We start from the raw sequence: 56,385 nt of genomic DNA on the forward strand, positions 1-56,385 counted from the left end.
CACACTGCACACCTGCCCGAACCGCCGCCGCAGCTCCGTGGCGACGTCGAAGCCCTGCAAATACCAGGTGATGTGCTTGCGGAAGGAGATCAGGGCGTCTTTTTCTTTCGTGTACGCGGCCGCGAGCAGCGCGGCGTGCCGCCCCATGATGCCCGCCACCTCGCCCAGCGCGGGCGTGACCCGGTCCGGCAGGCCACGGAACGCGTACGCGAGGTCGGCGAACAGCCACGGCTTGCCCAGGCAGCCCCGCCCGACCACCACGCCGTCGCAGCCGGTCTCCTTGACCATGCGCAGCGCGTCGTCGGCGGTCCAGATGTCGCCGTTGCCGAGTACCGGCACGTCGAGCGCGTCCTTGAGCTCGGCGATCGCGGCCCAGTCGGCCGTGCCCGAGTACCGCTGGGCGGCCGTGCGGGCATGCAGCGCCACCCACTGGACCCCGCAGTCCTGCGCGATGAGCCCGGCCTCGACGAAGGTCAGGTGATCGTCGTCGATACCCTTGCGCATCTTGATCGTCACGGGGATGTGCTCGGCGGCCCGGACCGCGGCGGAGACGATGTCGGCGAACAGCCGCCGCTTCCACGGGATCGCCGAGCCGCCACCCTTACTCGTGATCTTCCGTACGGAGCACCCGAAGTTGAGGTCGACGTGGTCGGCCAGGTCCTCGTCGACCACCCGCCGGACGGCCCGTGCCGTGACCTCCGGGTCCACGCCGTAGAGCTGGAGACTCCTCGGGCTCTCCTCCGGCGCGAAGGCGATCAGCTTCTCCGTCTGCGGGTTGCGGTGCGCGAGCTGGAGCGTCGTGATCATCTCGCAGACGTAGATCCCGGCCCCCTGCTCCCGGCACAGCTGCCGGAACGCCACGTTGGTGATCCCGGCCATCGGCGCGAGCACCACAGGCGGATCAACGGGGAAGGGACCTAGACGCATCCCGCGACGGTACCCGAGGACGCACAGGAGTGCCCGAAGCCGCTGAGCCAGCGATACCTGAACAAACATCAAACTGGGTACCAGGTGAATATGAGAGGCGGTACCAAATGAATATGCAGCTTGGCACCAAACGAATATTTCATGGAAAGATATTGGGATGACCAGCTCACAGGAACTGATACCTCGCCATGCGGAATCCCTGGTCAAGGAGGCACTCACAGACACTCGCGTCGTTCTGGTGAACGGGGCCCGTCAGGCCGGCAAGAGCACGCTGTCCCGTCTCACGCTGGCGAACAGTCCCGGTTCAGTAATGCGGTTGCTCGACGATCCAGCCACACTGTTGTCCGCTCAGACCGACCCCAAGAGTTTCGTCGAACACACAGGGCTGATGGTCATCGACGAGATCCAGCTGGTACCCGAGCTGCTCAGCCCGATCAAACTCGCCGTGGACCAGAACCCCGAACCAGGCCAGTACCTTCTGACCGGGTCGTCCCGGGTCCTGGGCCTGCGTTCGCTCCCCGACGCGCTCCCTGGCCGGATGGAGGTCATCGAACTCTGGCCGTTCTCCCAGGGGGAACTGTCCGGCGGGCCGGACCGATTCGTCGACGCTGCCTTCGCGCACGGCCCAGGAATCGACTACTCGTCCACGCTGAAACGCCGTGACTACCTCGAACGCATGGTGGCTGGCGGCTATCCGGAGGCGGTCAAACGTGCCCCGAAGCGCCGGGCGGCCTTCTTCGACTCATACCTCTCCGCCCTGATCGAACGCGATGTCATGGAGGTCGCGCACATCCAGCAGCGAGGGGAGATGCTCCGGCTGCTGTCACTGCTGTCCAGCCGGGCAGGCGGGCTGCTGGTCCCGGGAACCCTGGCCAACCAGACCACACTGACCCGGCCGACGATCGTCCGCTATCTGGAAGTGCTGTCGGCCGTCTTCCTCATCAAGAGCGTTCCGGCCTGGGCTCCAGGCCTGACCCAGCGCACGATCGCGACACCCAAGCTGGCCTTCGTCGACACGGCCATCGCATGCCACCTGATCAACCAGGACGTCAACCGGCTGAGCGAGCCCGACGGGGCCGCCGGAGCCATGATGGAGAACTTCGTCCTGATGGAGCTGGCCCGGCAGCTCACCTGGTCTGAGGAACGCGGCCAGCTGTATCACTTCCGCACCCGGAAGCAGGCCGAGGTGGACGCCGTCATCGAGACCCCCGATGGCCGGGTGATCGCGATCGAGGTCAAGGCCGGAGCAACTGTCCGGGCCGAGGACTTGAAGGGGCTGCGGCTGCTCGCCGAGTCACTGGGCGACCGGTTCATCGGGGGGTACGTCTTCTACACCGGGCAGCAGACACTGCCGATGGGCGACAAGATCCGCGCGGTACCCCTCGAAGCACTGTGGCAGCTGGCACCCTGAAGCCAGGTTTAAGGTAGATCGAATCTACGTAGATCCGATCTACCTTACTTTCGTACCGGCTGACCTGCAGTTCTCGCCGACCCAAGATATTGACGGCGCGGCATTTCGGCACCTGAAGTGCCGGCTAGAACTCGCTGGGGAGATAGCGCTCAGCCCGGAGGTAGACCTGATAGGTGCGGACCGGGCGCCGGTGGCCGGGCGCGTCTGGTGCACCGGGTCCGCCAAGTGGCTGGGCACGCCTTTCGACGAGCGTGACCTGGCGGACCCGCTGGCGGGCAGCGCCGCCGTTCCCGGCTTCCTTCCCGGTGAGACCGGGCATGTGATCGTCTCCCTGTCCGGGGTGGCCCCGGGTACCGCCGATGAGTACTGAGTAGTGGTGGCACGTGCACCTGCTGGCTGGCCCTCCCGATCTGGTACCCGGTCCCTGGGTACCCGCGGGCCGGCCAGCAGGTGAGCACGTGAGCGCGTGGCGGGGCCGACCGGTGCCGCGGTCAGCCCCCCGCGCTCGGGTTCCTGCGGCGCCCGGCACCCGCATGCCTGGCCCCGCACCCCCGATCCCTCCCGGTTGAGCCTGCATGAGGCGGCTATACACGGCCTACACAGTCCCGGTGGGGATCCGGGTCGGCTAGGCTGCTTGGGTGCGGTTCAGCCTGCTTGGCCCAGTGGAGATCAGCGACGGCAACCGGACACTCACCCTGCCGCGGTCGCTCCGCCGGGGCCTGCTCGCATTCCTGGTGCTGAATGCCGGTCGCCCGGTCAGCCTGGCCGCGATCACCGAGGCGCTGTGGGGCGGCAGCCCGCCGGGTACAGCCAGGGCGCAGGTCCACTCCGGCATCTACGCGATCCGCCAGCAGCTCGCCGAACTCGACGCCGATCACCTGCTGACCGGCGGGCAGAACGGGTATGTGCTGGACACGAGTACCGCCGCTGTGGATCTGTCCACTTTCGAGGATCTGGTGGGGCAGGCCCGGACGGCCGCCGATCCGGTGCCGCTGCTGCGCCAGGCGCTCGGCTGCTGGCGCGGGCCTGCGCTGAGCGGGGCGACGGGCGCTTTCATCGACGGTACGCGGGCCAGGCTGGACGACCAGCGGCTCGCGGTCCAGGAGGATCTGGCGGAGGCCGAGCTGGCGGCCGGACGGCACGCCGAGATGGTGGCCGAGCTGGCGGCGCTGGCCGAGGAACATCCGCTCCGGCAACGGCTGCGCGGGCAGCTCATGCTCGCGCTGTACCGCTCGGGCCGGGCCGTCGACGCCCTGGCCACCTTCCGCGACTACAAGACCCGGCTCGCCGAGGAGCAGGGCCTAGACCCGGACCGGGCACTGTCCGAGCTGGAGTGCGCGATCCTGCGCGCCGACCCGGCCCTGGACCTGCCGGCGAGCCGTGGCCCGCGCCAGCTGCCCGCGGACCTGCCCGACTTCTGCGGCCGGGCGCAGGATCTGTCCACTCTGGACGAGCTGAGTACCGGCACGGCGCTGACGGTCGTGACGGGGACGGCCGGGGTCGGCAAGACCGCGCTGGCCGTGCGGTGGGCGCACCGGCGGGCCGCCGAGTACCCGGACGGGCAGCTCTACGTGAACCTGCGCGGCTACGACCAGGGCAAGCCGCTGCGCCCGCTGGACGTGCTGGCCCAGTTCCTCCGGGCGCTGGGCGTGCCGGCCGACCGGGTGCCGGCCACTGTGGACGAGGCGGCCGCGCGGTACAGGTCGGAGCTGGCCGGGCAGCGGGTGCTGATCGTGCTGGACAACGCGGTGTCCGCCGACACGGTAAGGATGCTGCTGCCCGGGACCGCCGGCTGCCACACGCTCGTGACCAGCCGTGACCGGCTCGGCGGGCTGATCGCCAGCAGCGGGGCGCGGCGCCTCACCCTCGGTGTCCTGCCCGAGGACGAGGCGGTCGGGCTGCTCGCGCTGATCCTGGGCCGGAGCCGGGTGGCTGCCGAGCCGGAAGCCGCCGCCGAGCTGGCCCGGGCCTGCGGGCTGCTGCCGCTGGCGCTGCGGATCGCCGCCGCGAACCTGGCCGAACAGCCCGGGCACCGGATCGCGCGGTACGTGACGGAGCTGGAGGAGGCCGGCCGGGTCAGCGCACTGGCGGTCGAGGGCGATGCCAGCTGGGCTGTCCGCCCGGCCTTCGACCTGTCGTACCGCGCGCTGGAGCCCGAGGCCGCCCGGCTGTTCCGGCTGCTCGGCCCGGCCCCTGGGCCGGACTTCTCCGTGCAGGGCGTCGCGGCGCTGGCCGGGCTGGACCTGGCCGAGGCCGAACGGCTGCTCGACCGGCTCGCGACCGCGCACCTCGCGGACGAGACGGCCGAGGGGCGGTTCACGCTGCACGACCTGCTGCGCGCGTACGCGACCGAGGCGGCGGCAGCCGAGGACCACACCGGAGCGCACGCCCGGCTGTTCCGGTGGCGGATCACGCACTGCGAGGCTGCGGCCAAGCTGCTGTATCCGCAGATCGTGCGCATGCCGGTACACGATGAGGGTGTTGTCTTCGAGGACGCGCCGGCAGCGGCCGCCTGGCTCGACAGTGAGGCACGCGGTCTCGTGGCCGCCGTGGCGCACGCGGCCGAGCATGGCCCCGCCGCGTCGGCCTGGCTGCTGGCCGACTCGCTGCGCGGCTACTTCTGGCTGCGGCGGACCATTGTGGACTGGCTGATGGTGGCGAGTGTCGCGCTGAGCGCCGCCGAGGCCGCCGGCGACTGGCGGGCCAGGGCTTCAGCGCACACCAGCCTCGGCATGGCGTACACCTATCTCGCGTCCTACGACGAGGCCGCCGAGCACTACCGGCACCTGCTGAAGATCTCCGAGGAGGCCGGCTGGCTGGAGGGCCGCGCGACGGCCGTCGGCAACCTCGGCATCACGCACTACTACCGGGGCGAACTCGGCCCGGCCGAGCACTACTACCGGCAGTCGTTCGAGCTGTTCGAGGAGCTGGGCCGGGCCCCGAGCGCCACCATGCACCTGATCAACCTGGGCACCGTGTACCTGCGCACCGGCGACCTGGCCAGGGCAGCCGGGCACCTCGAACGCGCCAGGGAACGCAGCCTCGCCCACGGCAGCCGCACGCTGACCGGCGCGGCAGCCCACCACCTCGGCATGGTGTACCAGGAGCTCGGCCGGCTCGACGAGGCCCTGGTCGCCCTCGACGAGGCGCTGGAGATCCACGCCGGGATGGGCAGCGCCAACGGCGAGGCGATGACCGTTCTGGCCCGCGCCCACCTCCAGGCTGACCGGGGCGAGGGCGCGGACGAGATCGCTGCCGTCCACAGTGCACTGGAGACCCTGCGGCGCGAGGGCGACCGGGCTGCCGAGGCCCGCGCGCTCAACGCCCTCGCGTACCTGGAGCTGAAGCTCGGCCAGCCGGCCGGCGAGCACTTCCGGCAGGCGCTCGTGCTGGCGGAGGAGACCGGCGACCAGTCCTCGCAGTTCGAGGCGCTGATCGGGCTGGCCAGCGAGGCGCGGCCGGAGGAGGCGCTCGGGTACGCGGCGCGGGCGCTGGCGATCAGCCAGGAGGCCGGGTACCGGCTGTTCGAGGCGGCGGCCCGGCTGGAGCTGGCCCGTGCGACCCTCGCGCTCGGCGACCCGGCCGGGAGTGAGACTTATGCCACGATGGCACTCGATATCTACCGGGAAACCGGGCATCAGCCTGGGGTTTCGCGGGCCGGGGACATCCTCATGAAGATCACTGACGCCCGGCAGTAGCGCGGTCGCGAATTTGGTTGTAGAGTCGCCTACAAGCTCGTCCCGACAACTTCCCCCGTGGTTGCCGGGACGAGCTTCTTTGTGTGCCCGTTCCCTTACCCCGGGCCATGTTCGAGGTTTGTAAGGCCATGATGGAGCGAACGCCAGGAGCGTCCGCCATCACAAGTCTTCTTACCTTTTCCGGCGACTCCGGCCATCGAGCCCGCACTATGTGAGGCCTTACTACCGAGGGCCGGAACAGGCTGGCGAGGTCGGTCTACGCCAGGCGGGCGTCGCCGAGCGGGAGATCCATGGCTGCCGCCTTTGACTTCGACACGGTCGCGGTCAGCTTCTGCCCTGCAACCCGCCCGACGACAGCACTCCCCACCAGCCCAGCGCCGCTACCAGCGTGAAGATCCAGCCGACCACGATGCCGCGCACGGCGTGGCGGTCGCCGGTCTTGCCGGTGCGCCGGATGTCGGCCAGGGCGATGTGCCCGAGAATCGCGCCGTACAGGGCCGTGACGCCACCCGTGCACAGCCCGGCGAAGGCCAGCACCGACGACAGCACGGCCAGCACGCTGGCCCTCGGCGCGCCGCGCTGCCCGGCGAACGGGTTGATGTCGTCCGTGGCGAAGGCGTTCCTGACCTGGCGCCAGGTGCGGTCGTCGACCCGGCCAGCCTGGTTCCTGAACTGGCGCGGGCGCAGCCGGAACGGGCTGGACATGTCGAGGAAGCTGTTGTGGTCCGCCGACCGGTTCCAGTGCCGGGTGGGGATCTCGAGGTGGTCGTGCCTGCCACGCTTGTCCTGGCTGGTGATCTTCAGGACCTCGATCCGCCCGCCGTGCACCCGCAGCACCAGGCAGGGCCGGACCTTGCTGTCGTCGACCTCACGGAACGGGACGTCGGCCCACCAGATCTCGCCTGCCGCCGGCCAGCCGAGGCCGGGCTGCACCGGGCGGCGGTAGACCCGCACGCCCAGCAGGATCAGCACGACCAGGCCAGCCAGGCTCGCGATCGCCAGCGGGAGTACTGCTTCGGGCATGCGCACCGTCCATCGTGGTCTGCTTCACTCTGCCGGGAGCGCCGATTGTCCCAGCCCGGCGATCTTCCGGTCTCCGCCACCTGAGGCACAATCCCCAGTGGCTGCCCGCTGCGGAAATGGCCCACGGAATCCGCGCCTGATTGGCTCTGATCTTGAGCCAGTTTCCCGGCTACTGTCATGCCATGATCACTGCGGACATGTGGTTCGACCCGAAATGCCCCTTCGCCTGGATCACCTCCCGCTGGCTGCTGGAGGTCGAGCAGGTGCGTGACGTCCGGACCCGCTTCCACGTGATGAGCCTTTCCATCCTCAACGATGGCCGGGAAGGGCTTTCCGAGTGGTACCAGGGCTGGCTCGCCGACACCCGGGGGCCGGTGCGCGTGGTGATCGCCGCCGAGCAGGAGTTCGGGAACGAGGTCGTGGGCAGGCTGTACACCGCCCTCGGTACCCGGATCCACCACGACAGGCAGCCGATCGGCCCCGAGCTGTACGCGGCGGCGCTCGCCGAGGCCGGCCTCCCCGCCAGGCTGGCCGAGGCCGCTGACGAGCCCGGGTACGACGAGCCGCTGCTGGCCAGCCACCGGGCCGGGCTCGACCCGGTCGGCGAGGACCTCGGCACGCCGGCCATCCACGTACCGGGGCCCGACGGCCGGCCGATCGCCTTCTTCGGGCCGGTGATCACGCCGATTCCGAGGGGCGAGGCTGCCGGGCGGCTGTGGGACGGGGTGCTGCTCGTCGCGGGTACCGACGGGTTCTTCGAACTCAAGCGGGCCCGCGACCGGTCACCGAGCTTCGCGTGAGCCACGCGTCACCAGCGCAGGCCGGCCCGCCCCGGGCGATCGCGCTGGCCCAGCTCACCAACGCGATCGGCGACGGCGCGTACTACGTCACCTCCGCGCTGTTCTTCATCCGGATCGCCGGTTTGTCCGCGGCGCAGGCCGGCCTGGCGCTGACAGTCGGCTGGGCGGTCGGCTCGGTCGCGGGGATCGCCCTGGGGCACGTAGCCGACCGGCGAGGGGCACGGGGTACGGCGGTCGTGCTGGCCCTGGGGACCGCAGCCTCGGTCGGCTCGTTCCTGCTGGCCGGCTCGTTCTGGACGTTCCTGCTCGTGATCTGCGTGTACAGCTGCTTCCAGTGCGGGCTGACGGCGGCCAGGCAGGCGCTGCTGGCCGGGCTCGTCGCGCCGGAGCACCGGACCAGGGCCCGCGCCCGGCTCCAGTCGATCGTGAACGGCGGGATCGCTGTCGGGGCCGGCCTCGGCGGGGCGGCGCTCTACTTCGACACGAAGCTGGCGTACCAGGCCGTCTTCGCCCTCGACGCCGTGTGCTTCCTGGTCGCGGCTCTGGTGCTGCTCAAGCTGCCCAGGGTACCGAGGAGCGCGACGAAGGAGGCACGGTTCACGGTGCTGGCCGACCGGCCGTACGCGGTGCTGACGCTGGTCAACGCGTTCCTGCTGTTGTACATGCCGCTGCTGAGCCTCGCGATTCCCCTGTGGATCGTCCAGCGGACGTCCGCGCCGGGCTGGCTGCCGGGCGTGCTCCTGGTCGTCAACACGGTGAGCGTGGTCCTCTTCCAGGTCAGGGTGGCCCGACGTGTGACCAGCGCACGCACGGCCACGCAGGCGATCAGGTTCGCGGGCGGCGTCATGTTCGCAGCGTGCGCGGTGTTCGCGCTGTCGGCGGCCGGACCCGGCTGGATGTCGGCTGCCGTGCTCGTCGCCGGGACCGGGCTGCTCGTGTACGGCGAGATGCTGCTGGCCGCCGGGGCGTGGGAGCTGAGCTTCGGGCTGGCCCCGGACGGGCAGCAGGGGCAGTACCAGGGCTTCTTCGGGCTGAGTACCGCTGTGGCCCGGATGCTCGGGCCGGTGCTGCTGACCACACTCGTGGTCGGCGGCGGGCCGGTGGGCTGGTTCGCGCTGGGCGGGCTGTTCGCGGCCGCCGGGCTCGCGATGGGGCCGGTCGCCCGGTGGGCGGCCCGGACGAGGGACGCGGAGCTGGTGGCTGCTCCTTGATCACCATCGGGCTCGCGTAGGACACAATCGCAGGCATGCACTTCGGCATCCTCGGCCCGCTGGAGATCCGCACAGCGGACGGCACGCCCGTACCGCCCGGCGGCCCTCAGCTCCGCGCCCTGCTGTCCCTGCTCGCCCTCGACGCCGGCCAGATCATCCCGGCCGAGCGGCTGATCGACGGCATGTACGGCGAGGAGCCGCCGGCCGGGGCGGCCAACGCCCTCCAGTCCCAGGTCTCGCGGCTGCGGCGGGTGCTCGGGGACGCGGGGCTGGTGGAGTTCCATCCCGCCGGGTACCGGCTGGCTGTCGATCCCTCCAGTGTGGACGTCCACGAGTTCGTGCGGCTCGGTACCGAGGGCCGCAGGCTGCTCCAGGCCGGGGACGCGGCACAGGCCGCCCGGCTGCTGAACGACGCGCGCGGCCTGTGGCGGGGCCAGGCACTGGCCGAGCTGCCCCACGCGGCCAACCAGCGGGCCCGCCTCGAAGAACTGCGGCTCGCCACGGCTGAGGACTGGGCCGAGGCACAGCTCGCCCTCGGCGGCAGCCCCGATCTCGTCGCCGAACTCCAGGCCCTCGTCGCCGGCCATCCCCTCCGCGAACGCGTGCGCGGACTGCTCATGCAGGCCCTGTACCGGACAGGCCGGCAGGCTGAGGCCCTGACGGCCTTCGACCAGGCACGCGAGCTGCTCGCCGACGAGCTGGGCGTTGACCCCTCCCCCGGACTCGCAGCCGTCCACCTCGCGATCCTCCGGGCCGAGCCGGCCCCAGCCGTGCGGGCGGCGGCGCTGCCAGCCCAGCTCACCAGCTTCGTCGGCCGGGAGACCGAGGTCAGCCGCGTCCACAAGCTGCTGGCCACCGCCCGGCTGGTGACGCTGCTCGGGCCGGGCGGGGCCGGCAAGACCCGGCTGTCCATCGAGGCCGCGAGCGCCCTCGGTGAAGAGGTGGCCTTCGCAGACCTGTCCGTGACGACTGCTGACGAGGACGTCGCGCACACGCTGGTCATCGCGCTCGGCCTGCGCGAGCCTGGCGTCCTCTCGGCAGGTGAGAACGCGGTCCAGGGCGCGGAACAACGGCTCGTCGCCGCGCTCACCGGCCGGAGCCAGCTCCTCATCCTCGACAACTGCGAGCACGTGATCGACGGAGCCGCCCAGCTCGCCCACCGGCTGCTCGGCGCCTGCCCGGGCCTGCGAATCCTGGCCACCAGCCGCGAACCACTCGGCATCACGGGCGAGGCACTGTGCCCGCTCCCGGAACTGCCCACCCCGGCCGCTGTCCGTCTCTTCGCCGACCGTGCTGCCGCCGTCCAGCCCGGATTCACAGTGGACGATCACAACCGCGACTGTGTACTGGAGATCTGCGCGGCACTCGACGGCCTCCCGCTGGCGATCGAACTGGCTGCCGCCCGGCTGCGTACCCTGCCGGTCGAGGAGGTGGCCGCGCGGCTGGGCGACCGGTTCACGCTGCTGTCCCGGGGCAGCCGGACGGCATCGCCCCGGCACCAGACCCTGCACGCCGTCGTCGAGTGGAGCTGGGAGTTGCTCAGCGACGACGAACGCACCCTCGCGCGCCGCCTCACCGTCTTCGCCGGCGGGGCCACCGCTGAGGCGGCCGGGAAGGTCTGTGGTGTACCGGATGCCGGGGAACTGCTGGTCAACCTGGCGGAGAAGTCGCTGATCGTGGCGGCTGGCAGCAGGTACACCATGCTGGAGACGATGCGTGCCTACTGCGGTGAGCGGCTGGCGGAGGCCGGGGAGACCGAGGCGCTGCGCCTGGCGCACGCGCGGCACTTCCTGACGCTGGCCGAGACGGCCGAGCCGCACCTGCGCCGCGCCGAGCAGCTCGAATGGCTGGCCAGGCTCCGCGCGGACCACAGCAACCTGCACGCGGCCCTGCGCTGGTGCGTGGACGGCGATCCGCACCTGGGCCTGCGCCTGGCAGCGGCCCTGGCCTGGTACTGGTGGCTGGGCGGGCTGCGGGCCGAAAGCGCGCCGCTGGCCGCCGGGCTGCTCACCGCCGTCGGCCTGCGGCCACCCGAAGGGCTGGAGGAGGAGTTCGTGCTGTGCGCGCTGAACGCCACGCCCGGCGGCGCCCACGACCCGGTCGAACGGTCCTATGTGGAGATCGCCCGCCCGCTGATCGCCGGGTTCGACGGGCCGACCCGATGGCCGTTCACGCCGCTGATGTGGGCGATGGCCGGCGGCCCGCCAGCCGACGAGCAGCAGGGCCTGGACGAGTGGAGCCGGCGCGTCGGCGACGACGACTGGTCACGCGGCCTGATGGCGATGGGTACCGGATTCATGGCGGTGTTCGCCGGCGACCAGGCCGGGGCCGAGCGGCTGTTCACGGCCGGGCTGGCCAGCTTCCGGGCGACCGGCGACCGCTGGGGCATCACGAACACCCTCGACCAGCTCGCGCACCTCGCCAGCGCGCGGGGCGACCGTGAGGGCTTCCTGTCCATGATGGACGAGGCGATGGACCTCATCGGCCAGCTCAACGCCCACCAGGAACTCGCCGACCTGCACAGCCGCCGGGCCGAGTGGCTCGTGGCGCACGGCGACCTCGACGGGGCCGAAGCCGGCTTCGAGCAGGCTGCCGCGCTGGCCGCCCGGGCGGGAGCGCTGACACCTGCCGCTGCGGCCCGGCTCGGCCTCGGCCAGGTCCACCGGCTGCGCGGCGACCTCCCCCGCGCTCGTACCTTCCTGGCCGAAGCGCTCGCGGCCTGCCCGTCCGGCGGGTACCCGGCGGCACTCCTGCGCTGCACCCTCCACATCGAACTCGGCCGGACCTCCGAAGCCGCCGGAGACCTGCCCGAAGCCCGTGCCTCGTACCGGCGCGCCGTCACGGTCGCCCTGGCCGGCCCCTACTCTGCGGTCTCCGTCATCCGCCCCGCCGTACCGGAAGCCTTCGCGAGCCTCGCCGCCCGCGAGGGGGACGGCACCCAGGCCGCGTTCCTCCTCGGAGCGGGCCAGGCACTCCACGGCGGCCCGGCCCTCCCCGACCCCGACGTCACCCGGGCAACAGCCGCCGCCCAGGCCCTCATCGGCGAGGACTTCGCTCCGGCCCACGCCCGGGGCACAACCCTGACCAGGGAAGAGATCCTGGAACTGCTCAAGGAGCTGTGACTCGTCAGGCCCCTTCGTACATGCGGTGCAGATCCACGAGTTCGACGTCGGCCGCCGCAGGTCAGCCGTCCGATTGAACTCAGCTCAGCAGCTCACGGAGCAGGAACGCGGTCTTGGGTGGGAGAAGATGCGCCGGGTAGTACTCCTCCACACAGTCCAGCGCCTCCTCGACGGACGAGAACCCGCAGAGCGCGTAGAGCTGGAGAAGGTCTCGGGCGTCACGCTCGATACGGGCCGCAGCAGCCTTCATCGCGAACAAGTAGCGAGGTGAAGCGATCCGCACCGACAGCCCTGGGCGGTCGAACAGCGTCGTGGCGTTGGGGTCCTCGCCGGGCAGGAAGCCTTTCACCGCGTCGTTGAGCCAGTCCGGGGCCAGCCCATGCCGCTTTCCGACATCGCGTGCCGCCTGGTAGACCACGTCTTTCGGCTCGAAGACCGCACCAAGGTCCCGGGTGGACCGGCGCAGATTGTAAGCAAGCGCCATAGCCGCACCACCGACCACGAACAAGTGGCCCCGCAGTCCTCGGGACTCCAGTTCAGTGCTGATCTCTTCGAGCAGTTTCAGGAGTTCGTCTCTCGACAGAAGGCTCATACGCTCACCAGCGAATCGCCGTCAAGGAAGACTCCGCGGTTCGCCAGCGCTGGCGGAGCGGAGACGAAAGCCAGTGCGGCCAGACCAGGCGCGGGACGACCGAGGACGTCTTCGACCACGAACCAGAAGCGATGCAGGAATCGCCCTGGAGCAGCCGTCCAGCCAGGAACAGCCAACCCGAACAGGCCGCTGGCGTATTCGGCGACGCCAGCCAGCAGGGCGTCCCATCTGCGGTCACCAACGGAATCCGGTTCGTCCCGGAGCGCCCGCAGGCGCAGCTCATTCGTCAATCCGTGCAGGTCGTCAAGCATCTGGATGATGTGGCGGAGTGCTTCATCCGCGTCGCCGGCGGCAAGCGAAGCCTTGACATGCGCAGCCGTTGCCGCGACCGACGAAGCCTCACGCTGGGGCAGCAGCCCAACTCGTTCTCCGACGGATTCCGCGTATCGCAGGAGTGTGCTCAGACGAGGATCGGACTGGGCAGCTTCGAGCCGGGCGACCGCCGACTGCGTCGTGCCCATGCGCTCGGCCACGTCAGCCTGGGACAGCCCGTGACTGAGACGGGCCTCCCGAAGCTCGGCAAGAGTCTCTTCGAGGGAGCTTTCCATGCTGGAAGTATAGCCAATTCGCTATACCGGGCTGCCGCTTGCCGCCTCAGCCGCCCGAGTGTTCCAGTTCGGCGCCCTCCGGTACGGCTTCGGACTCCGGGTCGTCGAGCCAGCCGTCGGGGAGGACGACGCGGGCCTGGGCGTTACTCCGGCCGCGCGGCGTGCCCAGCTCACCGACCGGGTACGGCGCGTCGTGGTCGAGCTTGCCGAGCAGGTCGTCGAGTTCGGCGAGGCTGCCGACCATCGCCAGTGCCCGGCGGAGCTCGCCGCCTGCCGGGAACCCTTTCAGGTACCAGGCGATGTGCTTGCGGAAGTCAGCGCAGCCGTGCGGCTCGTCACCGAGCCAGGCGACCAGCAGCTCGGCGTGCCGGCGCATGATCGCGGCCACCTGGCCCAGGGTCGGCAGCGCGCGCTCCACCCGGCCGTCGAAAGCGGCTGCGAGATCGCCGAACAGCCACGGCCTGCCCAGGCAGCCCCGGCCGACGACGACTCCGTCACAGCCGGTCTCCCGCATCATCCGGAGCGCGTCCTCCGCCTCCCAGATGTCGCCGTTGCCGAGGACGGGGATGCTCGTCACGTGCTCCTTGAGCGTGGCGATCGCCGACCAGTCGGCGTGGCCCGAGTAGAGCTGGATGGCCGTCCGGCCGTGTAGCGCCACCGCGGCGGCCCCGGAATCCTCGGCGATCCGGCCAGCGTCGAGGTACGTCAGGTGCTCGTCGGTGATGCCCTTGCGGATCTTCACGGTCACCGGCAGGTCGCCGGCCGCCGCGACGGCCTGGCTGACGATCTTCTGGAAGAGCCGCCTGCGGTACGGCAGGGCCGAGCCGCCACCCCGCCGGGTGACCTTCGGCACGGGACAGCCGAAGTTGAGATCGATGTGGTCGGCGAGGTCCTCGTCAACGACCATGCGCACCGCCTGGGCGGTGATGTCCGGATCGACGCCGTACAGCTGGAGGCTGCGGGGCTTCTCGTCCGCGCCGAACGCGACCATGTTCAGCGTCTTCGGATTCCGCTCGACGAGCGCCCGGGTGGTGACCATCTCACAGACGTAGAGGCCGGCCCCGTGCTCACGGCACAGCTGCCGGTAGGCCACGTTGGTGATCCCGGCCATCGGGGCCAGGACAACGGGCGGCCACACCTCGTGCTGGCCGATGTGCAGGGGGCGGAACTCAGTCACCCCACCAGGGTAACCAGCCCGCCGAGAGCAGCAGAGCCGGCCGATCCTCGCGGATCAGCCGGCTCTGCTGTCTAGCGTGTGATTACAGGGGACGGATGTTGTCCGCCTGCGGGCCCTTCTGGCCCTGGGTGATCTCGAACTCGACGCGCTGGTTCTCGTCGAGGCTCCGGTAGCCGCTGGTCGCGATCGCGGAGAAGTGGGCGAAGACGTCAGCGCCGCCGTCGTCCGGGGTGATGAAACCAAAACCCTTTTCGGCGTTGAACCACTTCACGGTGCCCTGAACAGCCATTTCAATCCTTTTGAACCGATGAGGGGCGCGTGTGACGCCCCGCCGCAGCGTAACCAAAACAAGCGCCCCGCAATGTTCACAGGGCGCTCGCGTACTGCAACTTGTCAAACGTAGCACGTTTCCGGCCGCGAGGCAGAGACTCTAGCCAAGTCGTTCCGCTGGACGGTAGTCGAGGACGATCGCGCCAGAGCTGAAAGTGTGGGTGCCGGCCAGTGTCCAGCTCTTCGGGGCGGCGCCGTCGGCGAAGAGCCGCTGGCCGGTACCGACGATCACCGGGTGCACGAAGAGCTTGAGCTCGTCGACCAGGTCATGGGCGATCAGGTGGTTGAGAAGCTCGCCGCTGCCGTACAGAAGGAGATCCTCGCCGTCGGCCGCCTTGAGCTTGGCGACGGCCTCGGCCACGTCACCCTCGATGACCTGGGCGTTCCACGTCGTCTCGGTGAGCGTCGCCGAGGCGACGTACTTGGGCATGGTGTTCATCTTGACCGTGCCCTGGTCGGCCGAGCCCATCTTCGGCCACGCCTGCGACATGCCCTCGTAGGTCCTGCGGCCGAGCAGCAGCGCCCGGCTGAGCATGAGCTGACCGTGCTGGAACTTCCCGTGGTCGTCGTTCCAGTAGGGGGCGGTCCACGCGGGGTTCTCGACGACACCGTCGATGGAGATGTAGACGACGGCCACGAGCTTGCTCATCTGCTGTCCTGTTCGGATCGTCCGGAAGGGGGGTGTGAAGCCAGGTCCAGCGTGCAAGATCAGAACTTGGGCCAGCAAGCACCAGGAACGCAACGTTCAGGGCCCGTGCGCTCATCAATCGACACATACACATAGCTTGTACCGTGTCAGAGGCTCAACTCCGGACACCACGCGCCGTAAGATGCGCGTATGTGCAGGTTGTTCGCCCTCACCACGGGCGGTCCCCGGGTCCACGCCGCGCTCTGGCTCCTCGACGCCCCCGTCAGCCTCGCCGAGCAGAGCCGGAGGATGCCGGACGGCGCCGGGCTCGGCTGGTTCAACCTCGGTGACGAGCCGGTCAGGGACCGGGCGCCCCTGGCGGCCTTCGACAACCCCGACTTCGCCTCGGAGGCCCGGCACGTCGTGTCGCACACCTTCCTCGCGCACGTCAGGTACGCGTCGACGGGCCAGGTGAGCGTGCGCAACACGCACCCCTTCGACATCCGCGACCGGCTGTTCGCGCACAACGGCGTCGTGCGCGGGCTCGACGTCCTCGGCTCGTGGCTCGGGCCGGTCGACAAGGCCTTCGTCGAGGGCCAGACCGACTCCGAGCTGGTGTTCGCCTACATCACCGCCGAGATCGAGCGGCTGGGCGACACCACGGAGGGCATCATCAGCGCCGTCACCCGGATCGGCCAGGAACTGCCGGTCTACGCGCTCAACTTCGTCCTCGCCGAGCCGGGCAGGCTGTGGGCGCTGCGGTACCCCGACGTCCATCCACTGTGGGTGCTCAACCCGGAGCTGGGCGGCCGGGGCAGCCTGATGCTGGATCCGCGTACCGAACTCGGCCGGATGACCGTCGAGTCGGCCGAGGCCGGCGGCAAGGACGTGCCGGCCTTCGTGATCGCCTCGGAGCGGATGGACGACGATCCCGACTGGCGGCTGCTGGAGCCTGGAGAGCTGCTCGTCGTCGAGGGGCTGGCCGCCAAGTCGCTGTTCCCGTTCGACGAGCCGGCGCACCGGCTGACCCGCGAGGACCTGCACCCGCAGGAAGCCTCCTCGCAGGCGCCGTCACACGCCTGATTCTGTCGGAGGCGCCGGCTAGGTTGCCGGCATGACTGGACAGCTGGCGCGCCGCCTCGGGCTCCGCGACGCCGTGATGATCGGGCTCGGCTCGATGGTGGGCGCCGGGGTCTTCGCCGCCTTCGCACCCGCCGCAGCGGCCGCCGGCCCGTGGCTGCTGGTCGCACTGGCCCTGGCGGCCCTCGTGGCGTACTGCAACGCGACGGCCTCCGCCCAGCTCGCCGCCGAGTATCCGACCTCGGGCGGGACGTATGTCTACGGGCGGGAGCGGCTCGGCGAGTGGCCCGGCTTCCTGGCCGGCTGGGGCTTCGTGATCGGCAAGACGGCCTCGTGCGCGGCGATGGCGCTGACCTTCGCGGCGTACGCGGCGCCGGCCGGGTGGCAGCGGCCGGTCGCCGTGGCCGCGATCCTCGGGCTCGCCGCCGTGAACTACCGGGGCATCACCCGCACGGCCAAGCTCGCCGCGATCATCGTCGTGTTCGTCCTGGCGGTGCTCGGGCTGGTCGTGGCCTCGACGGTGGGCGGCGGGCCGGTGACTGGCGGGCCGTTCGACGCGTACGGCGTGCTCCAGGCCGCCGGGCTGCTGTTCTTCGCCTTCGCCGGGTACGCGCGGGTCGCGACACTGGGCGAGGAGGTACGCGAGCCGCGCCGGGTCATCCCCCGGGCCATCCTGATCGCGCTCGGCATCGCCGTCGTGGTGTACGCGCTGGTCGGCACCGGGCTGCTCCGGGCGCTCGGCGCGAGCGCGCTGGCTGGCAGCCGTGCCCCGCTGGCTGACGCCGTCCGGGCCGGTGGCTGGGGCTGGGCCGTGCCGATCGTCACCGCCGGGGCCGCCGCCGCCGCACTCGGGGCGCTGCTGGCCCTGATCGCCGGGGTCGGGCGGACCACCCTGGCGATGGCCAGGGAGCGCGACCTGCCGTCGTGGCTGGCCGCCGTGCACCCGAGGTTCCAGACCCCGCACCGCGCCGAGGCCGCACTGGCCATTGTGGTCAGCGTGCTCGTGCTGACGACCGACCTGCGCGGCGCGATCGGCTTCTCTTCCTTCGGCGTCCTCATGTACTACCTGGTCGCCAACCTCGCCGCGTACACCCAGACGGACCGGCGCTATCCGAAGGCCCTGCAGATTCTCGGGGCGGCCGGCTGCGTCGTTCTGGCTGCGACGCTGCCGGCCAGTTCAGTCCTCATCGGACTGTGCGTTTTCGCCGCCGGTACCGTGTATCGCTTTGTGGTCTTGAAGTTCAGATCTTGATCTGTGTTTTTGATCTAACGCGAGGTGGCCCGCTGAGGGCGGATCTGGCAAGCGTCAGGGCTTCCCTCGTACCGGTGTTGTACGTGGGAAGCCCTGACGCGCAGTCCAGATTCGTTCTCAGCGGGCCGGCACTACCTAACAACCCGGAAGGCGCTCGATCAGGTAGGTTTCCAGGCGGTCGAGGCTGACGCGGTCCTGGGTCATCGTGTCGCGGTCCCGGACGGTCACGGCGTTGTCCTCGAGGGTGTCGAAGTCGACCGTGACGCAGAACGGCGTGCCGATCTCGTCCTGGCGGCGGTAGCGGCGGCCGATGGCGCCGGCGTCGTCGAAGTCGACCACCCAGCGCTTGCGGAGCATGGCGGCCAGCTCACGCGACTTCGGCGACAGCTTCTCGTTGCGGGACAGCGGCAGCACGGCCACCTTGACTGGGGCGAGGCGAGGGTCGAAGCGCATGACGGTGCGCTTGTCCACGCCACCCTTGGTGTTCGGGGCCTCGTCGACGTCGTAGGCCTCCAGGAGGAAGCACAGCACCGCGCGGGTCAGGCCGGCGGCCGGCTCGATGACGTACGGCGTCCAGCGCTCGCCCTTCTCCTGGTCGAAGTAGGACAGGTCGACGCCGGAGTGCTTCGAGTGGGTCTGGAGGTCGAAGTCCGTCCGGTTGGCCACGCCTTCGAGCTCGGAGAACTCGGTGCCGCCGAACTGGAAGCGGTACTCGATGTCCACTGTCCGCTTCGAGTAGTGGGACAGCTTCTCCTTCGGGTGCTCGTACCGGCGGAGGTTCTCGGGCTTGACGCCGAGGTCCAGGTACCAGTTCCACCGCTGTTCGAGCCAGTACTCGTGCCATTCCTCGTCCGAGCCGGGCTCGACGAAGAACTCCATCTCCATCTGCTCGAACTCGCGGGTACGGAAGATGAAGTTACCCGGGGTGATCTCGTTGCGGAACGACTTGCCGACCTGGGCGATACCGAACGGCGGCTTCTTCCGGGCTGCCGACTCGACGTTCTTGTAGTTCACGAAAATGCCCTGCGCGGTCTCGGGCCGCAGGTAGTGCAGGCCCTCCTCCGACTCGACCGGGCCGAGATACGTCTTCATCAGGCCGTTGAACATCTTCGGCTCGGTGAAGGTGCCCTTGTTCCCGCAGTTCGGGCAGTTCTGGTCGGACAGCGCGAAGGTCTTGCCCGGGTGCTTCTCCGCGAACTCCTCTTCGAGGTGGTCGGCGCGGAACCGCTTGTGGCAGGACTGGCACTCGGTCAGCGGGTCGGTGAACTCCGCGATGTGACCGGAGGCCGCCCACACGTCACGGGCCAGGATGACGGCGGAGTCGAGGCCGACCACGTCGTCACGCTGCTGCACCATCGTCTTCCACCACTGGCGGCGGACGTTCTCCTTCAGCTCGACGCCGAGCGGACCGTAGTCCCAGGCCGACTTGGTGCCGCCGTAGATCTCGCTTGACTGGAAGACGAAACCACGGCGTTTGCACAGGCTGACGATCGCATCAATACGGTCGGCGGACATGTGGGACTCTCCATCCGGCTGGCGGTCGGTGGGTGGATTTGCTACAAGGCCATCAGGCTACCTGGCAGCCTAATTGTCGTTGCTACAGACCTGGTAGCGCTTATCCACCGGGTCGAGGACCACGCGCAGCCGCTTCGTGGCGGAAGAACTATTCTGCTGTACCCGCACGGTCACCCACACCGTCGCCTGCTCGCGATTGCTCGGCTCGGTGCGCGTGATCTCGTAACCCTGAATGCGCGGCCTGCGGTCGTGCTCGGCGGCGAATTCCTCCGCCGTCTGGAGTTCACGCAGGTCGGAGCACATTTCCAGGTACGCCTTGGAGTACTCGCCGCGCTGGAGCGGGCCCATGTACCTGTCGGTGGCCGCCCTGGCCTCGGTGTTCTGCTCGACCGACATCCAGATCGCGAGGCCGGCACAGGTACCGATGGCGCCGCCGACGCAGAGGAACACGGCGAGGACACCGCCGACGACCGCGAACCACGTCCGGCGCTTGTCGCGCTGCGAGGGCGGCGCGACGAACGGCGGCTGGACACCGGGGCCGGGCGGGGGCGGCGGGGCTGTCACCTCGGCCGGGTGGTGGCCCGGCACGCTTCCTGGGCCGTATCCGAGCGATTGTCCGATATGCGATAGCGGAGGGGCAGCAGGTGCTGGCGATACCGGGGCGGCTGGGGGCTGGGGGGCTGGCGGGACGACGGTCGCGAGTTCGGGCTCCGGGGCGGGCGCGGGTGGGAACTCCAGGGGTTTCGGGGCTGGCCACGGCTCCTGGGGTTCGGCGGAGCCGGGGTCCTGGGGCGGTGTGGTCACCGGCGGCCCTCCTCGACCGGTACCCAGTCGCCCTCCGCCACGGTCAGCTCCCCGCCCGGGGCCAGGCTGGCCAGCACCTCGTAGGCGCTCGGCTCCTCGATGCTCTGGGCGAGGAGCGGGGTCGCGTACATCTTCACGTCGAAGTTGCTGAGCGCGCGGCGGTACGCGCCGACGGACTTCCACTCCGTCGCGAGCGCCCACAGCTCGGGGTCGTCGGGGGCCCGGCCGAGCCGCCCGGACAGGAAACCGGCGCAAGCGCCCAGCGCACGGAGGGCAGCGTGTGCCCGCTCAGTGAACTCCCCCGGGTCTGTGCCGACCCGGAACCGATTGACGACCAGCATGCGCCCAACCTACCCGGATGTCCGCACCGGCACGCGACGCGACTCACATCAGCGGAACCCGGTGTTGACAATCATTCTCATTAAGAGCCAAGGTTGATTCATGTTCAAGCGCCCCCTCGCCGTCAAGCGCCCTCTGGCCCTGCTCGCCGCCGCAGCTCTCGCCACGGGAGCGCTCGCCGCCTGCGACAGCTCCGGCTCGGCTGACGGGAAGCTCAGCGTGGTCGCGGCCGCGTACCCCTTCGAGTGGCTGAGCAGGCAGATCGGCGGTGACCAGGTGAAGGTGACGAACCTGGTGAAGCCGGGAGCCGAGCCGCACGACCTCGAGCTGACGCCGAAGCTGGTCGCGGCGGTCAGCGAGGCCAAGCTCGTCGTCTACCTGCCGGGCTTCCAGCCAGCCGTCGACAGCGCCGTCTCCCAGCACGCCGTGGGCCGGACGTTCGACGTGGCGGGCGTCGAGCCGCTGGCCGAGAGCAGCGCCGCCGAGCACGACCACGACCACGGGCCCGGCGCGAGCCCGGGGATCGGCGAGGACAAGGACAAGAAGGCCAAGGACCCGCACGTGTGGCTGGACCCGGTCCGGTTCGCCAAGATCGGCGACCAGCTGGCCGAGCGGTTCGGGCAGGCCGACCCCGGCCACGCCGCCGAGTACAAGTCGCGGGCCGCGACGGTGCGGGCCGAGCTGGAGAAGCTCGACAAGGAGTACGCAGAGGGCCTCAAGACCTGCCAGCGCAAGGAGCTGGTCACGTCGCACGCGGCGTTCGGCTACCTGACCACGCGGTACAAGCTGGAGCAGATCTCGATCGCCGGCCTGAGCCCAGACCAGGAGCCGTCCGCGCAGAAGATCGCCGAGATCGTGGCGGAGGCCAAGGAGCACGGCGCGACGATCATCTTCACCGAGGCGCTGGTCAGCCCGGCCATCGCGAAGACGATCGCCAGCGAGGCCGGGGCGAAGACCGAGGTGCTCGACCCGATCGAGAGCCTGCCCGAGGGCAGTTCCGAGGACTACGCGAAGATTATGCGCGCCAACCTTGGCAAGATTCGTGCCGCTCTGGGGTGCTCGTGATCCTTGAAACAGCAGGCGTCACCGTCGGCTACGACGGCAGGCCCGTCCTGCGTGACATCTCCCTGGGCGTGGCGCCCGGGGAGGTCGTCGCTTTGCTCGGCGCGAACGGTTCCGGCAAGTCCACACTGGTCAAGGCCATTGTCGGGCTGACGCCGGCCGCGTCGGGCTCGATCCGGCTGTTCGGCGAGCCGCTGGGCAGGCTGCGGAACAGGTCGCGGATCGGTTACGTGCCGCAGCGGATCGGGGTGTCCTCCGGGGTGCCGGCCACCGTCCGCGAGGTCGTGGCCGCCGGGCGGCTGGCCCGCCGTGGTTTCCTCCGGCCAGGCGGCAAGGCCGGCAAGCTGGCCATCGACTCGGCGCTCGTCGCCGTCGGGCTGGCCGGGATGTCTCACCGCCCGGTGAGCAGCCTGTCGGGCGGCCAGCAGCAGCGCACCCTGATCGCCAGGGCCCTCGCCGGGCAGCCCGAACTCCTGATCATGGATGAGCCGACCGCCGGCGTGGACGCGGCGAGCCAGGCCGCGCTGGCCGCGGCGCTCCGCCAGTTCAGCGGGAACGGCGGCACGGTGATCGTCGTCCTGCACGAGCTGGGGCCGCTCGCCCCGCTGATCTCGCGCACCGTCGTCCTGCACGGCGGGCAGATCGTCCATGATGGACCACCGCTGCCGCCCGCCGCCGGGCACGACTGCCCGGAACACGTGCACATCCATCCGCACGCCCCGGCAGCCGAGCCGGCCCGCTGGGAGCTGTGATGAGTTACCTGACCTCCGACTTCATGATCCGGGCGCTGATCGGCGCGCTGCTGGTCGGCGTGACCGCTCCGGCCATCGGCGTGTACCTGGTCCAGCGCAAGATGGCGCTCATCGGCGACGGGATCGGCCACGTCGCGCTGTTCGGCGTCGCCGTGGGATTCCTGTTCGGCACGAGCCCGGTACTGACCGCCACCCTCGTGTCCGCGCTGGGCGCGATCGCGATCGAGCTGGTCAGGGAGCGGACGCGTACCTCGGGCGACATCGCGCTCGCGATCATGTTCTACGGCGGGATCGCCGGCGGCGTGGTGCTGATCTACCAGACGAGCCAGGGGACGAACGCGACACTCACCTCATACCTGTTCGGCTCGCTCCTCGGCACGACATCCGCCGACCTGGTCGTGATGGGTGCCCTGAGCGCTTTCGTGCTGTCCGTCGCGCTGATCGGCCGGCCGTGGCTGTTCGCCGTCTGCCAGGACGAGGAGCACGCGAAGGTGTCCGGGCTGCCGGTCAGGTTCCTGAACCTGCTGCTCGCGGTCACCGCGGCCGTGACGGTGACCGTGGCGATGCGCGCCGTCGGGCTGCTGCTGGTCAGCGCGTTGATGGTGATCCCGGTCGCCACCGCGCAGCAGTTCACGCGGAGCTTCACCGCCACGCTGTTCACCGGGATGGCGATCGGCGTCGCCGTCTCGGCCATCGGCGTGATCGTGTCGGCGGAGGTGGACACGCCCCCGGGCGGGTTCATCGTGGTCGTGGCCGTGGTGCTGTTCGCGGTCGTCGCCACCGTCGCCGGGCTGCTGCGCAGCAGGAAGCCCGCTCCGTTGCCCGAGGCACCCGAGCCACCGGATGTCGTCTTGCACCAAGTAACGTAACGGTTATGACTGCGTCGTTACCCCGGAGCACCCGGCAGCGCTCGGCGGTGATGGACCTTCTCGGTGACGTCACCGGCTTCCACAGCGCCCAGGAACTGCACGCGATGCTCCGCGACCGTGGCGACAAGGTCGGGCTGACCACCGTGTACCGGACGCTCCAGGCCCTCGCCGAGGCCGGCGAGGTCGACGTCATGCGCCCGCCGGGCGGCGAGCACCTGTACCGGCAGTGTGGCACCGGGCACCACCACCACCTCGTGTGCCGCAGCTGCGGCAAGGCCGTCGAGGTCGAGGGGCCAGCTGTCGAGCGCTGGGCCGACAAGGTGGCCAGCGAGCACGGCTTCGTGGACGTGGCCCACACCCTGGAGATCTTCGGTACCTGCCCGGAGTGCGCTGCCCGCGCCTAGGGCATGAGGAGTTTCGCGAGCTGGGCCATTTCGGCGGGTGGGTCGGCCACCGGCTGGACGAGCAGCTCGCCGACGTCGGCCTGTTCCAGGGTCCGGAGGCGGGCCCGGAGGTCGTCACGGGTGCCGACCAGGGCCAGCATGTCCATCAGCGAGGGCAGGACCAGGTCCCGGTCCTCCGGTGCGATGCGGCACAGGTAGCCGCGGTAGAGCTTCGTGTACCGGTCCGGCGCGGTGGCCGTCGTGCCCCGCCGGTCGAGCAGCCGCCGGACCGCCTCGCGTTCCCCCGGGCCGAGCCGTCCGGCGAAGGCTGGCGTGTCGGCGGCGTACGCGAGCAGCGACAGGGCGAGGTGGCCGGTCGCGTCCCGGGCCGCGTCGCCGTGCGGGTCCTCGCCCTCGCCGAGAACGTGCAGCGCGGTGACCAGGTACGAGCCGGGGTCGCCGCCCGTGCCCTGTGCCGCGCGGCGGCGAGCGTCGTGCAGCGCGCGCCAGGCGGCCGGGTCCATCAGGCCGAAGGAGATGAGCCCGGTACCCCGGCGGCCCGCGACGGCGGCGGCTTCCGGCCCGAGGGCTGCCACGACGAACTCGATCGGCTCAGTGGTGTTCACGTGCCCGCCGGCATGCAGGAACCGGATGTCGCGAACCCGGTCACCCTCGCGGTACTCGGTTGTGCGCCCGGCACACAGGTCCTGCAGTGCGGCGGTGAAGCGCTCCAGCGTGGCGGCCGTGGCTGGCCGCATGCCCAGAGTGCGCCGGGCGGTGTTCCCGGTACCGACCCCGCAGCTGACGCGACCCGGTGCCAGGGCGTTGAGGCTGGCGAGCCCGCTCGCGGCCGCCGGGGCCGAGCGCAGCGCCGGCGAGGTCACCGCGATGCCGAGCCTGATCCGGCTGGTGGCCTTCGCGCAGAGGCTCAGCGCGACGAACGGGTCACCGTGGACCATCGGGGTGTCGTAGACCCAGAAGCTGTGCAGGCCCAGTTCCTCCGCGCGCACGGCGAGGTCCTCCACACCGGCCTGTGCGGTGACCACGACGCCGGCACGCATCAGCACCTCCACGGTGCGAGGTTTGGAGCGAACTCACTCAGCATGCCAGTCCTGGGGAGATTGCCGCGTGTCTCGGGTCCGAGCTGGGAGAAGGCCTCATCCGTGGACATGGTGATTGTGCGACAGGTGTTGCGCAACCGCGACACCGTCATATAGATGTCCCATTACCTTCCCCGTGATAGCTGGGTTGGTGGGGCCGCCGACTTTGCCGGCGGCCCCACTGTTGTTCATCGTCCTCGGGTCGGCGCGTTCAAGGCGCTCAAGAGGTCGCGGTTGGCGGCTAGATGATTTAGTCCTCATGGTCGTAGGCGATTAGGGATCGCAGGACGGGCTGGTAGGTGGTCCGGGCCCGCTCGGAGCGAGGTGCGCTGCGTGAGCTGTGGCCCGGTCGGCGCCGGTGGGACCAGGCGGCAGGCCTCCACGCGATCGGTCAGGCTCGGCAGGTCAGGTCCTGGGCTGGCAGCCGGCCGGCTACGAGGTAGGACATGGCGGCCTGGTCCGCGCAGGCGTTGGTGCCGTTGACGATGTGCCCCTCGCCGCCGGCGACGGTGACCAGCCGGGAGCCGCGCAGGGCCCGGTGCATGGCCTGGCCGCTGGCCAGGGGCGTCGAGGAGTCCCACTCGTTCTGCACGATGAGCGCGCGGACCGTGTTGCCCACGGCCGTGGCCGGCTCGCTGCCACGCTGCCAGAAGGCGCACGGCTTGATGGTGGACCCGAAGTCGCCGGCCAGCGGGAATCGGGCGCGGTCCCTGATCGCGTCGCGGCGGTATTGCTCGGGGTCACGCGGCCAGGCCGCATGGTTGTCGGCGCACAGCACTGCCCAGGCGGATGCGGCGTTGTTGTCTGCGGGCACGTCCGCTGCGGGGCCACTCGGAGCCGGGGCGCCAGGAGCCGGGGCGCCGGACGGTGACCTGCCCTCGGCGGCCCGCTTCAGCTCGGCGACCCAGGTGGCGGCGTCGCGCACCCGGGCGAAGGCGGTGTACTGGGCGCGGATGGCGTCTCCGGTGAGCGGCGCCCCGCCGACGGTGATCGGGCTGCGATCGGCCTGGGTGACGAGCTGCCAGAACGTCCGGCGGACCTCGGCCGGGGTGGCGCCCAGCTGATAGGTCGCGTGCCGCTGGGCGGTCCATTCGGTCCACCGGGTGAAGACCGGCTCGGCGCGCTCGGCCATCGCCTGTAACATGCCCCGGCTGTACCGCGTGGGGTCGGCTGCGCTGTCCAGCACGAACCGGTCGGCGCGCTGCGGGAACAGCTGAGTGTAGACAGCACCGAGGTAGGTGCCGTAGGAGAAGCCCAGGTAGGAGATCTTCTTCTCGCCCAGCACGGCCCGGATGACGTCCAGGTCGCGGGCGGTGTTGCGGGTGGTGAGGTGGCGCAGAGTGTCGCCGGCTCGGGCCCGGCACTTCTCGGCCACCGTGCGGGCCCGGCGGACATCCGCCGCGAACGTCTCCGCGTGGTACGGCCACTCCAGCTCCTGCTCGTCGCCGGTCAGCCCGCAGCTCACCGGAGAACTGCGCCCGACGCCCCTCGGGTCGAACCCGATCAGGTCGTACCGGCGCTTCACCTCCTCAGACAGGGTCAAGGCCGGGTCGGCCGGCAGGTCCAGGCCAGGCGCGCCGGGGCCGCCGGGGTTGAGCAGCAGGACACCGCGACGATGGGTGGCGCTGCTGGCCTTCAGCCGGGAGACGGCGAGATCGATCGTCCGGCCGCCGGGATCGGTGTAGTCCAGCGGCGCTTTGAGCGTCGTGCACTGCAACGCCGCCGGGCGGTCCGGGGCGCAGCGCTGCCAGTGCGGCTGTTGTTGGGCGTACCGCCGCAGCGGATCGCGGGCATCGGCGTCGGCGGCTGTCGCGGGGGCGAGCGCCGAGACGAAAGTCGCGCCGACGGCCACCAGTGATGCTATTTGCATAGTGATTTCTTTCCTGCCGGTTGGACGTGCGCACCGCATTGCGCACAGCACGATCCTGGCTCTGTCCGGCGTCGGCGCGCATCGCGGAAAAGCGGGAGAAAATGCTCCCCCGATCGAGTGAGGCCACCGGTGACCTGCGTGGTCATACTTGCTCACTATGATCAGGGGGATTCGGTCGTTACTGCTCGGCCGCACATATTCGGGAATGCTGTTCGCCTGTTGCGGCGCTGTGGCGAGTTTTCTGTTGCTGCCTTTCGCGATGCTGCCGGCACTGGTGTGGCCCGCCGCGCCTTATGGCGTGCAAGCCGGGTTGGTCCTCACGGCCTGGGCGGCGCTGGCCGGCGTGCTGGGGCTGGCCCGGACCACCCGGCGGGCGCTGGTCGCCTCGGCCCGCCGGCTCCTGCGGGTGCCGTTGCCGGACCCGGTCGCCCCACGCCCGGGGGCCACCCCCTCGGCTGACCGGTGGCGCACTCCACTCTGGCTGCTGCTGCACGTGGCCCTGGGATGGGTCGGGGCGCTGGCCGGCGGGCTGCTGATCATCATGGGCCTGACCCTGCCGATCGGGTGGTTCGACGCCGAGGCGAAGCTGAGCCTGGGCGGCTGGGCGGTGCGGCCGACCGGCTGGCAGGCCTGGGCGGTGGCGCTGTGCTGCCTGCTGCTGGCAGCGGCGGTGTGCGCGGCCGTGACCGGCGCGCTGCGCTGGTTGGCTCCCCGGCTGTTGGGGCCGTCTGCCGCCGAGCGGCTCGCACTGGCCGCCGAGCGGGAACTCCGGCTGGCCGAACGCAACCGGCTGGCCCACGAGCTGCACGACTCGATCGGGCACACCCTGACCGCGACCACGATCCAGGCCGCGGTGGCCGGCGAGGTGCTCGCCGCCGACCCGGTGGCGGCGCGGGCCGCCATGCGCAGCATCGAGGAGTCGTCCCGAGCCGCGCTGGAGGACCTGGACTACGTGCTGGGGGTGCTCCGCGAGCGGCGGTCGGAGCCGGCGCCGACCAGGACCCTCGCCGACCTGCCCGAACTGCTGGACCGGCTGCGGCACGCCGGCGCGGTCCTGGACTCGGAGGTGTCCGGTGACCTGGTGCAGGTGCAGGGCACGCTGTCCCGGGCGGCGTACCGGATCCTGCAGGAGGGGCTGACGAACGCGTTGCGGCACGGGGCCGGCGGCCCGATCAAGGTCCGGGTGGCGGCCGGGACCGGCGGGCTGGAACTGAGCGTGGTGAATCGGATCGGGGTCGCGTCGAACCCGGGTGCGTTCCCGGCCTCCGGGCACGGGCTGCCGGGGCTGGCCGAGCGGGTGCGGCTGCTGCACGGCGAGCTCGAGACCGGGCCGGACGGGCCGAGGCAGTGGCGGCTGGCTGTCCGGCTACCTGCGCGGGTGGCGGCGTGACCAACGTCGGGGCGGGTGTCGGCACCGGTGCGGATGTGGACGCTGACCCGGCCGGCATTCCGATCACCCTGCTGATCGCGGACGACGACGCGGTGACCCGCAGCGGGCTGTGCACGTTGCTGGCCGCTCAGCCGGGGATCATGGTGCTCGGCGAGGCGGCCGACGGGGTCGAGGCGGTCGAGCGGGCCCGGCTACTGCGGCCGGACGTGGTGCTGATGGACGTGCGAATGCCCAGGCGCAACGGCATCGAGGCCACCCGGGAACTGCTCGCCGGGCCGGCGGAGCCACCGAAGGTCGTGGTGATCACCACCTTCGAGAACGATGACTATGTCACGGCGGCGCTCAGTGCCGGGGCCAGCGGATTCGTGCTCAAGCGCCGGCCGGTCCGGCAGATCGCGGAGGCGGTACGGGTGGCCGCGGCCGGCGAGGCGATCTTGTTCCCGGCGGCGTTGGGCCGGATGGTCACCGCCCGGCCGCTGGGGTCCGCCGAGGCACTGCCGGGCGCCGCGCTGACCGGGCGGGAGGAGGAGGTGCTGCGGCTCATGGCCACCGGGCTGTCCAATCCGGAGATCGGCGAGGCGCTCACGGTGAGCCTGGAGACGGTGAAGACCCACGTCGGGAACGTGCTGGCCAAACTCGGGGCGCAGAACCGGACGCATGCGGTGGTGATCGCCTACGAGTCGGGCCTGGTGGTGCCGGGGCTCGCCCGGTAGTGGTCAACCGGGCTGCGGAGGGACCTCTGACGCGGCCGACGCGGCCGACCGGCACAGGTCCCTCACCGGATCCGGCAACGCATCGAGCCATGGTCCGCCACGGTGAAAGGCCAACTCGACCTCGAAGGCCGGGTTCAGAACGCTGTGCAGTTAGTGGTGCTACCGCTGTCCGTGGTGTTGCATTTGTTGGTTCCGGGCCCGCCGTCGACGAGGCCGAGGTCGTAGACGTTCACCGGGCTGGCAGGGGGCGGGTTGATCTGGTCGTCGCCGCCGTCGCCGGCCAGGAGGGCGAGGTCGTGAACGCTGCCGACCGTGAAGGTGTCGTTCCCGTCGCCACCCCGGACAGCCGCGCCGACAGTGGCCACCTCGGTCACGTCGATCGTGTCGTCACCGCCATCGCCATCGACCAGGGTGTTGAGCCCGTCGACCCGCAGGGCCTCTATGGTGTCATCGCCAGGGCCACCGTGTACGACAGGATGGGTCTCCTCGCCTGACGTCGTCAGGTGGCGAAGGCTCACGTGGTCCCCTCCGTCGCCAGCGTCGATGCTGATAGCGCCGGCGAGTTGTTTGGTAGCGTCAAACGAATCGTCACCGGCTCCGCTCGTGACGGTGAGCCGTGCCTGGTCATTGACGGTGAATTGTCCCTCTGTGCGAATGGTGTCGATGCCAGTCCCGCCGTCCACCGTGACGATGACGGTGTTCCACTCATTGGAGCCTGCGCTGCCAATCCCGATACGGTTGTTGCCCGCGCCGCCGAGGATGCGGGTGCGTCCGGTGTCCACGACGGTCTCCACCACCACTTGGTCGTTGCCTTCGGAGGCGTCGATGGTGGAGTTGGCGCACTGCCCGACGAGGATGCGATCGTCGTCGAACGCACCGCTGATCTGGCTGTTGGTGACCCGCCCGGTGGTAATGGTGTCGTTGCCGTCTTGCCCGTTGACGGTGGAGCCACTGGTGGCGCCCTGCAGGTCGATGGTGTCGTTTCCGGTGCCGCCGAAGATCTCGGCGGTGTCGATCAGCGCCGTGAAGGTGACATGGTCGTCGCCGGGGCCGGCGTCGATCGTGGTCTTGGTCGCCGCGGCAGTGACGGTGATCGTGTCGTTACCGCCCCGGCCGTTGACGGTCAGGCCCAGCACGCCCGCGCACTGGATGACATCAGCATTGCCGGTGCCGTTGATGACACCGCCGACCGCGACGGCGAGATTCCCGTTGACCGTGCACACAGCAGCCGCGTAGGCGGGCGCTGCCAGCGTCATGACCCCGGCGGCGGCCAGCGTGGCCGCGGACACGACCCCGGCAGCACGGCGCCGCACCATGTGGGCATGATCCGATCTCACCATGTTCGTCCTTTCGCTGTGGGCCGGGCACGCACACCACCAGGCGCTCCGGGCGGGCGTGCCCAGGTCTGGAGCTTTCCAGGAGGTGACCGGCCCAGCGCCGGCGACACCCGACACGCGGGACGCTACCCACAGTCACAACCCCGACGCGGCCAAAACCCTGAAATGATCACCACCCGCCGCTAATCGTGATACAGCAACCCTGAGCACGGCAGATGGACCATCACCATCTGTAGCGAATGCGACCAGGTAAGCCTCATGGCCGCTCACTGAGCCAAACGAGTGCCAGCTATTCGCCGCCGTCCTTCGCGGGCGCGCCCTCGCCTGCGCAAAGAACCGTGCCTAGCTGTGCATACAGCTCGTACTTCGTTGTGCACGCCGGCTAGTACCCCGGCAACGGGTACCGGTCGTCAGTCCGCCTCCGGTTACCGGCCGAGGACGATCTCGGCCAGCGGCCCCTCCAGGTCAAGGGCCGGGTGGTCGCGCGATCGGTCGCGTCTGTCATGGACTTGATCATTCCGAGGTACGCGCACCGCCGACTCCGGACGCTGAGCGATCCGGCTCCCCGGCCGAGGGAGAGGGCCGCCCTGCGGGGCGGGCGGGCCTCCCGAGGCCCGGGGGCACTCAATCCTCAGAGTTGCTTCAACTGGGCTCAACTTTCTTATCTGGATGACTTCACAAATCTATACTCTGGCTTGTAGACTTTCTGTTGCCTGATGGCGAACATAGCTTCGCGCGGAGGGGGTGATCGGTGATGTCGCCGACGTTTGCGGTCGCCTTCGGCGGTCGCCGGCGTCGCCCGTTCCGGCGGCGCCAGTGCTGCCGGTGGTTGCGGGGTCCCGGGCCGGGGTTCCCGCCCCGCCTGCCGTGACCCGCCCCCTGCGCGAGGCGCCTGTTGGTTATTGGACATGTCCTGTGCGAGGAGTGAGAACAATGAGCTCGTTGCGGTTTGACCCGTTCCGTGAGCTGGACCGGTGGACGAACGAGGTGCTGGGCACAGCGCGCACGCCCCGGCTGATGCCCCTGGACGCGTTCCGCGAGGGCGAGAACTACGTGCTGCGTTTCGACCTGCCGGGCGTGGATGAGTCGTCACTGCAGGTGATGGCCGAGAACACGACACTGACGGTGCGCGCCGAGCGGCGGCCGGAGCGTCCGGAAGGTGCGGCGTACCTGGTGGCCGAGCGCCCGGTGGGGGTGTTCCAGCGACAGATCGCCCTGTCCAACGGCCTGGACCTCGGTGCGATCTCCGCCGGTTACACCGACGGGGTGCTGACAGTGACGATCCCGGTGGCCGAGCATGCCAAGCCTCGCCAGATCTCCGTGGATCGCCGCTCGGCCCAGCACGAGGGCCACAAGATGATCAGCGGTGAGCCCGCCCCGGCTGACGCGAGGCAGCCCGCGGCCGTCGGCGCCTGACCAGACCCCGCACGCGCCCCCGCGATACGGCCTCCCGAAGCAGCGGGGCGGTGCGCACGACGGCGGGCCCGCCAGGCTCCCCCGGGCGGGCCCGCACCGCTTCCCGGTTGCCGTTCCCGGCACCGTCGAGGATTGAGGAGTCCTGCGGTGAACGATCCGATCCCACAGGGCGTGCTGGACGACCGTTCCTACCCGGCGTACACGATGAGCGCCGCCGCCGACATGGCCGGAGTGACCCCGGCGTTCCTGCGCAGCCTCGGCGCCTGCGGCCTGCTGGATCCCGGGCGCTCCGGTGGCGGGCACCGGCGGTACTCGCGGGCCGAGCTGGACCTGGCGATGCGGGTGCGCGACGTCGCGTCGACCGGTGTGAGCCTGGCTGCGGCATGCCGGATCGTCGAACTGGAGGGGCGCCTCGCCGCGGCCCGCGCCGAGATCGCCGCGCTGCGGGCCGCCATGACAGGATCCGGCGGCCAGCCCGCGACGTAGGCGACGGCACGTCACACCCACGACCAGGACGGCCTTCACGACCACGATCTGGCCGGTGTCGCCTGCGGGGCCCCGCTCGTGACCGTCACCGACGCCTGCGGTGACAGGGGGCTGCTTGCGGCGAGGCGGCCACCGCCGGCTGGGATGCCCCGCCCGGCGCGCCAGAGGGCCCGGCTGCTCCGTGCCCGAGGACCCCGTGCGGGCGTGGCCGGCCAGCCTCTCGCCGCAGCCTCGGACCCTGCGGCACGCCGAGAGAAAATCTGCAGTAGTCGCGGTAGACATGCCTTCGGCCGTGTGTTAGCTTTACTCCCGCTGGAGAGAGAAAGAGTCCTACAGGGGCGGCAGAGACTAGCTGCTCGATCGGATGAACGGGCAGGTCAGGCGTGCCGGGGCCACGTAGGTGCAAGGGGCTCCGGGCGGTGGCGCTGCCAGCGGTCACCAAGGCCGCGAACAGCTCGGCAGTACGGCAAGGCAGTACGGCAAGTGTTCGACCGCACGTGCACGGCACGCGCGCCAGGGCCAGGTTCGATGTCAGGGTCCTGGCCGGTGAGGGCGGTGAGGTAAGGCCGCCCGGCAGGTGAGTACAGGTAAGGGTCATGCGTGCCGGGACCAGGTTCGCTGTGAGGGGTTCCGGCCGAGACCAAGGCGGCCAGCAGGCAGGGCCGTGAGTGGATTGATGTACAGGTAGTTCAGGGAAAGGGGTTTCGACGCCATCGCCAGATCGCCCGTGCCGGCTTGAGTTATCGCCGCACGGACACCGCAGTCCCACGGATAGGAAGGTGGTCTACGGTCACGATTACGCGATCGCGCTCACGCCGCCACATAGGGGCTGGGGCGCAAGATGACACCGGTGCTCGTTGCCGGTAGATGGTGTTGAACGAACTCCGGGCCCCGGCGCAACCGCGCCGGGGCCCCTCGCCGCGTTGGAAAGGCTTTCTGAAGGGCTTATGGGACAACCAGAACACACCCCGGCCGACCCGACGAGCTCGGGTGACAAGTTCGACGACGACGACTACCCCGCGTACAGCATGGGCCGCGCCGCCGAAATGCTCGGCGTCACACAGGCATTCCTGCGCACTCTCGACAGCGCCGGGCTCATCGCCCCGCAACGCTCCGACGGCGGACACCGCCGCTACTCCCGCTACCAGCTACGCCTCGCCGCCCGCGCCCGCGAACTCGCCGACACCGGCACCGCGATCGAGGCCGCGTGCCGGATCATCGTCCTCGAGGACCAGCTCGCCGAGGCCCTGCGCATCAACGCGGAACACGAAGCCCGCGACCGAGGTGCCCACCCCCCGGCAGGAACGTGACCAGGCGGCCACGCCCCCGGCCCCGTGCCAGCGGCCAGGACCGGGACGGCTGCTCGCGTCTGCGACCGTGACGTTGTCGCGGGAGATGGTTGCCGAACGACTCGGGTTCACCCGACAGACGATGATCTCGATGGAGAAAGGCCACTTCGACCCCCGGTTGTCGCTGGCTTCGGGATCGGCGAAGTGTCCTTCCCCGGGGATCCTCACTGAGTCAGCTGGGTACCTGGTCCTTGACGTCGTCGTAGCCGGCCTCGGCCGGCGCGGCGGCCGGTGCGTAGATCACCCGGATGACGCCGGTCGGGAACACCTCGGTGGCCAGCACCTTCAGGTGGTAGGGCGCGTCACCGTCGTCGAAGAGCCTGCGTCCCCTGCGAGCGGCCACCGGGTGCACCAGCAACCGCAGCTCGTCCACCAGGCCAGCGGCGAGCAGCTGCTGCACGACGGAGATCGAGCCGGGGATCAGGATCCCCTTCACCCCGGCATCGGCCTTGAGCGCGGCGACAGCGTCGAGAAGATCGCCCTCGACCAGCTCGGAGTTACGCCAGGCGAACTCCAGCGGCTGACGCGAGGCCACCACCTTGCGCACGTCCCCGAGCTGCTTGGCGAAGCCCGCATCCTCGCCGCCAGCCGCCTCACGGTTCGGCCAGGCGCCAGCGAAGCTGTCGTAGGTCTCCCGGCCCAGGAGCAGTACGTCCGCGGTGTCGTAGTCCTCGCCGACGCAGCGGCCCATGTTCTCGTCGAAGTACGGGAAATGCCAGTCAGGGTCGATCTCGGCCACACCGTCGGCCGAGATGAACAATGTGGACACAACCTTCGCCATCGCAGCGGTCCCTCTCGTCACGAGGCGACCGGTATCCGGCCGCCACCTCTTCGGTACTCAACCCGGAACCCGTGGCCCGCGCCTAGGCACGCCGGGTGTGGCTGGTCAGCCACAGGTCGAGGTTAATCGCGAAGTCCAGGGCCGCGCGGGTCGCCCAGTCGCCGGCTGGCCGGGTCAGGCGCTGCCGGAGCGCCGCCGGGTCCAGATAGGCCCACGCGGGTGAGGCCGGGCTCAGGAGAAGATCGCCGGCCTGCTCACGGACGACCGCGTGGTATCGCGGGTCGCCAGTGGACGGGTACGGCGCCTTGACCCGCTCCCGCACGGCTGCGGGCAGCAGGCTGGCCGTCGCCGCTCGGAGCAGTGACTTCTCCCGGCCGTCGTGGGTGTGCTGGGACCACGGCGCGTTGAAGGCGTACTCGACGAGCCGGTGGTCGCAGAACGGGACCCGTACCTCCAGGCCGCTGGCCATGCTGAGCCGGTCCTTGCGGTCGAGGAGGTCCGGCAGCCAGCGGGTCAGGTGCAGGTGGAACAGTTCGCGGGTGCGGCGGTGCGTCCCGGTCTCGCCGCGCAGGCGCGGGGTCTCGGTGAGTGCCTGGTCGTAGTGGGCCGCCCGGTGGGTTTCGAGGTCGAGTTCGGCGGCGACGTCGGTACGGAGCAGCGCCTTGTACGCGCCACTGTGGCCGGTCAGGTAGCGCCACGGGTAACCGCCGGGGCCGGTACGCACTGGGTCGTGGAACCAGGGGTAGCCGCCGAACACCTCGTCGGCGCTCTCCCCGGACAGCGCGACGGTGACGTGTTCACGGACGGCGCGGAACAGCAGGTACAGCGAGATGTCCATCTCGCCGGAACCCGGGTGGTCGCGGGCCGCGAGCGCCGCGAGCCGGTGGCCCGGGTCGGCGAGGGCTGCCGGGTCGAGAACCAGGTCGCGGTGCCGGGTGCCGCAGTGCGCGACCATCGCACGGACGTAGGGCGCGTCCGGTGTGGCGCGCAGCGCGTCGGGAGTGAACGGCCCGGCGAACCCGACGGAGAACGTGGCCAGCGGGCGCTGGTTCTCCCGCTGGGCCAGGGCGACCAGGGCGCTGGAGTCCAGCCCGCCGGACAGCAGTGCCCCGAGCGGCACGTCGGCGTCGAGGCTCTCCCGGGTGATCCGGGTCAGCAGGGCACGGACCCGGGCGGCGGACTCCGGGACGGTGTCCTCGTGGGGCCGGGCTTCCAGGCGCCAGTATGGCCGTTCGTGCACGCCGTGGTCATCGAGTACGAGGAGGTGCCCGGGCCGGACCTCAGCCACGCCGTCGTACCAGGTGCGGCCGGGCGTGCGGACCGAAGCGAGGTGATCGCGCAGCCCGTCGGCGCTCACAGCGCGGCGGACGAGTCCCGTGGTGAACAGCGCCCGTGCCTCCGAGGCGAACAGCAGCCCGGAACCGGCCTGGGCGTAGGCGAGCGGCTTGACGCCCAGCCGGTCCCTGACCAGTACCAGGCGGCGGCGAGCCGGTTCCCACACCGCGAAGGCGAACATGCCAGCCAGCCGGGCCGGCGCGTCCTCGCCCCACTCCTGCCACGCCCTCAGCACGACCTCGGTGTCGGTACGGGTGCGGAACTTGTGCCCGGCCAGTTCCAGTTCCGCCCTCAGTTCGGCGTGGTTGAAGACCTCTCCGTTGTACGAGAGCACCAGCAGCGGCTCGCCAGCGTCGTCCTCCGCGATCATCGGCTGGTGCCCGCCGGCCGGGTCGAGAATCGCCAGCCGCCGGTGCCCGAGCGCGCAGTGCCCGTCCGTCCACAGGCCCGCGCCGTCCGGCCCCCGGGCGGCGAGCACGTCTGTCATCGCCCGCACCACGCCCGCGCTGTCCTCAAGCTCTCGGGCCGGGTCAGCCCAGCCGGCGATCCCACACATGGTTGATTCCTGTCAGTTCGTTAATATTTACTAGTTTTGTCATGTTTTACACCGAACTGATCGGTGAGTGAGGTCCGGAGGGCGCGACATGCGGCAAGGCGAACCGATCGCGATCGTGGGCATCGGCTGCCGGTTCCCGGGAGCCTCCCATCCGGACGAGCTGTGGCGGCTGCTGCTCGACGGCTCTGACCAGGTCGTACCGGCCCCGCCGCCCGGCCGGCTGACCGGGACCCCTGATCTGCTCGATCCCAGGCCACGGACGCCGGGCCGGCTGGTCAGTACCGCAGGCGGTTTCCTGGCCGGCCTCGACGAGCCCGTGGCCGCGGCGATGCTCACCGAACGCGAGGCGCTGGCCGTCGACCCGCAGCACCGCGTGCTGCTGGCCGTCGCGGCCGACGCGCTCGCCGACGCTGGTACGGAGCCCGCCGCGATCGAGGGCCGTGAGGTCGGCGTGTTCATGGGGCAGAGCACCGGCGAGCACTGGGACACGCTGACCGGCCCCGCCGACATGTACTCGATCGCGGGTGCCGCCGCCCGCAGCATGGCTTCCGGCCGGATCAGCTACGCCCTCGACCTGCGCGGACCGTGCGCCACTGTGGACGCGGCCTGCTCCTCCGGTACCCTCGCCGTCCACCTCGCGAGGCAGAGCCTTCTGCTCGGCGAGTGCGACGTCGCCCTGGCCGGCGGCGTGAGCCTGGTCCTGGGTACCGACCACACTCTCGGCTACTCCGCCGCAGGCATGCTCTCGCCGACCGGGCGCTGCGCTTTCGGCTCCGACCACGCCGACGGTTTCGTGCGGGCCGACGGTGCCGCCGTCCTCGTCCTCAAGCCCCTCAGCCGCGCCCTCGCCGACGGCGACCGGATCCACGCCACGATCCTCGGCTCGGCACAGGCCAGCAAGGGCCGGACAGCCAAGGCCATCATCGCGCCGTCCGTCGACGGGTACCTCCAGGTCATCGACCGTGCCGCCGCCACAGCAGGAGTCAGCCCCGCCGACATCGGCTACGTCGAGGCGCACGGCAACGCCGCACCCAGCGGCGACACCCTCGAGCTCCAGGCCATCGGCGCGGCGATCGGCCAGCACCGGGCCAGCCCGTGCCTGGTCGGTTCCGTCAAGACCAACCTCGGCCACTCCGAGGCGGCCGGCGGGCTGGCAGGCCTGATCAAGACCGCCTACGCGCTCCGGCACCGCACGATCCCAGCCAGCCTGCACGCCCACCCGCCCACGAGCGCCGTCGACTGGGCCGGCCTCGGCATCGCACCCGTCACCCGGGCGACCACCTGGCCTGGCGAGCGGGCCGTCGCCGGGCTCAACACCTACGGGCTGTCCGGCACCTTCGTCCACCTCGTGCTCGGCAGGGCGTGACCGGTACTCGAAAGGGAGAAGCCCCGGCGGTGCCGGAGCACCACCGGGGCTGACTTCCCCTAGGAGTTACGTTCAGGCGGCGGCGAGCGCCGGGGCCTTCTTCACGGCCGGGGCCGGTGCCGGGGTGGCCAGGCCGACCGCGGCGGCGGGGAGCTTGCGCTCCAGGGCGGTGAAGCCGGTGGCCGCGGCGACCAGCGCGACGCCCATACCGATCCAGAGGACGCTGGCGTTCCAGCTCAGCAGGCCGGTGAAGGCCGCGGGGGCCAGGACGCCGGAGACCGAGTAGGACAGCTGGTGGAAGGCCATGTACCGGCCGCGGATCTCGGCGGGTGCCGCGTCCATCGCCAGGCCGTTCTCGCCGGCGCTGTAGAAGATCTCGCCGATGCTGTACACGGTCACCGCGAGAACCAGCAGCGCCACCCGGCCGTTGTCGATCAGGGCGGCCAGCGGGAAGAGCAGGAACGAGCCGCCGAAGAGCGCCGCGCCCAGAGCCGCGACCCGGGTACGCCGGGCGTTCTCCACCAGCCGGGACAGCGGGACGTTGCCGAAGGCGACCAGCGCGGTGTTCAGGCCGAAGAGGATGCCGATCCAGCTGGCCGAGATGCCGAGCGCGCCGGTGGCGTAGGCCGGGATCGCCAGGCTCAGCGCGGCGAACGCCAGGCCGCCGAGGACGTTCAGGCTGGTGAGGCCGAGGTACGGCTTGTCGGCGAACACGGTGCGGTAGCCGCCGGAGGACTTCGCGGCCTGCTCGGCGCGCTGGCCGCGGACCGCCAGGAGCAGGAGCCCGGCGAGGGCGAAGCTCGCGGCGTTGAGCACGGCGATCATGACGTACCCGGACTCGCCGCCCCCGGCGATCACCAGGCCGGCCAGCAGGCCGCCGACGCCGAGCCCGCCGTTGCGGATGCTCCGGGACAGCGCGCGCAGCCGGTCGCGCTCCTTGCCTTCCGTGATCTCGGCGATCATGCCCTGGTTGGACGGGAAGAACAGCTTGTCGCCGATGGTGGCCAGGATGGCGACCGCGAGGAAGGCGGCGAAGTTGCCGGCCGCCAGGTACCCGACGAAGGCCACCGCGCGGATCGCGTAGCTGGCCAGCAGGACCGGCCGGGAGCCGAACCGGTCGATGCCGATCCCGGCGAGCGGGGTGGCGAGCACCCCGACCAGCGCGGCGATCGACAGGCCGGCCCCGACGGACGCGAGGGACAGGCCGCTGACGGTGTGGAAGAACAGGAGGGTGAAGGGCAGGTACAGCCCGGTGCCGACCGAGTCGACGATCATGCCGGCCGCGAAGGCGTACCGGGCTGTGCGGGTGGAGGGGGAAGCGGCGGGGGAAGTCATGCGAAGAGCTTCGGAAGTGAAGCTCACTTCAACTCAAGCGGATGTGGTGACCGCCACTTCCCGCTCGGCCTCCGCGTCCAGAGCGGCCCGCCGTGACCTGGTGAGCCGCAGGTAGAGCAGGCACGCGGCGGAGACGAGGATCGGCGCGAGCAGTGCCTGCGCCGAGAACGGGACGACGATCAGGCAGCACACGGCCGCGATGATCGAGGCCCAGCGCCCGACCGGGTCCGTCCACAGGAGCTTGACGCAGGCCAGGGTCACGAAGACGTAGATGAAGATGCCGAGGGTCACCGGGCCGAGGATCATCTTGTTCACGTCGATCTCGCCGAAGTAGCCGACGGCCAGGGTGCCGACCGTGGTCACGAAGAAGAAGATCGTCGAGCGGTACGGGACGCCGCGCCTGCTGACAGCGCCCAGCCAGGCCGGCATGGTGCCCTCGCTGGCCAGGGCGTAGCCGAGGCGGGCCGCGCTGGCCAGGTACACGTTGACGACTCCGGCCACGACGATGCATGCGACCACGCCCGTGATCACCCCGGCGCTGACCCCGAGGGACTTGTTCATCAGGACGGTCAGCGGGGCGTCGTTGCCCTTCGTGGTGCCGTAGGTGCGGGTACCGATCGTGACGAAGGCCAGCGCCAGGTACACCACGGCCACGATCACCAGGGCCGTCCACGTGGCCCGCATGACGTCGCGGGGCCGGCGGAACTCCGGCACGAGACTGGTCAGCGACTCCCAGCCCAGGAACGCCCAGAACACGAGGACAGCGGCGCTGCCGATCGCCGGGACGCCGTGCGGGGCGAAGGGCTCGAAGGCGGCACCCTCCACATGGGGTACAGCGAAAACGATCGTGGCGACCAGCATGACGAGGACGACGGCGCTGAACACCAGCGAGGCGTTGCCACTGACCTTGAGCCCGCCCAGGTTCAGCACCACCGGGATCACGGTGAACCCGAGAGCGAACAGATACACAGCGTCACGGCTCCAGCCGAGCGGCGCGCCCAGATACCCGGCGCCGGTCAGCGAGACCGGCGCCCAGCCGATCGCGACCCAGACGAAGTAGAACCAGCCGATCAGGGCGCCCGGCGTCCGCCCGAAGGCCTGCCGGACGATCGTCGCCACCCCGCCGAAGTCGTTGTAGCGGATGGCCAGCCGGACGAGTGCGTAGACGAGCGGCACGCTGAGCAGGCACAACGCCAGCCACGACACCAGCGAGGCCGGGCCTGCGATGTTCGCGGCGTGCCCGGGGAGGATCAGGACCCCGGTCCCGAGAACCAGGCCGACGAACATGGCGACGCCCTGGAGATAACTGAGCTTGGCAGACTTCACGCCCCACTGTCGCTGGTGGACAGTGCGAAGAGCAAGCTAACTGTGGGCGATGTCGATCATTGATCCTCCGCTGTGGTCACCTGGCCGCCATATACGCATTGAGCTGTTTGCGTACCTTGCGGCGGAGGATGCCCGGCCCGCCCGGCAGCCTGGTGAGCAGCCGGCCGGGGCCACCGAGCGCCTGCCGCGCCCAGGCGTCGAGGTCGAAGGCGTCCACGTGGTCGATGATCCGGCCGTCGTCGGCGAAGCGGTATGCGGCCTTGACCTCGTTGAGCACCGGCCGGCCGCCGACGGTGTACGCGGCGGACCAGTGGGCCAGCGCCCGGCCCTCTCCCGTGACGCGGATGTCGGCGACCTGGGCGCGCAGGTCCTTGCTGCGGCCGGTCAGCATCCGCCACATCGCGCCGATCTCCTCGCCGTGCAGGTCGAAGAGCGGATCGCGGAACCGGGCCTGCGGGTGGTAGCAGGCCGCCATCGCGGACCCGTCCCGGGCGTCCAGTGCCGCGTACAGGGTCTCGATCGTCTCCGCAATATCGGACATATAGTGCAGCCTACCGGGACCGGAGCCCCAATGTGGCCAGCTCCAACAGGGCCAGCCGACCGATCGTCCCCTCGTCCCCCGAGCGCCAGCCGCCCGCCGGGTCGGGATCGGCTCTGGTGAGCTGCTTGAGCGTCGCCGAACTGAGCGCCCGCAGCGCCAGCAGGTCCAGCCCACCCGGCAGGTCACGCAGCCGGACGGCCGTCCGCGCCCGGTACACCCAGCGGACGCGGAGGAACAGCCACAGCGCCAGCACCGGGACCACAGCACCGACGACGACCGCGATGGCGGCGAAGAGCGCGACCTGGCCGATGGTCTCCGTACCCTCCTGGCCGCTCTTCGCGATCGACTGCGCGACCCCGGCGGCGTCCGCCAGCTTCTGGCCGAGGGTCTTGCCGACCAGCGGGATGTCCCGTGCCGAGTCGGCCGCGCCGTTGAGGCTGCCCTCCAGCCGCGTGCCGTCCTTGGTGACGGCCTGGGTGACCCTGTTGAGTTCCTGGATCGTCTGGTGGATCAGGTACGCGACCCAGCCCCAGAGCGCGGCCCAGGCCAGGGCGCAGAGGTCGGAGACGATCTGCCGGGTACGGCGGGCGGGCAGTTCCGCATACACCTTCATGGCTTCCATTTCACCGCAGCGAGCTACCCGATTCGGCCATCCGGGCCGGAACTGGCAGGCGATGTCCACAACGCCGAGATGGGCAGGCAGGTGAGACCGGGGCCGAAACTCAGTGATTCCTCCCCGCAGTACAGGACGAAGCCGGCGTGGAACCTGCTGCCGAGCCGCCGTTGCAGCATCCTGAGACCGGCGAAGTCGTTGCCACGGACCGTCTCGGCGGCCTTCACCTCGATACCGACCACCGAGCCGCCGTTGTCCTCGATGATCCCGTCTACTTCGTACTGGTCGCGGTCCCGATAGTGGTAGAGCCGCGCGGAGGTCCGCGCCCAGGTGAGCTGCCGGGCGATCTCGCCAAGCGCGAAGTTCTCGATCAGTCCCCCGACCGGCGCGTCACCGACGGCTCCCGAGGTCAGGTAGGACGCGAGCCCGGAATCCCGGAAGATGATCTTCGGGGTGGACACCGCCCGCGTCGTCGCGTTGGCAGACCAGCCGGGGATCAGGTTGATCAGGTAGATCGTCTCCAGGATGTCCACATAGTTTCGGACAGTCGGCTTGGTGATGCTCAGCTCGCTCGCCAGCCGGCTCAGGTTGACGAGGCCGCCGGTCTGCGCAGCGAGCAGCGCGACAAGCCGCCGCATGTCGCCGTGCCGTTCGATGTCCGCGACCTGCTTCACGTCCCGGGCGATCAGGTCGGCGAGGTAGCCGTCGAAGAAGCGTTCCCTGCGGCGCGGAACCTCACGGCGAACAGCCTCGGGGTATCCGCCACGCGCCGCCCTCGCCACATAGTCCTTGCGCCGCAGCCCGGCGCTGACCGCTCTCAGCTCGGCTCCCTCGGCGAACGCCGCGTCGACGAACCCGTCCGGCTCGCCGTCGATCTCCCCCTGCGAGAGCGGCCACAGTTCGATCGTCTCGGACCGTCCGGGCAGCGCATCGGGAAGACTGCTCAGAGCGAGGAGCCGGGCCGAGCCGGTGAGCAGGAAACGCCCCGGCCGGGGATCACGATCCACGAGATTCTTGATCGCCAGCCACAGGTCCGGTACGCGCTGGACCTCGTCGATCAGCATCAGGCCTTCGTGACGGATGAAACGCACGGGATCCTCGGAAGCGGCAGCCCTGGTACTGGGATCGTCGAGAAAGCGCGTCACCGCGCCCGCCGACCGCTTGAGGACCACCTCGGCCAGGGTGCTCTTACCAACCTGGCGAGCCCCGTTGATCACGACAACCCTGGTGTCTTCGAGGGCTTCGCTGATCAGCTCAGAGGCCCGTCGTGGAAGGTAGTCACCCGCTTTGCGCATGGGCTCCACTTTACATCTGCCGGGTAGTTGAGTTTACATTTGCCGAAGGGGTGGCTTTACGTTTGCCGGGTGTTTTGTCCCGGTAACGTGAAGCCACCCCTTCGGATGACGGGCGGTCAGGCGGTGCGGGGTTCCGGCTGGCGGCGGAGGCGGGTGAGGAGCGCGCGGGTGCTGGCGTGGCGGCCGCGGGCGATCAGCAGGAAGATGGCGCCGAGGACGACGGTCGTGATCGCGATCGGCTCCTGGCCGGGGAGCAGGAACAGGTTGGTGAGGGTGGCTCCGGCCATCACGCCGGCCAGGCCGAGGGCCGCGAGCCCGGCCAGCGGCGGGATCAGCAGGCCGATGCCGCCGGCCAGCTCGCACACCCCGGTCAGCACCCGGAACCACTGGCCGAAGCCGATCGTCTCGAAGCTCTGGACCATCAGCGGGTCGCCGAGCAGCTTCGGGGCCGCCGCCCAGACGAACAGGAGGCCGAGCACGATCTGGCCGGTCCACAGGAGGACGCTGGTTACCTTGCGGGGCTTGGCGTTGGTCGTCATCTCGGTTACCTCCACTGTGTACTCGCTGCTCTCACAGGGATAGACCAGCGCCGGGGCGGGAACTCATCGCGGCGAGCGGAAAAAGTTCCGGGGAATCTTCCTGCTAGCGTGAGCGGCCCAAACCCCTCAGATCCTGGGAGAATCACACCATGCGACCAGGCACGCACAGCAGCAGATGGCGCACTCTGGACATCGTCGTCGTCGCGGTCCTCGCCGTGGCCTTCGGCGTGATCTTCTGGGGCTGGGCGGCCGTGTGGGCGGCGACCGAGCCGGTCTTCGCCGGGTTCCCGCCGGCCCAGGCCCTGCTGTACGGGGTGTGGCTGCTTCCGGCCGTGCTGGCCTTCCTCGTGGTCCGCAAGCCGGGCGCCGCGGTGCTGACCGAGTTCCTGGCAGCCGCGATCTCGGCGGTGCTCGGCAACAAGTGGGGCATGACCGTCCTCTTCCAGGGCTTCCTCCAGGGGCTGGGTGCCGAGATCGTGTTCGCGGCCTTCTTCTACCGGGTCTACCGGCTGCCCGTCGCCGTGCTGGCCGGTGCGGCCGCCGGGATCGCGGCGACGGTGTTCGACCTGGTCGTCTGGTACCCGACGTACGCGTGGGGCAGTTTCAAGCTCCCGTACCTGGTGGCTGGCACGATCAGCGCAGCCGTCATCGCCGGGTTCGGCGGCTACTTCCTGACCAGGGCGCTGGCGCAGACGGGCGTGCTGGACAGGTTCCCGTCCGGCCGGGACCGCGACCTGGTGTGACCGGCCGATGATCCGGCTGCGGGGGTTCGGCTGGCGGCACGGCGGGCGCAGGGCCTGGGCCGTCCGGGGGCTCGACCTGGAGATCGAGCGGGGCGAGCGGGTCCTGCTGCTCGGGCCGTCTGGCGCTGGGAAGTCCACGGTGCTGGCCGCGATCGCCGGGCTGCTGCCCGCCGACTCCGGCGAGCAGGAGGGCACGATCGAGATCGATGGCCGGCCGGGCATCCTGTTCCAGGACCCGCAGAGCCAGCTCGTGATGGCCAGGGCCGGCGACGACGTGGCGTTCGGCCTGGAGAACACCGGTACCCCGGTCGCGGAGATCTGGCCGCGCGTGGACGCCGCGCTGAACCGGGCCGGGTTCCGCCACGGCCGCGACCGCCTCACGCACGAGCTGTCCGGCGGCGAGCAGCAGCGGCTCGCCCTGGCCGGGGTGCTCGCGCCGGAGCCGCAGGTCCTGTTGCTCGACGAGCCGACCGCCAACCTCGACCCGGCCGGGGCCGCCGGTGTCCGCGAGGCGATCGCGAACGCCACCGAGGGCACGACGATGCTGCTGGTCGAGCACCGGGTCACCGAGGTGCTGCCGCTGGTCGGCCGGGTGGTCGTGCTGGAGGCTGGCGGGGGCGTGCTGGCCTCCGGTACACCCGAAAAGATCTTCGAAGCCCACGGTGAGGCGCTCGCCGCGGCAGGCGTCTGGGTGCCGGGATTCGCCGCGCCCGTTTTTCACCGCGACAACGATCCAGGTCAAGAGCTGCTGCGCGGCACCGATCTGTCCCTGCGCTATCCGGGCGCCTCCCGGCCGTCATTGACCGGCGCCAATTTTTTTGTACGGGAGGGTGAGGTCCTCGCGCTGGCCGGCCCGAACGGCTCGGGCAAGTCGACCCTCGCACTCCTGGCCGGCGGCCTGATCGCGCCCACCGCCGGCACGCTGACCTCTCCCCTGGCCTCCGGTGCCCCGCACCGCTGGCCAGCCAGGGAACTGACCACCCGGATCGGCTCGGTGTTCCAGAATCCGGAGCACCAGTTCGTGACGCGCCGGGTGATCGACGAGCTGACCCTGTCGGCCACTCCCGCCCGCGCCGGGGAACTGCTTGACCGGCTGCACCTCACCCATCTGGCCAGGGCCAACCCGCACACCCTCTCCGGCGGCGAGCAGCGCAGGCTCTCGGTCGCGACGGCGCTCGCCGCAGCCCCCCGCCTGCTGGTGCTCGACGAGCCGACCTTCGGGCAGGACCTGCGTACCTGGCGCGAGCTGGCCGGCCTGATCGCCGAGCTGCGTGCCGCCGGGCACGGGCTCATGATCGTGACGCACGACGAGGCGTTCCTGGCGGCGTGCGCCGACCGGGTCATGACGCTGGCGGCTGCCGTATGAGCTTCGCCGAGCCGCTGGTGACCCGGCAGACCGCGCTGTCCCGGCGCAGCCCGGTCGCCAAGCTGGGCGCGGCCACGATCCTGTCCCTGGCGCTGCTCAGTACCCTCGACCCGGTCGCACCGGCTGTTGCGCTTGCCGGGGAGCTGCTGGTCATCCCCTACTTCGGCGTACCACTGGGCCGGCTCATGCGCCGCTGCTGGCCGCTGTTCCTCGCCGCCGCCGGCCTGGTCCTCACCACGGCGCTGTTCACGGCCGAGCCGACCGGGGACCACCTCTTCTGGACCGTCACCACCGGCTCGATCGGCAGCGGGCTGAGCCTCGCGCTCCGGCTGGTCGCTGTCGCGCTGCCAGGTATCGCGGCCTTCGCCACCATCGATCCGACCGACCTGGCCGACGCGCTGATCCAGCAGCTCAAGGTACCGCCGAGGTTCGCGATCGGGGCGCTGGCGGCGTTGCGCCTGCTGCCGTTGCTGGCCGACGAGTGGCGGCTGCTGGTCCTGGCCCGGCGGGCGCGGGGGCTGGCGGCGCGCGGGCCGGTCTCCGGGGCCCGGCTGTTCGCGGGGGTGGCGTTCGCCCTGCTGGTCGGCGCGATCCGGCGCGGGGTGCGGCTGGCGGTGGCGATGGACGCCCGGGGTTTCGCCTCCGGTACACCCAGGACGAATGCGCGAAAGCGGCCTTTTACTGCAAATGATGCATTAGTCCTGTTCGGAGCGGCCGTACTGGCGGCCCTCGCCCTCGGAGTGAGCGTGGCCACAGGATCGTTCCACGCGATTCTCTAGCCGCGAGGTTGCACCCTGTGACGGTAATCCCGCTTCGTCGGACCGGCTCGTTGAACGGCTTCGATCGTGCCAGTCTCGGTGGGTGCGTTCCTTAGGCAAATTCTCGAAGCTCCTCGCCCTGCTCATGACCGGTGGCCTCGCCGCGGTCGTGGTCGTGGCGCTGGTGCTGCCGGTGGCGATCTCCGGGGGCCTGCTCACCAAGGTGGCCGCCGGTGACTTCAAGGACCTGCCGGAGGCGCTCAAGAACCCGCCGACCCCGCAGAGCAGCTACATCTACGCCTCGGACGGCAAGACACTGATCACGTCGTTCTTCGACCAGAACCGGCGTGACGTGTCCTACGAGGAGATCCCGCAGGTGATGCGGGAGGCCATCGTCGCGAGCGAGGACACCCGGTTCTACGAGCACAAGGGCGTGGACCCGAAGGGCGTGCTGCGCGCGTTCGTCAGCAACGTCGGCTCGGGCGGGGTCTCGCAGGGCGCTTCGACGCTCACCATGCAGTACGTCCGGAATGTACTGCTTTACACCGCGAACTCCGAAGCCGAGCAGAAGGCCGCCACCGAGCAGAGCGCCGGCCGCAAGCTCCAGGAGATGCAGTACGCGCTGTCCGTCGAGAAGGAACTGTCCAAGGAAGAGATCCTCCGCCGGTACCTGAACCTGGCGTACTTCGGCCACGGCGCCTACGGCATCTACTCGGCCAGCCAGACGTACTACTCCAAGAACCCGAAGGACCTCACGCTCGACGAGGCCTCGCTCCTGGCCGGCCTGGTCCAGGCGCCGGACACCTACGACCCGGCCAAGAACACCAAGGACTCCGCCGACCGGCGGGGCTGGGTGCTCAAGCGCATGGTCGACATGAAGTACGTCGACGAGGCCGCCGCCACCGCAGCCCAGGCCAAGCCGGTCACCCTCAAGCTCAAGAACGCGCCGGACGACTGCCTGGCCAACGCCAGCGGCGACAAGGCCGGCTGGGGCTTCTTCTGCGGGTACTTCAAGGAGTGGTGGCTGGCCCAGCCGGCCTTCGGCGCCACGACCGCCGACCGGCAGGCGAACCTGCAGCGCGGCGGGTACACCATCGTCACCTCCCTCGACCCCGACCTGCAGCGGGCGGCGGAGAAGAACATCGCCGACCAGCTCAAGAAGGACAACCCGCTCGCGATGAACCTCGCGGTCGTCGAGCCAGGTACCGGCCGGATCAAGGCGATGGCCACCAACCGGAACTACTCCGTCGACATCGCGAACAACGGCAGGAACACGGCCGGCGAGCAGTACGGCAAGGGCAGCTACCCGAACACCGTGAACCCGCTGGTCGCCGGCGGCAAGGCCGCGTCCGGGTACCAGGCCGGCTCGACGTTCAAGATGTTCACGATGCTCGCCGCGCTCGAACAGGGCATGCCGTTGAGCACGGCGTTCGACTCGCCGACCAAGTACAGGACGAAGTTCCCGGTCGAGCCGGGCCCCGCTGCCTGCGACGGCCGCTACTGCCCTGCCAACTCGTCTCCGAGCTGGATGGACGGCCGGCGGACCATGTGGGACGCGTTCGGCCGCTCCGTCAACACGTACTTCGTGTGGCTGGAGGAGCAGGTCGGGCCGGAGAAGGCCGTCGAGATGGCCAAGCGGCTCGGCATCCAGTTCCGGGCGAAGACCGACGCCGACCTGGCGAACAACCCGTCCCAGTGGGGTGCCTTCACGCTGGGCGTGTCCTCCACGTCCCCGCTGGACCTCGCCAACGCCTACGCCACCCTGGCCGCCGAGGGCACGTACTGCACGCCGCTGCCCGTCACCTCGGTCACCGACCACAAGGGCGAGCAGCTCGACGTGGCCCAGCCCAAGTGCACGAAGGTCCTCGACCCGGACATCGCCCGCGCCGCCACGGACGCGGCCCGCTGCCCGGTCGGCGACCAGAACTCGTTCGGCAAGTGCAACGGCGGCACCGCGGAGATCGTCCGCTCCACTGTGGGCCGGGACGTGGCGGGCAAGACCGGTACGTCGGACAAGGACTCGACCGGCACCCTGGCCGTCTACACCCCGAACCTCGCGGTGGCCGGGATCGTGGCCGACCCCGACAACCCGCAGAACTACGCCGGCTCGGCGAACGCCCAGAAGGTCAACCTGGCCGTGGCCCGTACCGTCCGCGACGGCGTGAAGGCCCTGCCCGACAAGGACTTCAACCCGCCGTCGCGGAAGATCGCACTCGGCTCGCAGGGCAACCCCGACAACCGGCGGGCGGAACGCGAGGAGTCGGCCACCGTGCCGACCCCGACCGTCAACCCGCCGGCCCCGCCCTCGCGGAACCCGTCGGCGCCGCCGAGCCAGAAGCCCCCGGCCACCGGCTTCCCCACGAACTTCCCCACGAACCTCCCGACGGCGAAGCCGACCGTCCGGCCCCGGCTCTAGTCCTTACACCGGGGCGACCGGGTTGGGGATGGCGCCGCCGAACCTGCGGTCACGCTGGGCGAACAGCTCACACGCGTACCACAGGTGGCGGCGGTCGAAGTCGGGCCACAGCACGTCGAGCGAGACGAACTCCGCGTACGCCGCCTGCCAGATCAGGTAGTTCGACAGCCGCTGCTCGCCGGAGGACCGCAGGACGAGGTCAACATCCGGGACATCCGGGCAGTACAGGTACTTCTGTATCGTCTTCTCGCTGACCTTGTCGGCCTTGAGCCGCCCGGCTGCGATATCGGCCGCCATCTTCGCCGCCGCGTCGGCGATCTCGGCCCGCCCGCCGTAGTTCACGCAGAACTGCAGGGTGAGCTTGGTGTTCCGCTTGGACATCTCCTGCGCGATCTCCAGCTCGTTGATCACGCTCCGCCACAGCCGGGGACGGCGGCCGGCCCAGACGATCCGCACGCCCATCGCGTTCAGCTCGTCGCGGCGCCGCCGGATCACATCCCGGTTGAAGCCCATCAGCCAGCGGACCTCCTCGGGGGACCGCTTCCAGTTCTCCGTGGAGAACGCGTAGGCCGACAGATTCGGGATGCCCAGCTCCAGCGCGCCCTCGATCACGTCGAACAGGGAGGTCTCACCCTGCGTGTGCCCGGCGGTCCGGGGCAGGCCGCGCTCCTTGGCCCAGCGGCCGTTGCCGTCCATGATGATCGCCACGTGCTTCGGGATCGCGTCCTTCGGCAGGGCGGGCGGCCGGACGCCCGACGGGTGGGGGGCCGGCGGGGAGTAGGTCACTGCTCACTCCTTCATCGTGCGGTCAACCAGCGGCAACGAGCGTAGCGCCCGCTCCAGGTGCCACTGGAGATGAGCCGCCACCAATCCACTGGCCTCCCGCCGAATCCCCACATCACTGGCATCTGCCCGCTTCCAGTCGCCGCTGGTCAGGGCGGCCATCAGGCCCAGAGTGGCCGGCGCGGGCCTGGCGGCGCCGGGAGGCTGGCACGCCGGGCACACCGACCCGCCCGAGGGCACGCTGAAGGCCCGGTGCGGGCCAGGGGTGGCGCAGACCGCGCACTCGGTCAGCGCCGGCGCCCAGCCAGCGGTGGTCATCGCCCGGAGAAAATACGCATCCAGTACCAGAGGGGGCGCGTGCTCCCGCACCGCCAGCGCCCGCAGCGCCCCGAGGGTGAGCTGGAACAGCCGCAGGGCGGGCTCGCTCTCCACGGGAGTGAGCCGCTCGGCGGTCTCCGCGACGGCCGAGGCCGCCGTGTAGCTCGGATAGTCCTGGGTGATCCGCCCCGCGTACAGCTCGACGGCCTCGGCCTGCGCGACGGTGTGCAGGCCGGCCCGGCCCTCGGCGATCTGGAGCTCGACGTGGCCGAAGGGCTCCAGCCGGGCGCCGAACTTCGAGCTCGTCCGGCGCACGCCCCGCGCCACGGCCCTGATCCGGCCCGTCCGGCGGGTGAGCAGGGTGATGATCCGGTCGGACTCGCCCAGCCTCTGGACACGGAGCACCACCCCGTCGTCCCGGAAGAGCCTGCTGCGATACCCCTGCGCCACCCGCCTATTGTGCCCGCCCGGTACGACAGTCCTTTACCGGCGGCTGAATCTGCGCAGGACCACCAGCCAGCGGACCAGCAGCCCGAGCACCACCAGGGCGAGCAGCGGGACGGCCAGCAGGAAGCTCAGCAGCGGCCGGGCCGGGAACGGCCCCGGCTCGACCGGCTCGCCGCCGAACCGGCCGAGTTCGATCATGCGCCCGGCGATGTCGTAGCTCAGCACCCCGTCCACCGGCTCGATCAGGCCCAGGTTGACCGTGCCCCTGCGGCCGACGCCGATCACGGCCGCACCGCCCACCTCCCAGAACCCTGCGTCGTCGGGGCTGTCCGCGAACGGCGGCCTGCCCGACCGATCCGGCTGGTAGACCACGGTCACGGGGCTGAAAGCCTGCCGCCAGCCGACGACCCGGACCGCCATCCCGGACACCGCGTTCAGCTCCGGGTCCGGCGCGTCCGTCCCGTCCCTGGCCCACAGGCTGTGCAGGGTCCACTTCCGGGCCCCGAGCTGGGCCGGGGTGCACCGGCTGGTGCAGCCGTCGTGCCGGGCGATGGTCAGCTTCTCGCCGAAGAACGCTCCCGGTCCGGCCAGGAACTCCTGCGGGCTCAGCTCACGCGACCAGGAGCTGGCGCCGGTCATGTCGTGCACGCTCACCGTCCGTCCAACCTGGACGGCGACCCTGGGCAATTCGCTCGCGGAGAACGCCATCGCCGAGACCCTCCTGAACCGCTGTGTATCCGGGACAGGCACCAGCGGGACGACCGGCCCGCCATTGACCGGTACGAGTGCCAGCACGCCAGGCAGCACGTCACCGCCGAGATACGGCCCGTGGCAGATCGCCACCACCCTGTCACCGGCCCAGCCGAGCGGCTGCAGGCAGTCCGTCCCTTCGAGCTTGCGGTTGAGCGCCCTGTCCTTGCCCGTTTTCAGGTCTGTGATGGTGATGCCGTAACTCGCGACGTACCGGCCGTCCGCGGAGAGCTGCGCGTCGACCCCTGCCATCGACTCGGCTCCGCCCTGCAGGATCATCCGGTACTGGCCGTCCGGCCCGACCACCGCGATCTTCCCCTCGTGGTCGAGCAGGTCCGGGCCGCGCAGGCCGGGTGCGGCATCCCCGCTGAACAGCATCGACGCGGCCCCCGGCGGCGACTGGTCCACAGTGGCCTGCCACATCCACGGCTCGAACACCCGGCGCGGCACCATCACGGGCTCACCGTTACGGCGTTCGCCCAGATCCCCGGGTGGTACGCGGGTGGTGTCCCGGCCAGCCAGCCACGGCACGAGCACCGCGACGAGCAGCACAGCCAGGCACAGCGCGCCAGCCTGGGCCAGCCACGCCCGGTACCGCATCCGCCGCCCCCGCCGCCACAGGTCAGCGGGCAGCCGGGCCGGTGGCATCCGCTCGGCGAGCCCGCGGAGCATGTCAGACGTCTCCATCAGTACCTCCCGCTCAGCTCGGGTGCCAGCACACGCAGCCGGGCCAGCGCGTCCCGCACGCTGCTCTTCACAGTGGACACCGAGCAGCCGAGCGCCTCGGCCGTCGCGACCTCCGTCATGTCCTCGTAGTACCGCAGCACCAGCACGGCGCGCTGTTTCCTGCTCAGCCGGGCGAGCGCGGCACGCACCATGAACGCGGTCTCCACCCCGGCGGCGTGGTCGGGCACAGCCCGCTCCGGCGGCTCGGCGTACAGGTCGGTACCACGCCAGCGCCGCCGCCACACCGACACGTGCTGGCTGTACATGACCCGGCGGACATACGCGTCCGGATCGCCGCCCGCGATCACGCGTTCCCAGTGCCGGGCGACCCGGACCAGCGTGATCTGCACCAGATCCTCGGCGTGATGCCGGTCGCCGGTCAGCAGGTACGCCACCCGGGACCAGGCGGCCAGCCGGCCGGCCACGTACTCCCGGAACGAATCCTCAGCGAGCACACTCACCTCCCTGCCCTCTTCCACGCCCGGCACCCCGCCGCCGGGTGGGTACGGGAGCAAGGAACTCCGGGCGTCAGGAACTCCGGGCGAGCAGGCGCCGGGCGTCGGCGTCGCTGGCGATCCGGACGAAGTCCAGCCGGGCGTTGGCCGGGTCGGCTGCGGCACGCCGATACCGCTCCCGGTACTCCGCGTGCTTCACCCAGGCCCAGGCGATCACCGAATTCTCCGGCGCGGACCGGCCGAACGGCCACAACCCGCGCACCGGCTCCCGGTTACCGTTCCAGAGCAGCTCACGGCGCAGCGCCCGCCCGTACGTCCGCCGCGTCACCCGCCAGATCACCTGCCAGCGCGGCCGGTCGAACCAGACGACGGTGTCAGCGCGTTCCCAGATCAGCTCGCGGGTCAGCTTGTAGTTCCCGTCGATCACCCAGCCGTCCCCCGCCGCCAGCTCCGCCACCCGGGCCTGGAACTCCCCGGCGTCCAGCGGCTCCCAGCCCTCCTGGTGATAGACCGAGTCGAGCTCGAGATACGGCACACCCAGCCGGGCGGCCAGCTCCCGCCCCAGCGTCGTCTTACCGGAACCCGGCGTACCCACCATCGAGACTCTGCGCATGACCGGCCAGCCTAGCCCCCGATCCCCGGCCACACCGGCCCCTTTTTCAGGCCTGCCGCCATCTGGCCTGCTTCTCACCCGTGTATTTCGTGCAGCGGTACAGCGCACCCGTCTTGCTGCGGCCGAGCGCGCCCTCCGGCGATGAGTTCTGCGGTACTGCCGGGAAGGTGACCGGCTGACCGTTTCCGGGTGACTCCGGTACCCGGATCAGCGAGCCATACTCGGCCGTCCAGCCACAAAGGCGGCGGCCGGCTCTTGTGGACCCCGTCGCGGGTACAAAGGAAAAAGTCCGGTCACCGGCAGGGCCAGTGACCGGACTGAGGAGCTGGAGCGGGTCAGAACCCGAGCCGGCGCAGCTGCTTGGGGTCGCGCTGCCATTCCTTCGCGACCCGGACGTGCAGGTCAAGGAAGACCTTCGTGCCAAGCAGCGACTCGATGCCCGCCCGGGACGTGGCACCGACGTCACGCAGGCGGCTGCCCCGGTGACCGATGATGATCGCCTTCTGCGAGTCCCGCTCGACGTAGAGGTCCGCGAAGATCCTGGTCAGGTTGCCCTCGTCGTGGATCTCCTCGACCACCACGGCGATCGAGTGCGGCAGCTCGTCGCGCACGCCCTCCAGCGCGGCCTCGCGGATCAGCTCGGCGATCAGGACCTGCTCCGGCTCGTCGGTGACCGCGTCGTCCGGGTAGAGCTGCGGAGACTCGGGCAGGTGACGGGTCATCACGTCGAGCAGCACGTCGACCTGCTCGCCGGACACCGCGGACACCGGCACGATGTCGGCGAAGACACCCAGCTCGGTGACCGCGAGGAGCTGCTGGGCGAGGCGTTCCTTGCTGACCAGGTCCGTCTTGGTCACGACGGCGATCAGCGTGGCCTTCAGCCCGCTGATCTCGCTGGTGATGAACTTGTCGCCCTTGCCGATCTCCTCGTCGGCCGGGATGCACAGGCCGATCACGTCGACCTCGCTCCACGTCTGGCGGACCAGGTCGTTCAGCCGCTCGCCGAGCAGGGTGCGCGGCCGGTGCAGGCCGGGCGTGTCGACCAGGATGAGCTGCGCCTCCGGCCGGTGTACCACGCCACGGATCACGTGCCGGGTCGTCTGCGGCTTGTTGCTCGTGATCGCGATCTTCTGGCCGACCAGGGCATTCGTCAGCGTGGACTTGCCGGCGTTCGGCCGGCCGACGAAACACGCGAACCCGGCCCGGAACCCGGCACTGGTCTTACCGACACCGGTACCGGACGGCTGGGCCTTCGGGGCCTGCTTCGGGGTCAGCGAAGGCTCGCGTTCCCGGACGACCGGGCTGGTCTGCTTGCCGGTCGGCTTCTGCTTCTTCGCGGCGCCGTCAGCCTTCTTCGGGCCCGGCTTCCACGAGGACTTCTTCTTCTCCTTCGGGTACCAGTCGTTCCCGGCGCCCTCTGGGCCCTTCCCTGACGGCTTGCGGGCGCTCATACGGTGCCCATCAGCGTGCCGGCCGGGTCGGCCACGTGCAGCGGCGCGTCAGCGGACACGTCACGGACGGCGGCCAGGCCAGCCTGGTCGACCTCCGAGCCCTCGGTCACCACGACCGCTGCCTCGAACTTCGCCGCGCCAGCCGACACCGCCTGCGCGACGGCACCCTGCAACGCGGACAGGCTCAGCGAAGGCAGCTTCACCGTCGCCGCCGCGTACGTCCGGCCGTCGCCGTCGCGCACCGCGGCCCCCTCGGCGGCGCCGACACGCGCGCGGGCCGCCTTGGCCAGCGTGATCAGCTTCAGGTCTTCCTCAGTCATCTTCGCTCTCCCCAACGGGTACCTGGTGCACGAGCACGGTATCGATCCTGTTCCGGCGGCCCGCCGTGCCCTCGGCCGTCAGCTCCAGCCCCGCGACGACGGCCTGCGCGCCGGGGATCGGCACCCGGCCGAGCGCCTGGGCCAGCAGCCCGCCGACCGTCTCCACGTCCTCGGCGGCGATCTCGATGCCGAACAGCTCGCCCAGATCCTCGGTGGACAGCCGGGAACTCACCCGGATCCGGCCGTGGTCGAGCTGCTCGACCGGCGGCCGCTCCACGTCGTACTCGTCGGTGATCTCCCCGACGATCTCCTCGAGGATGTCCTCGATCGTGACCAGCCCGGCCGTGCCGCCGTACTCGTCGACCACGATCGCGAGGTGGTTGCGGGCGGCCTGCATCTCCCGCAGCAGGTCGTCCACCGGCTTGGACTCCGGGACGAACTCCGCCGGGCGCATCAGCTCGCTGACCGGCAGCTCCGGCCGGTCCAGCCGCCGGATGATGTCCTTGAGGTAGATCACGCCCAGCACGTCGTCCACGCTCTCCCCGATCACCGGGATGCGGGAGAAGCCGGAGCGGATCGCCAGCTGCATGGCCTGCCGGAGCGCCTTACGGGACTCGATCCACACCATGTCCGTCCGGGGCACCATCACCTCGCGCGCGATGGTGTCACCCAGCTCGATCACCGAGTAGATCATCGTGCGCTCGTCGTGGTCGACCGTCCCGCGTTCCTCCGCGAGGTCCACCATCTCCCGCAGCTCGGTCTGCGTCGAGAACGGCCCCTCCCGGAACCCCTGCCCGGGCGTCACCGCGTTACCCACGATGATCAGCAGCCGGGCCAGCGGGCCGAGCGCCCTGCCCAGCCAGCGGACCACTGGCGCGGCCGTCTGGGCCACCGGGTACGCGTGCTGGCGGCCGAGGGTCCTCGGGCCGACCCCGACCAGCACGAAGCTGACCACGGTCATCGAGGCCGCCGTCACCGCCGCGGCCTTCCAGCCCAGCGACCAGGTGTCGAACGTCACCAGGGCCACCAGGGCCGTCGCGGTCAGCTCGGCGGCGAGGCGGAGCAGCATGAGCAGGTTCTGGTAGTACGGCTTGTCCATCGCCACGGCGTGCAGCGACTGGCCGCCACGGGCACCGGCCCGGACCAGCTCCGCGCACCTGGCGGGAGAGACAACCGTGATAGCGGCGTCGGCGGCCGCGAAGAGCCCGGCGAAGAGCACCAGGCCGACCGCGACCGCCAGCAGAGTGAGATCAGGCATTGTCCCGGCTCGCCCGCCAGCCGCTGAGCAGCTTGGCCTGGAGGGCGAACATCTCCTTCTCTTCCTCCGGCTCGGCGTGGTCGTAGCCGAGCAGGTGCAGCACACCGTGCACCGTGAGCATGTGCAGCTCGTCGTCCGTGGAGTGCCCGGCGGTCACGGCCTGCTTGGCCGCCACCTCCGGGCACAGCACGATGTCACCGAGCAGGGCCGGCTCCGCCTGGTCGGACGCGGCACCCGGACCGCGGTCCACCGTCATCTCGTCCATCGGGAAGGCGAGCACGTCGGTGGGACCGTCGCCGCCCATCCACCGGTTGTTCAGCTCCGCCATGTACTCGACCTCGACCAGCAGGATCGACAGCTCGGCGAGCGGGTTGATCCCCATCTCGTCGAGCGCGTACCTGGCGACGGCGAGGATCGGGTCCGTAGCGGTCTCGATGCCGGACTCGTTCGCGATCTCGATGGACACGTGCTCACTCTCAGGTTCGTGCTGGGGCACCGGGGGAACTCCCCCGGCACCGTGGCTAGCGCCTGCGGCCCTGCTGCCGGTTGGGCAGCGGGTGCGGCCTGGTCTCCTGACGCGTCTCGTCCCACTTGGCGTAGGCGTCGACGATGTCACTGACCAGCCTATGGCGTACCACATCAGCACTCGAAAGCTGGGCGAAGTGCACGTCGTCCACGCCGTCGAGAATCTCCCGGATGATGCGCAGCCCGCTCGCCGTGCCGTTGGGCAGGTCGACCTGGGTCACGTCACCGGTCACCACGATCTTCGAGTTGAACCCGAGCCGGGTGAGGAACATCTTCATCTGCTCCGGCGTCGTGTTCTGCGCCTCGTCGAGGATGATAAAAGCATCATTAAGGGTTCTACCCCTCATATATGCCAGCGGCGCGACCTCGATCGTGCCGTTCTGCATGAGGCGCGGGATCGACTCCGGGTCCAGCATGTCGTGCAGGGCGTCGTAGAGCGGCCGCAGGTACGGGTCGATCTTGTCGAACAGCGTGCCCGGCAGGAAGCCCAGCCGCTCGCCGGCCTCGACGGCCGGGCGGGTCAGG

General features: G+C 70.5%; 53 protein-coding genes (2 of these 53 running past the window's edge). 22 read left to right on the top strand and 31 right to left on the bottom strand.

The window, feature by feature from the left end; all coding sequences use genetic code 11:
- A protein-coding gene (gene dusB, locus A3G1_RS0109470) for a tRNA dihydrouridine synthase DusB (RefSeq protein ID WP_051110489.1) crosses the window boundary here: on the bottom strand, positions 1–927 show its 5' portion. Its footprint begins 180 nt before the window's first position; only the first 927 of its 1,107 coding nucleotides appear in the window; its start codon is at positions 925–927; its stop codon lies beyond the left edge, outside the window.
- Between the two features lie 157 nt (positions 928–1,084).
- Between dusB (A3G1_RS0109470) and A3G1_RS0109475 the strand changes: the two genes are divergently transcribed.
- From A3G1_RS0109475 to A3G1_RS34025, 3 genes are all read left to right on the top strand, one after another.
- On the top strand, positions 1,085–2,338 hold the full coding sequence (locus tag A3G1_RS0109475; RefSeq protein WP_026211972.1) for an ATP-binding protein: 1,254 nt from the start codon (positions 1,085–1,087) through the stop codon (positions 2,336–2,338).
- A gap of 190 nt (positions 2,339–2,528) precedes the next feature.
- Entirely contained in the window at positions 2,529–2,708 is a 180-nt protein-coding gene (locus A3G1_RS0109480) for a hypothetical protein (protein ID WP_018349237.1), read from the top strand.
- Positions 2,709–2,976: 268 nt separating this feature from the next.
- Complete coding sequence (locus A3G1_RS34025; protein ID WP_018349238.1) at positions 2,977–6,036, top strand: AfsR/SARP family transcriptional regulator; 3,060 nt, start codon at positions 2,977–2,979, stop codon at positions 6,034–6,036.
- 324 nt (positions 6,037–6,360) lie between these two features.
- Here A3G1_RS34025 and A3G1_RS38335 read toward each other — a convergent pair whose 3' ends face one another.
- A complete protein-coding gene (locus tag A3G1_RS38335) occupies positions 6,361–7,059 on the bottom strand; it encodes a DUF4190 domain-containing protein (RefSeq protein ID WP_051110491.1) in 699 nt (232 codons plus the stop codon).
- Between the two features lie 182 nt (positions 7,060–7,241).
- Between A3G1_RS38335 and A3G1_RS0109495 the strand changes: the two genes are divergently transcribed.
- The 3 genes from A3G1_RS0109495 to A3G1_RS0109505 are packed head-to-tail and all read left to right on the top strand — an operon-like array spanning position 7,242 to position 12,192.
- Entirely contained in the window at positions 7,242–7,859 is a 618-nt protein-coding gene (locus A3G1_RS0109495) for a mycothiol-dependent nitroreductase Rv2466c family protein (protein ID WP_018349239.1), read from the top strand.
- Entirely contained in the window at positions 7,856–9,070 is a 1,215-nt protein-coding gene (locus tag A3G1_RS0109500) for an MFS transporter (RefSeq protein ID WP_018349240.1), read from the top strand. Before A3G1_RS0109495 ends, A3G1_RS0109500 begins: the two co-directional genes overlap by 4 nt.
- Before the next feature lie 35 nt (positions 9,071–9,105).
- Entirely contained in the window at positions 9,106–12,192 is a 3,087-nt protein-coding gene (locus A3G1_RS0109505; protein WP_018349241.1) for an AfsR/SARP family transcriptional regulator, read from the top strand.
- A 79-nt stretch (positions 12,193–12,271) separates the two neighbouring features.
- Here the strand turns inward: A3G1_RS0109505 and A3G1_RS0109510 are convergent, their stop codons facing one another.
- From A3G1_RS0109510 to A3G1_RS0109530, 5 genes are all read right to left on the bottom strand, one after another.
- On the bottom strand, positions 12,272–12,784 hold the full coding sequence (locus A3G1_RS0109510) for a DUF6036 family nucleotidyltransferase (protein ID WP_018349242.1): 513 nt from the start codon (positions 12,782–12,784) through the stop codon (positions 12,272–12,274).
- Positions 12,781–13,392 (bottom strand): helix-turn-helix domain-containing protein, encoded by a 612-nt coding sequence (locus A3G1_RS39525; protein ID WP_018349243.1) that lies wholly within the window; start codon positions 13,390–13,392, stop codon positions 12,781–12,783. Before A3G1_RS39525 ends, A3G1_RS0109510 begins: the two co-directional genes overlap by 4 nt.
- Positions 13,393–13,438: 46 nt before the next feature.
- A complete protein-coding gene (gene dusB / locus A3G1_RS0109520; RefSeq protein WP_018349244.1) occupies positions 13,439–14,569 on the bottom strand; it encodes a tRNA dihydrouridine synthase DusB in 1,131 nt (376 codons plus the stop codon).
- An 82-nt stretch (positions 14,570–14,651) separates the two neighbouring features.
- On the bottom strand, positions 14,652–14,858 hold the full coding sequence (gene cspE / locus A3G1_RS0109525) for a transcription antiterminator/RNA stability regulator CspE (protein WP_018349245.1): 207 nt from the start codon (positions 14,856–14,858) through the stop codon (positions 14,652–14,654).
- Between the two features lie 141 nt (positions 14,859–14,999).
- Positions 15,000–15,548 (bottom strand): dihydrofolate reductase family protein, encoded by a 549-nt coding sequence (locus tag A3G1_RS0109530; RefSeq protein WP_018349246.1) that lies wholly within the window; start codon positions 15,546–15,548, stop codon positions 15,000–15,002.
- A 189-nt stretch (positions 15,549–15,737) separates the two neighbouring features.
- Here A3G1_RS0109530 and A3G1_RS0109535 point away from each other — a divergent pair, with 189 nt between their 5' ends.
- A complete protein-coding gene (locus A3G1_RS0109535; protein WP_018349247.1) occupies positions 15,738–16,610 on the top strand; it encodes a class II glutamine amidotransferase in 873 nt (290 codons plus the stop codon).
- A gap of 31 nt (positions 16,611–16,641) precedes the next feature.
- A complete protein-coding gene (locus A3G1_RS0109540) occupies positions 16,642–17,859 on the top strand; it encodes an APC family permease (protein WP_018349248.1) in 1,218 nt (405 codons plus the stop codon).
- A gap of 135 nt (positions 17,860–17,994) precedes the next feature.
- Here A3G1_RS0109540 and A3G1_RS0109545 read toward each other — a convergent pair whose 3' ends face one another.
- The 3 genes from A3G1_RS0109545 to A3G1_RS0109555 form a co-directional block, all read right to left on the bottom strand.
- A complete protein-coding gene (locus A3G1_RS0109545; RefSeq protein ID WP_018349249.1) occupies positions 17,995–19,374 on the bottom strand; it encodes a glycine--tRNA ligase in 1,380 nt (459 codons plus the stop codon).
- Between the two features lie 69 nt (positions 19,375–19,443).
- Positions 19,444–19,962, bottom strand: a complete 519-nt coding sequence (locus A3G1_RS38340; RefSeq protein WP_018349250.1) for a hypothetical protein — start codon at positions 19,960–19,962, stop codon at positions 19,444–19,446.
- A gap of 212 nt (positions 19,963–20,174) precedes the next feature.
- Complete coding sequence (locus A3G1_RS0109555; protein ID WP_018349251.1) at positions 20,175–20,519, bottom strand: antibiotic biosynthesis monooxygenase family protein; 345 nt, start codon at positions 20,517–20,519, stop codon at positions 20,175–20,177.
- Between the two features lie 100 nt (positions 20,520–20,619).
- On the opposite strand from A3G1_RS0109555, the gene A3G1_RS0109560 reads away from it, so the two are divergent.
- From A3G1_RS0109560 to A3G1_RS0109575, 4 genes are read left to right on the top strand one after another with little or no spacing between them, the layout of a single operon-like run.
- Entirely contained in the window at positions 20,620–21,582 is a 963-nt protein-coding gene (locus A3G1_RS0109560; RefSeq protein WP_018349252.1) for a metal ABC transporter substrate-binding protein, read from the top strand.
- Positions 21,573–22,331 carry a metal ABC transporter ATP-binding protein gene (locus tag A3G1_RS0109565; protein WP_018349253.1) on the top strand — a complete coding sequence of 253 codons (759 nt, stop codon included), beginning with the start codon at positions 21,573–21,575 and terminating at the stop codon, positions 22,329–22,331. Before A3G1_RS0109560 ends, A3G1_RS0109565 begins: the two co-directional genes overlap by 10 nt.
- Entirely contained in the window at positions 22,331–23,200 is an 870-nt protein-coding gene (locus A3G1_RS0109570) for a metal ABC transporter permease (RefSeq protein ID WP_018349254.1), read from the top strand. Before A3G1_RS0109565 ends, A3G1_RS0109570 begins: the two co-directional genes overlap by 1 nt.
- A 5-nt stretch (positions 23,201–23,205) precedes the next feature.
- The gene (locus tag A3G1_RS0109575; RefSeq protein WP_026211975.1) at positions 23,206–23,604 is read left to right on the top strand and encodes a Fur family transcriptional regulator; all 399 of its coding nucleotides are present in this window, start codon (positions 23,206–23,208) and stop codon (positions 23,602–23,604) included.
- Here the strand turns inward: A3G1_RS0109575 and A3G1_RS0109580 are convergent.
- Positions 23,601–24,656, bottom strand: a complete 1,056-nt coding sequence (locus A3G1_RS0109580; protein ID WP_018349256.1) for an LLM class flavin-dependent oxidoreductase — start codon at positions 24,654–24,656, stop codon at positions 23,601–23,603. The two genes, A3G1_RS0109575 and A3G1_RS0109580, sit on opposite strands and share 4 nt — an antisense overlap.
- 418 nt (positions 24,657–25,074) lie before the next feature.
- The gene (locus A3G1_RS0109585) at positions 25,075–26,553 is read right to left on the bottom strand and encodes an alpha/beta hydrolase (RefSeq protein WP_040477967.1); all 1,479 of its coding nucleotides are present in this window, start codon (positions 26,551–26,553) and stop codon (positions 25,075–25,077) included.
- Between the two features lie 259 nt (positions 26,554–26,812).
- On the opposite strand from A3G1_RS0109585, the gene A3G1_RS0109590 reads away from it, so the two are divergent.
- Positions 26,813–27,943: a sensor histidine kinase gene (locus A3G1_RS0109590; RefSeq protein ID WP_211216270.1), complete on the top strand. Its 1,131-nt coding sequence runs from the start codon at positions 26,813–26,815 to the stop codon at positions 27,941–27,943.
- Positions 27,940–28,656, top strand: a complete 717-nt coding sequence (locus A3G1_RS0109595) for a response regulator (RefSeq protein WP_018349259.1) — start codon at positions 27,940–27,942, stop codon at positions 28,654–28,656. Before A3G1_RS0109590 ends, A3G1_RS0109595 begins: the two co-directional genes overlap by 4 nt.
- Before the next feature lie 134 nt (positions 28,657–28,790).
- On the opposite strand, the gene A3G1_RS0109600 is transcribed toward A3G1_RS0109595, so the two are convergent.
- Positions 28,791–29,972, bottom strand: coding sequence for a hypothetical protein (locus tag A3G1_RS0109600; protein ID WP_018349260.1), 1,182 nt, complete (start codon positions 29,970–29,972; stop codon positions 28,791–28,793).
- Positions 29,973–30,926: 954 nt separating this feature from the next.
- Between A3G1_RS0109600 and A3G1_RS0109605 the strand changes: the two genes are divergently transcribed.
- From A3G1_RS0109605 to A3G1_RS0109615, 3 genes are all read left to right on the top strand, one after another.
- On the top strand, positions 30,927–31,409 hold the full coding sequence (locus A3G1_RS0109605) for an Hsp20/alpha crystallin family protein (RefSeq protein WP_018349261.1): 483 nt from the start codon (positions 30,927–30,929) through the stop codon (positions 31,407–31,409).
- A 147-nt stretch (positions 31,410–31,556) separates the two neighbouring features.
- Entirely contained in the window at positions 31,557–31,895 is a 339-nt protein-coding gene (locus tag A3G1_RS0109610; protein ID WP_018349262.1) for a MerR family transcriptional regulator, read from the top strand.
- 947 nt (positions 31,896–32,842) lie between these two features.
- Positions 32,843–33,205 carry a MerR family transcriptional regulator gene (locus tag A3G1_RS0109615; protein ID WP_018349263.1) on the top strand — a complete coding sequence of 121 codons (363 nt, stop codon included), beginning with the start codon at positions 32,843–32,845 and terminating at the stop codon, positions 33,203–33,205.
- Between the two features lie 211 nt (positions 33,206–33,416).
- On the opposite strand, the gene A3G1_RS0109620 is transcribed toward A3G1_RS0109615, so the two are convergent.
- Positions 33,417–34,025, bottom strand: coding sequence for a dihydrofolate reductase family protein (locus tag A3G1_RS0109620; RefSeq protein WP_018349264.1), 609 nt, complete (start codon positions 34,023–34,025; stop codon positions 33,417–33,419).
- An 82-nt stretch (positions 34,026–34,107) separates the two neighbouring features.
- A complete protein-coding gene (gene asnB, locus A3G1_RS0109625; RefSeq protein WP_018349265.1) occupies positions 34,108–35,916 on the bottom strand; it encodes an asparagine synthase (glutamine-hydrolyzing) in 1,809 nt (602 codons plus the stop codon).
- Positions 35,917–36,004: 88 nt separating this feature from the next.
- Here asnB and A3G1_RS0109630 point away from each other — a divergent pair, with 88 nt between their 5' ends.
- Positions 36,005–37,282 (top strand): beta-ketoacyl [acyl carrier protein] synthase domain-containing protein, encoded by a 1,278-nt coding sequence (locus tag A3G1_RS0109630; protein WP_018349266.1) that lies wholly within the window; start codon positions 36,005–36,007, stop codon positions 37,280–37,282.
- Positions 37,283–37,354: 72 nt separating this feature from the next.
- Here A3G1_RS0109630 and A3G1_RS34045 read toward each other — a convergent pair whose 3' ends face one another.
- From A3G1_RS34045 to A3G1_RS0109660, 6 genes are all read right to left on the bottom strand, one after another.
- Positions 37,355–38,617, bottom strand: a complete 1,263-nt coding sequence (locus tag A3G1_RS34045) for an MFS transporter (protein ID WP_018349267.1) — start codon at positions 38,615–38,617, stop codon at positions 37,355–37,357.
- 33 nt (positions 38,618–38,650) lie between these two features.
- Entirely contained in the window at positions 38,651–39,943 is a 1,293-nt protein-coding gene (locus A3G1_RS0109640; RefSeq protein ID WP_211216271.1) for an APC family permease, read from the bottom strand.
- A 76-nt stretch (positions 39,944–40,019) separates the two neighbouring features.
- A complete protein-coding gene (locus tag A3G1_RS0109645; RefSeq protein ID WP_018349269.1) occupies positions 40,020–40,484 on the bottom strand; it encodes a nuclear transport factor 2 family protein in 465 nt (154 codons plus the stop codon).
- Positions 40,485–40,494: 10 nt separating this feature from the next.
- Positions 40,495–41,097, bottom strand: coding sequence for a hypothetical protein (locus A3G1_RS0109650; RefSeq protein WP_026211979.1), 603 nt, complete (start codon positions 41,095–41,097; stop codon positions 40,495–40,497).
- Between the two features lie 23 nt (positions 41,098–41,120).
- Positions 41,121–42,392 carry an ATP-binding protein gene (locus A3G1_RS0109655; protein WP_018349271.1) on the bottom strand — a complete coding sequence of 424 codons (1,272 nt, stop codon included), beginning with the start codon at positions 42,390–42,392 and terminating at the stop codon, positions 41,121–41,123.
- Positions 42,393–42,508: 116 nt separating this feature from the next.
- Entirely contained in the window at positions 42,509–42,931 is a 423-nt protein-coding gene (locus A3G1_RS0109660) for a DoxX family protein (protein ID WP_018349272.1), read from the bottom strand.
- Positions 42,932–43,080: 149 nt separating this feature from the next.
- Here A3G1_RS0109660 and A3G1_RS0109665 point away from each other — a divergent pair, with 149 nt between their 5' ends.
- The 4 genes from A3G1_RS0109665 to A3G1_RS34050 all read left to right on the top strand — a co-directional run bounded on the left by A3G1_RS0109665 (position 43,081) and on the right by A3G1_RS34050 (position 48,214).
- The gene (locus tag A3G1_RS0109665) at positions 43,081–43,674 is read left to right on the top strand and encodes an ECF transporter S component (protein WP_018349273.1); all 594 of its coding nucleotides are present in this window, start codon (positions 43,081–43,083) and stop codon (positions 43,672–43,674) included.
- Positions 43,675–43,681: 7 nt separating this feature from the next.
- The gene (locus A3G1_RS0109670) at positions 43,682–45,040 is read left to right on the top strand and encodes an ABC transporter ATP-binding protein (RefSeq protein WP_018349274.1); all 1,359 of its coding nucleotides are present in this window, start codon (positions 43,682–43,684) and stop codon (positions 45,038–45,040) included.
- Positions 45,037–45,819: an energy-coupling factor transporter transmembrane component T family protein gene (locus A3G1_RS0109675; protein ID WP_018349275.1), complete on the top strand. Its 783-nt coding sequence runs from the start codon at positions 45,037–45,039 to the stop codon at positions 45,817–45,819. The genes A3G1_RS0109670 and A3G1_RS0109675 overlap by 4 nt, the downstream gene beginning before the upstream one ends.
- Positions 45,820–45,901: 82 nt before the next feature.
- Positions 45,902–48,214 (top strand): transglycosylase domain-containing protein, encoded by a 2,313-nt coding sequence (locus A3G1_RS34050; protein WP_245563467.1) that lies wholly within the window; start codon positions 45,902–45,904, stop codon positions 48,212–48,214.
- 3 nt (positions 48,215–48,217) lie between these two features.
- Here A3G1_RS34050 and A3G1_RS0109685 read toward each other — a convergent pair whose 3' ends face one another.
- From A3G1_RS0109685 to A3G1_RS0109730, 10 genes are all read right to left on the bottom strand, one after another.
- Positions 48,218–49,000: an isoprenyl transferase gene (locus tag A3G1_RS0109685; RefSeq protein WP_018349277.1), complete on the bottom strand. Its 783-nt coding sequence runs from the start codon at positions 48,998–49,000 to the stop codon at positions 48,218–48,220.
- Positions 49,001–49,003: 3 nt separating this feature from the next.
- A complete protein-coding gene (gene recO, locus A3G1_RS0109690) occupies positions 49,004–49,765 on the bottom strand; it encodes a DNA repair protein RecO (protein WP_018349278.1) in 762 nt (253 codons plus the stop codon).
- A gap of 33 nt (positions 49,766–49,798) precedes the next feature.
- Positions 49,799–51,199: a hypothetical protein gene (locus tag A3G1_RS0109695; protein ID WP_018349279.1), complete on the bottom strand. Its 1,401-nt coding sequence runs from the start codon at positions 51,197–51,199 to the stop codon at positions 49,799–49,801.
- Positions 51,199–51,693 carry a SigE family RNA polymerase sigma factor gene (locus A3G1_RS0109700; protein ID WP_018349280.1) on the bottom strand — a complete coding sequence of 165 codons (495 nt, stop codon included), beginning with the start codon at positions 51,691–51,693 and terminating at the stop codon, positions 51,199–51,201. The genes A3G1_RS0109695 and A3G1_RS0109700 overlap by 1 nt, the downstream gene beginning before the upstream one ends.
- Before the next feature lie 73 nt (positions 51,694–51,766).
- Positions 51,767–52,306 (bottom strand): shikimate kinase, encoded by a 540-nt coding sequence (locus A3G1_RS0109705; RefSeq protein WP_040477969.1) that lies wholly within the window; start codon positions 52,304–52,306, stop codon positions 51,767–51,769.
- 335 nt (positions 52,307–52,641) lie between these two features.
- Positions 52,642–53,757, bottom strand: coding sequence for a GTPase Era (gene era / locus A3G1_RS34055; protein ID WP_018349282.1), 1,116 nt, complete (start codon positions 53,755–53,757; stop codon positions 52,642–52,644).
- Positions 53,754–54,077 (bottom strand): cytidine deaminase, encoded by a 324-nt coding sequence (locus A3G1_RS0109715; protein WP_018349283.1) that lies wholly within the window; start codon positions 54,075–54,077, stop codon positions 53,754–53,756. Before A3G1_RS0109715 ends, era begins: the two co-directional genes overlap by 4 nt.
- Positions 54,070–55,335 carry a hemolysin family protein gene (locus tag A3G1_RS0109720; protein WP_018349284.1) on the bottom strand — a complete coding sequence of 422 codons (1,266 nt, stop codon included), beginning with the start codon at positions 55,333–55,335 and terminating at the stop codon, positions 54,070–54,072. The genes A3G1_RS0109715 and A3G1_RS0109720 overlap by 8 nt, the downstream gene beginning before the upstream one ends.
- The gene (gene ybeY, locus A3G1_RS0109725) at positions 55,328–55,801 is read right to left on the bottom strand and encodes an rRNA maturation RNase YbeY (protein WP_018349285.1); all 474 of its coding nucleotides are present in this window, start codon (positions 55,799–55,801) and stop codon (positions 55,328–55,330) included. The genes A3G1_RS0109720 and ybeY overlap by 8 nt, the downstream gene beginning before the upstream one ends.
- A 55-nt stretch (positions 55,802–55,856) precedes the next feature.
- Positions 55,857–56,385: the 3' portion of a PhoH family protein gene (locus A3G1_RS0109730; RefSeq protein ID WP_018349286.1), read on the bottom strand. 491 nt of this gene lie beyond the right edge of the window; only the last 529 of its 1,020 coding nucleotides appear in the window; the start codon falls outside the window, past its right edge; its stop codon occupies positions 55,857–55,859.

Source organism: Longispora albida DSM 44784 (assembly GCF_000379825.1).
GTDB classification, from domain to species: Bacteria; Actinomycetota; Actinomycetes; order Mycobacteriales; family Micromonosporaceae; genus Longispora; species Longispora albida.

Bases quoted from the DNA above. Each gene is read 5' to 3' on its own strand.
- A3G1_RS0109670 (WP_018349274.1), top strand. From the start codon at position 43,682: ATGATCCGGCTGCGGGGGTTCGGCTGGCGGCACGGCGGGCGCAGGGCC.
- asnB (WP_018349265.1), bottom strand. From the start codon at position 35,916: ATGTGTGGGATCGCCGGCTGGGCTGACCCGGCCCGAGAGCTTGAGGAC.
- A3G1_RS0109645 (WP_018349269.1), bottom strand. From the start codon at position 40,484: ATGTCCGATATTGCGGAGACGATCGAGACCCTGTACGCGGCACTGGAC.
- A3G1_RS0109590 (WP_211216270.1), top strand. From the start codon at position 26,813: ATGCTGCCGGCACTGGTGTGGCCCGCCGCGCCTTATGGCGTGCAAGCC.
- A3G1_RS0109495 (WP_018349239.1), top strand. From the start codon at position 7,242: ATGATCACTGCGGACATGTGGTTCGACCCGAAATGCCCCTTCGCCTGG.
- cspE (WP_018349245.1), bottom strand. From the start codon at position 14,858: ATGGCTGTTCAGGGCACCGTGAAGTGGTTCAACGCCGAAAAGGGTTTT.
- A3G1_RS0109655 (WP_018349271.1), bottom strand. From the start codon at position 42,392: ATGCGCAAAGCGGGTGACTACCTTCCACGACGGGCCTCTGAGCTGATC.
- A3G1_RS0109540 (WP_018349248.1), top strand. From the start codon at position 16,642: ATGACTGGACAGCTGGCGCGCCGCCTCGGGCTCCGCGACGCCGTGATG.
- A3G1_RS0109535 (WP_018349247.1), top strand. From the start codon at position 15,738: ATGTGCAGGTTGTTCGCCCTCACCACGGGCGGTCCCCGGGTCCACGCC.
- A3G1_RS0109665 (WP_018349273.1), top strand. From the start codon at position 43,081: ATGCGACCAGGCACGCACAGCAGCAGATGGCGCACTCTGGACATCGTC.
- A3G1_RS0109570 (WP_018349254.1), top strand. From the start codon at position 22,331: ATGAGTTACCTGACCTCCGACTTCATGATCCGGGCGCTGATCGGCGCG.
- A3G1_RS0109560 (WP_018349252.1), top strand. From the start codon at position 20,620: ATGTTCAAGCGCCCCCTCGCCGTCAAGCGCCCTCTGGCCCTGCTCGCC.
- A3G1_RS0109545 (WP_018349249.1), bottom strand. From the start codon at position 19,374: ATGTCCGCCGACCGTATTGATGCGATCGTCAGCCTGTGCAAACGCCGT.
- A3G1_RS0109675 (WP_018349275.1), top strand. From the start codon at position 45,037: ATGAGCTTCGCCGAGCCGCTGGTGACCCGGCAGACCGCGCTGTCCCGG.
- A3G1_RS0109510 (WP_018349242.1), bottom strand. From the start codon at position 12,784: ATGAGCCTTCTGTCGAGAGACGAACTCCTGAAACTGCTCGAAGAGATC.
- A3G1_RS0109600 (WP_018349260.1), bottom strand. From the start codon at position 29,972: ATGGTGCGGCGCCGTGCTGCCGGGGTCGTGTCCGCGGCCACGCTGGCC.
- A3G1_RS0109575 (WP_026211975.1), top strand. From the start codon at position 23,206: ATGACTGCGTCGTTACCCCGGAGCACCCGGCAGCGCTCGGCGGTGATG.
- A3G1_RS0109475 (WP_026211972.1), top strand. From the start codon at position 1,085: ATGACCAGCTCACAGGAACTGATACCTCGCCATGCGGAATCCCTGGTC.
- A3G1_RS39525 (WP_018349243.1), bottom strand. From the start codon at position 13,392: ATGGAAAGCTCCCTCGAAGAGACTCTTGCCGAGCTTCGGGAGGCCCGT.
- A3G1_RS0109630 (WP_018349266.1), top strand. From the start codon at position 36,005: ATGCGGCAAGGCGAACCGATCGCGATCGTGGGCATCGGCTGCCGGTTC.
- A3G1_RS0109530 (WP_018349246.1), bottom strand. From the start codon at position 15,548: ATGAGCAAGCTCGTGGCCGTCGTCTACATCTCCATCGACGGTGTCGTC.
- A3G1_RS0109705 (WP_040477969.1), bottom strand. From the start codon at position 52,306: ATGCGCAGAGTCTCGATGGTGGGTACGCCGGGTTCCGGTAAGACGACG.
- A3G1_RS0109620 (WP_018349264.1), bottom strand. From the start codon at position 34,025: ATGGCGAAGGTTGTGTCCACATTGTTCATCTCGGCCGACGGTGTGGCC.
- A3G1_RS0109650 (WP_026211979.1), bottom strand. From the start codon at position 41,097: ATGAAGGTGTATGCGGAACTGCCCGCCCGCCGTACCCGGCAGATCGTC.
- A3G1_RS0109660 (WP_018349272.1), bottom strand. From the start codon at position 42,931: ATGACGACCAACGCCAAGCCCCGCAAGGTAACCAGCGTCCTCCTGTGG.
- era (WP_018349282.1), bottom strand. From the start codon at position 53,757: ATGAGCGCCCGCAAGCCGTCAGGGAAGGGCCCAGAGGGCGCCGGGAAC.
- A3G1_RS0109585 (WP_040477967.1), bottom strand. From the start codon at position 26,553: ATGCAAATAGCATCACTGGTGGCCGTCGGCGCGACTTTCGTCTCGGCG.
- A3G1_RS0109715 (WP_018349283.1), bottom strand. From the start codon at position 54,077: ATGACTGAGGAAGACCTGAAGCTGATCACGCTGGCCAAGGCGGCCCGC.
- A3G1_RS0109605 (WP_018349261.1), top strand. From the start codon at position 30,927: ATGAGCTCGTTGCGGTTTGACCCGTTCCGTGAGCTGGACCGGTGGACG.
- A3G1_RS0109555 (WP_018349251.1), bottom strand. From the start codon at position 20,519: ATGCTGGTCGTCAATCGGTTCCGGGTCGGCACAGACCCGGGGGAGTTC.
- A3G1_RS34045 (WP_018349267.1), bottom strand. From the start codon at position 38,617: ATGACTTCCCCCGCCGCTTCCCCCTCCACCCGCACAGCCCGGTACGCC.
- A3G1_RS0109695 (WP_018349279.1), bottom strand. From the start codon at position 51,199: ATGGAGACGTCTGACATGCTCCGCGGGCTCGCCGAGCGGATGCCACCG.
- A3G1_RS38335 (WP_051110491.1), bottom strand. From the start codon at position 7,059: ATGCCCGAAGCAGTACTCCCGCTGGCGATCGCGAGCCTGGCTGGCCTG.
- A3G1_RS0109505 (WP_018349241.1), top strand. From the start codon at position 9,106: ATGCACTTCGGCATCCTCGGCCCGCTGGAGATCCGCACAGCGGACGGC.
- A3G1_RS0109615 (WP_018349263.1), top strand. From the start codon at position 32,843: ATGGGACAACCAGAACACACCCCGGCCGACCCGACGAGCTCGGGTGAC.
- A3G1_RS0109720 (WP_018349284.1), bottom strand. From the start codon at position 55,335: ATGCCTGATCTCACTCTGCTGGCGGTCGCGGTCGGCCTGGTGCTCTTC.